Source organism: Kitasatospora sp. NPDC003701 (assembly GCF_053587085.1).
The window spans coordinates 1-57,671 of record NZ_JBSFNM010000001.1 but is presented as its reverse complement, the minus strand read 5'-3'; the positions used below and the strand labels follow the sequence as shown (position 1 = coordinate 57,671).

Here is a 57,671-nt window from a genome sequence, read left to right as displayed (position 1 = left end):
CGGCCTGCTGGCCGGGGTGGAGGCGGTCGTCCGGGAGCAGCTGATGCCCGGGCCGGACGTCCTGGAGCGGGCCGAGCCGCTGACGCACCTGCTGGGCGCCTGGTCGGTCGACGCCGCCCGGGACGCGGCCTGGGCGACCGTCCGGGCGCTCTGGCGGCTCCGGGACGTGCCCTCGGCCGCGACCGCGCTCACCGCCGCGCTGGACGGCTCGGTCGGTCTGCTCGGCCGCGCCCTGCTCACCCCGCTCGGGCCCGACCGGGGCGCGCCCCGGACCGGAACGGCCGGACCTCGCGGACCCCGCGACCCGCACCACCCGGAACGGCCGACGGCCGGCCGGCTCCCCGTGGCGAGGAACCGGCCAGCCGTCGGCTGAGCCGGTCGAGCGGGTCGAGCAGATCAAGCAGGTCGAGCCGGTCGAGCGGGCTGCGGGTGATCAGGCCCAGCTGGAGTGCAGCGGCTTGCCCTCGGCGTAGCCGGCCGCGCTCTGGATGCCGACCACGGCCTTCTCGTGGAACTCCTCCAGGCTGGAGGCGCCCGCGTAGGTGCAGGAGCTGCGCACGCCGGCGACGATCGAGTCGATGAGGTCCTCGACGCCCGGGCGGGCCGGGTCGACGAACATCCGCGAGTGCGAGATGCCCTCCTCGAAGAGCGCCTTGCGGGCGCGGTCGTAGGCGGAGTCCTGGGACGTGCGGTTGCTCACCGCGCGCGCCGAGGCCATGCCGAAGCTCTCCTTGTACTGGCGGCCGTCGGCGGTGGTCTGGAGGTCGCCCGGGGCCTCGTACGTCCCGGCGAACCAGGAGCCGATCATCACGTTGGACGCGCCGGCGGCCAGCGCCATCGCGACGTCGCGCGGGTGGCGGACGCCGCCGTCGGCCCAGACGTGCTTGCCGAGCCGGCGCGCCTCGGCGGCGCACTCCAGGACGGCGGAGAACTGCGGGCGGCCGACGCCGGTCATCATCCGGGTGGTGCACATGGCGCCGGGGCCGACACCGACCTTGAGGATGTCGGCGCCCGCCTCGACGAGGTCGCGGACCCCGACGGCGGAGACCACGTTGCCAGCCACGATCGGGATCTGCGGGTCGAGCCCGCGCACCGCGCGCAGCGCGCTGATCATCGACTCCTGGTGGCCGTGCGCGGTGTCGACCACCAGCACGTCGGCACCGGCCTCGATCAGGGCCTTGGCCTTGCCGGCCACGTCGCCGTTGATGCCGACGGTGGCGGCGACCCGCAGGTGGCCCTGCGCGTCGACGGCCGGGGTGTAGAGGGTGGCGCGCAGCGCGTTCTTGCGGGTCAGGATGCCGACCAGGCGGCCGTCGGCGTCGACCACCGGGGCGAGCTTGCGGTGCGCCTCGCTCAGCTTGTCGAAGGCGGCGCGCGGGTCTATGCCCTCGTCGAGCAGCAGCAGGTCGCGGGACATCACGTCGGCGAGGCTGGTGAAGCGGTCGACGCCCTGGCAGTCGGAGTCGGTGACCACGCCGATCGGCCGGCCGTCCTCGACCACGACCAGCGCGCCGTGCGCGCGCTTGTGCAGCAGCGAGAGGGCCTCGGCGACGGTGGCGCCCGGGGCCAGGGTGATGGCGGTGTCGTGCACCAGGTGGCGCTGCTTGACCCAGCCGATGACGTCGGCGATCACCTCGGTCGGGATGTCCTGCGGGATGGCGACCAGGCCGCCGCGGCGGGCGACGGTCTCGGCCATCCGGCGGCCGGCGATGGCGGTCATGTTGGCCACCACCAGCGGGATGGTGGTGCCGGTGCCGTCGTTCGAGGAGAGGTCGACACCCTGCCGGGAGCCCACGGCGGAGCGGCTGGGGACCATAAAGACGTCGTCGTACGTGAGGTCGTACGAGGGCTTGAGGTCGTTCAGGAAGCGCATGTAAAAGGGCTCTCTGGCTGGGAGAAGGTACACCTCGGGTGCGGTTGCGGCGAGGCCGCCGGGCGCACTCGGGCGCCCGGCACCCAACGTTCGATTCTCCGCTACCCCGGGGCCAAAAGCCAGTTCGCGTGCGATTGCTGGCACAGTGCACAACGCATGATCACCGGCACGGGCTCCGGCTTGGAGCTTCCTCCAAGTGATCGCCTTTTCGCCCCGGCCAGGGCCGCTCCCGTAGCATTCACGCGGTAACGGCGAGGCAATCCAGGAAAGCGGCAGCGGGCATCATGACGGCGGGCGTGGACATCGAGCAGGACATCGAGCAGGGCGGCGGCACGGAGGTCACCGAGGAGGAGATCGACTACGGTCCCGGCCTCGACCCCGAGCGGCTGCGGCTCTGCCTCGACGTGCTCGCCGAGCTGGACGAGCTGCACGTCGACCACCCGGACGCGATCACCGTCCGCAAGGCCGTCGGCGGCATATTCCGCACCCTCAAGCAGCGCCGCCGCCAGGAGACCCGGGCCCGCAAGACCGCGAACGACCGCGAGGTCACCGCCCGCACCGCCACCGGCGCACCGAGCCGGATCGACGACGAGACGGCCGGGGTCTTCGGTCTGACCACCGTCACCACCACCGAGATCGCCGGCATCCTGGAGCGCCCGCGCTCCTGCTACACCTGCAAGCAGCGGTACGTCGAGGTGGACGCGTTCTACCACAACCTCTGCCAGAGCTGCGCGGTGAAGAACCGCGCCCGCCGCGACGCCCGCGCCGACCTCACCGGCAAGCGCGCGCTGCTCACCGGCGGCCGGGCCAAGATCGGTATGTACATCGCCCTGATGCTGCTGCGCGACGGCGCGCACACCACCATCACCACCCGCTTCCCCAACGACGCCATCCGCCGCTTCACCGCGATGCCGGACAGCGCCGACTGGCTGCACCGTCTGAAGATCATCGGCATCGACCTGCGCGACCCGGCGCAGGTCATGGCCCTGGCCGACGAGGTCGCCGCCGACGGCCCGCTGGACATCCTGATCAACAACGCCGCGCAGACCGTGCGCCGCCCGCCGGAGTCGTACCGCGAGCTGGTCAACGCCGAGTCCGCGCCGCTGCCGGCCGGCGAGCTGCCGCAGTCCACCACGATCGGCCGCTTCGGCAGCGGCAGCGTCGACCTGCCCGCGCTGCCCGCCCAGGCGAGCGGCGGCGGCGAGCGGATCTCCGCCGAGGACGTCACCTCGCTGGCCCTGGTCACCGGCTCCGCCACGCCCGCCCGGATCGAGGCCGGCACCGCGATCGACGCCGGCGGCCTGGTGCCCGACCTCGCGCCCACCAACAGCTGGGTGCAGACCGTCAACGAGGTCGGCCCGGTGGAGCTGCTGGAGGTCCAGCTCTGCAACTCCACCGCGCCGTTCATCCTGATCAGCCGGCTGCGCCCGGCGATGGCCGCCTCGGCGTCCCGCCGCAAGTACGTGGTCAACGTCTCCGCGATGGAGGGCGTCTTCACCCGCGGCTACAAGGGCGCCGGCCACCCGCACACCAACATGGCCAAGGCCGCGCTGAACATGCTCACCCGCACCAGCGCGCAGGAGATGTTCGAGTCCGACGGCATCCTGATGACCGCCGTCGACACCGGCTGGATCACCGACGAGCGCCCGCACCCGGACAAGATGCGCCTGGCCGACGAGGGCTTCCACGCCCCGCTCGACCTGGTCGACGGCGCGGCCCGGGTGTACGACCCGATCGTCCGCGGCGAGCAGGGCGAGGACCTCTTCGGCTGCTTCCTCAAGGACTTCGACCGCGCCGCCTGGTAGACCCAGCGAGGAGAACCGAGTTGACCACCGCACCGCTGATCGGCGCCGGCGTGATCGTGCCCACCGGGGACGGCCGGGTCCTGCTGGGCCACCGGATCACCGCCGGCGAGCCGCCGACCTGGAGCCTGCCCGGCGGCAAGGTGGACGACCCCGGCGAGTCCTTCGAGCAGGCCGCCGCGCGCGAACTCGCCGAGGAGACCGGCATCGTGCTGCCGGCCGGCGCGATGCGGGTGCTCGCGGTGCTGCTCGACCACGAGCTCGGCCGCCCCCGGCTCACGGCGGCCGTGCTCGCCCCGCCGAGCCTGGCCGCCGCCGTGGTCACCGAGCCGCACGCCTGCGCCGGCTGGGAGCGCGTCCCGCTCGACGCCCTGCCCGAGCCGATGTTCTACCCGTCCGCGCTGGTCCTCGGCGCCTGGCTGCCGGACCGCCCCTCGGCGGCCCGGGCCGGGACGTACGCCTACCCCGTCATCGGCCGGACGCCGGTGGCGGGGTAGGCGCGAGCCGGTTCAGCCGTTGCGGGCCGCCTCCGGGCCGGTGATCCGCCTGAGCAGCGGGAGCGTCGAGGCGATGATCCCGAGCGAGACCGCCAGGCCGAGGGCCACCAGCGCGAAGTACACCGCGCCCGGCGAGACCAGGTCGTAGTCCATCTGCGACTTCAGGAACATCGCCGACGCGGCGAAGCCCGTCCCGGTCGCGATCGCCGCCACCACCAGCAGCGGCAGCGCGCTCTCCAGGCCGACCACGCGCTGGAGCAGGCGCAGCGGCGCACCGGTCAGCCGCAGGATCGCGAACGGCCGCCTGCGGTCGGACAGCCCCGCGACCACGCTCACCGCCAGGCTGCAGCCGGCGATCGGCAGGGTGGTCAGCAGCACCACGTCGGCCAGCTGCCGCCAGCCGGCGAGCTGCTTCTGCTGGGTGGAGCCCCAGTCGCCGACCGTCCGGGCCCGGTACTGCGGGTAGGCCCTGGTGAGCAGCGTCCTGGTCCGCTCCATGGCCGCGGCGGAGCCGTCGGTGGTCACGAGGACGGTGCGCACCGGCAGCTCGGCCGCCGCCGCGGCGGAGATCGGCGCGGCCGCCCACTCGTGCGCGGCGTTGGACTGCAGGTCCAGGAAGGCGAACTGCGGGACGCCGGCGACGTCGGCGCCGGCCGGGCAGTGGCCCGCCACCGGGGTCTGGGCGAGGTCGGTGCAGAGCACCAGGGCCGGGGAGAAGCCGAGGCGCTCGCCGGGCTCCCGGCCGAGGGCCTGCGGATTGTCGTGGCCCACCGTGAGGCCCCGGAACCCCGGCACCGCCCGGAGATCGGCCAGCAGCTGTGCCGGCAGCGCGTCCGTCATCGGCGGCTCGTCGACCATCGCGCCGTGCTCCACCGCGACCCGGGTCTGCGGGTCACCGCTGAGCGCGCCGCGGTTCTCGTCGATCGTGCCGATGACGCAGACCGTCGCGGTGGTGACGAAGAGGGCGAGGACGAGTCCGGCGACCGAGCGGAAGCCCGCCTTCGGGTCGTCCGCGAGCCGCCGCACCGCGATCAGCGTGGCCGGGCGGCTGGTGCGCCGGGCGACGCCCCGGGCGGTGGCCAGGGTGAGCCAGGGGCCCGCGACCACCAGACCGAGCATGATCACCAGGAAGCCGGTCAGATAGGCCGCCGTCTGCCCGTCGGTGGTGTCCGGGCGCCGGTTGACGAACCAACCCAGCTCGGCGAGACCGGCCAGCAGCGGGACCAGCCGCCAGTGGGTCGGCGGCTTCGGGGTGACCCGGCGGGTGACCCCCAGCGGTGAGACGGTGACCCGCCGCAGTGCCAGCCGGGCCGCGACCGCCGCCGCCACCGGAACGCCCAGGGCCACCGCCACCGCCTGGAGCGGCGTGATCGTCAGATCGTCGACGAAGAACCGCTCACCGGTGAACGGGACGGTCGCCACCAGCGGGCGCAGCGCGAAGTGGAGGCCGAAGCCCACCACCGTGCCGACGACGGCGGCCACGGTGGACTCCACCGCCGAGATCACAGAGACCTGCCCGGGGGTGGCACCGACCAGCCGCATCGCGGCGTAGCGCTGCTCCCGGGTGGCGGCGGAGAGCCGGGTGGCGGTGCCGATGAAGACGACCACCGGGAAGATCAGCGCACCGGCCACCACGGAGAGGATCAGCGTCATGGCGTCGCCGCGCACGCCCGCCCCCGGGCAGTCGTTGTCGCAGACGGCCGGGACCGCCGTGGCGATGGTGGTGATCCGGCGGGCCCCGTGCACGCCCTCGAGCTCCGCCGGGGTCCGGCCGATCACCGCGAACAGCGAGTCCGGGGAGGGCAGCGCCTCGTCGCCCAGGACCCCGGCCGGCCGGCCGGGGAGGCGGTCGCCGAGCTCCGCCGCGGGGGTCGCGCGCAGCAGTTCGGCGAGCGCCGGCGAGACGTAGTACTCGCCGGGCGCGGGCAGCGCGGCCAGTCCGGGCGGGACGGGCGAGGTCGGACCGGTGGCGGCGACGTCGGCCTCGAAGATCTCCCTGCCGTCGTAGTAGTCGCCGTGGCCCCACCACCAGAGCGGGTCCACCGGGGCCGACTCGGTCCGGGACGCCGCTCCGGTGTTGGTCCACAGCTGCCGCTCGTTGGCCTTGTCGACGGCGTTGATGCTCGCGAGCGTGGAGAGCAGCAGGCCGACGCCGACCGCCACGGCGGCGGCGATGACGATCAGCCGGCCGACGGCCTCCCGACCGCCGGAGACGGCGAGGCGGAGCGCGAAGGCGATCACGGGGCGACCCGCCCGTCCGCGCGGGCCGCGAGGGAGCCGGCGGAGAACGACGTGGCCCTGCCGTCCCGGACGATCGCCTCGCGGTCGGCGTAGGCGGCGACCCTGGGCTCGTGGGTGACCAGGATGACGGTGGTGCCCTGCTCGCGGGCGGCGCCGACCATCAGCTCCATCACCTGCTCGCCGGTGAGCGAGTCCAGCGCGCCGGTCGGCTCGTCGGCGAACAGCACCCGGGGCCGCGCCACCAGGCCGCGGGCGAGGGCGACGCGCTGCGCCTGACCGCCCGACAGCTCGCCGGAGCGGCGCTTCTCCATGCCGTCCAGGCCCAGCCGGGCGAACCAGGGCCGGGCCTCGGCGAGCGCGGCGGCCCGCCCGGTGCCGCTCAGCAGCAGCGGCAGCGCGACGTTCTCCTCGGCGGTCAACTCGGGGACGAGCTGGCCGAACTGGAAGACGAAGCCGAACCGGTCCCGCCGTAAGGCGCTGCGCCGGACCTCGGTCATGGTGTCGATCCGCTGCCCGTCGAAGCGGACCTCGCCGGAGTCCGGGGTGAGGATGCCGGCCAGGCAGTGCAGCAGCGTCGACTTGCCGGAGCCGCTGGGGCCCATGATGGCGAGCACCTCGCCGGCGTCGACCGCCAGGCTCGCGCCGCGCAGGGCCGGGGTCTCGCCGAAGGCGAGCGTGATGTCGCGGGCCTCGATCAGCGGCGTCATGACCGCACCGCCTCGGCGAGCGCGTCCAGGCGGGCGGCGGTCAGGTCGATCCAGCGCAAGTCGGCCTCCAGGTGGAACAGTCCGTGGTCGGCGAGCAGGGCGTCGACCAGTGCGCCGTCGCGGCGCAGGCCGGTCAGCTCGCGCATCCGTCGCAGGTGGGCGGCGCGCTGGGTGTCGAGGTAGGCCTCGGCGTCGCGGCCGAGCATCAGGGCCAGCACGACCTTGGTGAACAGCACCGTCTGCAGGTTGGGTTCGGGCGAGACGGGCTCGGTGAGCCAGTGCTCGAACTCCGTCACGCCGGCCTCGGTGATCACGTAGCGCTTGCGCTCGGGACCGTCGCCGGGCTCGGCCTCGCCGGGCACCACCTTGCCGTCCCGGGCCAGTCGGCCGAGCGTCGCGTAGACCTGGCCGTAGGGCAGCGGCTTGCCCCGTCCGAAGAAGGCGTCGTAGTCGCGCTTGAGGTCGTAGCCATGGCTCGGCTCACGCTCCAGCAGCCCGAGAAGGGTCAAAGGAACACTCATGGGAAGGAACATACACCAGACGTATACTTCGAGTGTATAGCCGGGAAGAACAGGGCCCCGAGCTGCGAAGATGCTGATCATCCGATGGATGTCGAGGACACCGGAGCGCACCGGGGCCGCCGGAGGACACCGCCGGGCAGGGCATGGACGGAGGGCACCGCCGGGCGCGCGGGAGGGCGTGAGCGGGCGGGCGGGCGTGAGCGGGAGGCGGCCCCACGTCCGCCCCCCGCTCCACACGGGTGGCCCGACACGCCCCCACAGCGAGCCGGGCCCGCCGCGTCCCGGCACATGGAGGACGCGGCTGCGACCAGCCTGCCCCGCAGGCCCCCGCCCTGCCGAGGGCCGAACGTCCCGGTCGTTCCGCGAGCCGGGGCGGACCGCGCCGGATGGCGGTCCGTCAGGGCCCCGCGCCGGCCCGCCCGGGTGGTGCGCGCACGGCTCTTGTGCGGGGGCCGGGCCGGGGGGAGATTGGGAGCCGGGGCCCGCCGGACGATCCCGGCCGGGCGCCCCGAACGCCGCTGCGACCCATCACCCGAGGAGCACGCATCGTGTCCAGCACCCCCGGCCCGGTCCGGCCCGCGTCGCTGCCGCGGCGGGCCGGGCGGCAGCTGCGGCGGGCCTCCGGCACCGACCGCGATCCCCTGGTCCGGCCGCTGGACCGGTCGCGCAGCCGGGCGTGGTGCGCGGCCCTGCTGGGGCTGCTCCTCGGCCTGACCGCCGCCGTCGGCGGCGCGCTGCTCGGCTACCAGACCGTCGGGCGGGACGCCGACGCCGATCTGGCACGGCTGCGCCAGGTCGACGCCGTGGTGACCGGCACCGGCCGGCACGGCGCCGCGGTGGGCAGCCGCGCGGCGGGCGGCTACCAGGGCCGGGTCGCCGCCGAGGCCACCTGGACCGGACCCGACGGCCGGCCGCGCACCGGCACCGTCGAGGTGCACCGGACGGCCGTGGTCGGAGCCACCGTCACCATCTGGGTCGACGAGGCGGGCCTGGTGACCGACGCCCCGACCACCCGGGCCGGCGTGGCGGTCGAGGCGGCCTGCGCGGGCCTCGCCGGCTTCACCGCCGTCGGGGCGGCCGTCGTCGGAGCGCTCGCCCTGCGCCTGCGGGCCCTCGACCGGCGGGCCGAGCGCGCCTGGCAGCGGTCCTGGACCAGGCTCGAACCGCTCTGGAGCGGCCGCACCAGCCGCAGCCCCGGCGGCGCGCAGGAGGACTGACGGTCGACGGACGGCCGGTCCCGGCGGCGTCTCAGGGCGCGCCGTCCGGGCCGGTCCAGGCCGGGGCCGGGTCGCCGGCGGAGGCGCGGCGGGTGAGGGCGGCGACGGCGGCCAGCAGGGCCAGCGCGAGGGCGAGCGCGGCCGGCACATCGGCGTTCAGGACGAGCACGGCGCCGAGGACGGCACCGCCGAACATCCAGCCGGCCGAGGCGAACCGGCGCAGGCCCGCCCGGTCGGCGGCCAGGCCGGTCAGGGTCATGGTGAGGACGGTGGTGGTGAGGTCGGGCACCTTGAGGGAGCGGACGACGGCGTTCTGCAACCCCATCGCGAGCCCGAGCAGGCCGGTCAGGGTGTAGCGGACCGGCTCGGCGGTGTGCCCGGCCAGCGCCGCCACCACGGTGGCGACGGCCAGCAGGGCCGCCTGGACGACGGCGGAGACCACCAGCAGCCGGCCGCGGTGACCGGGCAGGCGCTCGCTGAGCCGGCCGCCGGCGACCGCGCCCGCCAGGAAGGCGCCCAGCGCGGCCAGCGAGGCCGTCACGGAGAAGCCGGCCGCACCGGCGAGGGCGAAGCCCAGGAACACCACATTGCCCGTCATGTTGGCGACGAAGACATGGCCGAGGGCCAGGTAGCTCACCGCGTCCACCAGCCCCGTGACGACGGTGAGTGCCAGCAGCATCGAGACCAGCGGGCCGTGCCGGGGGTCGCTCCACACAGCTGTCCTCCTCCGGTTCGCGCGTCCCGGTGATCTCCGGCGCTGCGTCCGTTCTACGCCCGTCCGGCCGCCCGGGGCACGCCGAACCCCCGACGGGGGCCCGTTTCCGGGTCGCCGGACGGGCCCGGCGGGCCGATCCGGCCATTCCTGCTGCGGCCGGCGGTGCGGGAGTGCCACCCGGGGCTCCGGCGGCACCGGGCCGCACCCCGGCCCGGCCACCGGAGCGGCAGTGACCTGCCCCGGCCGTACCCCCCGGAGCACTGGCCGGCGGAGCTCCCGGCGGGCGTTCTCCCGTCGCGAACCCACCCCTTTTTGCAGTATGACTGTCAATCTTTTGCGTGTATCCATGGACTTCATGCAGAGGCGCGCCTAGTGTCTCCCTCGCTCGGCCGTTCCCACCCACGCCAGCGAGGACGTCGCCCATGCCCCCACCCGCCTTCCGCCGACTGCGTGCACCGCTCGCCGCGCTGACCGCCGCGGCCCTCTCCGCAGCCGCCCTGCTCACCCTCTCCACCCAGCCCGCGCACGCCGCGGCCGTGCCGACCCTCTCCCCGCTGGACGTCCCCGGCCGGGGCGCCGCCGTGGCGTTCAAGGAGCAGGAGGCCGAGTTCGCGGCCACCAACGGCACGGTGATCGGCCCCGATCGCCGCTACGGCACGCTCCCCTCGGAGGCCTCCGGCCGCCAGGCCGTGACGCTCGCCGCCGCCGGCCAGTACGTCGAGTTCACGCTCAGCGCGCCGGCCGACGCGATGACCTTCCGCTACAGCCTGCCGGACAGCCCGGACGGCCGGGGCCGGGACGCCTCGCTCGACCTCCTGGTCAACGGGTCGAAGCTGAAGGACGTCCCGGTCACCTCCAGGTACGGCTGGTACTACGGGGGCTACCCCTTCAACAACAACCCCGGGGACACCAACCCGCACCACTTCTACGACGAGGCCCGGACCATGTTCGGCTCCTCGCTGCCGGCGGGCACGAGGATCCGACTGCAGGTGTCCTCCACCGCGCAGTCCCCCACCTTCACCGTCGACCTGGCCGACTTCGAGCAGGTCGGCGCACCGATCGCCAAACCCGCCGGGGCGCTCGACGTGGTCGCGGACTTCGGCGCCGACCCGACCGGGGCCACCGACAACACCGCGCGGTTCCAGACGGCGGTCGACGCCGGCCGGGCCCAGGGCCGGCCGGTCTACATCCCGCCGGGCAGCTACACCCTGTACGACCACGTGGTGGTGGACGGCGTCACCCTCGCCGGGGCCGGGCCCTGGTACAGCGTGCTCGGCGGCCGCGACCCGGTCAACCGCAACCGGGCCGCCGGCATCTACGGCAAGTACGTGCCGGGCGGCGGCTACGGCGGCGCGATCCGGCCGCACGAGGCCAACGGTCCGAGCCGGGGCGTCACCCTGCGGGACTTCGCCATCATCGGCGACGTCCGCGAGCGGGTGGACGACGACCAGGTGAACGCGCTCGGCGGGGCGATGAGCGACTCCACCGTCGACAACCTGTGGATCCAGCACACCAAGGTCGGCGCCTGGATGGACGGGCCGATGGACCGCTTCACCCTGAAGAACAGCCGCATCCTCGACCAGACCGCGGACGGCGTGAACTTCCACACCGGGGTGACCAACTCCTCGGTGACCAACACCTTCGTCCGCAACACCGGCGACGACGGCCTGGCCTCCTGGCCCGAGCGCGTCCCCAACGTGGGCGACAGCTTCACCCACAACACGGTCGTCGTGCCGGTCCTGGCGAACAACATCGTCACCTACGGGGGCCGGGACTTCACGATCTCCGACAACGTGATGGCCGACACCGTCAGCAACGGCGGCGGCCTGCACATCGCCAACCGCTACCCGGGGGTCGACTCGGGGCACGGGACCGCCGTCGCGGGCACCGTCACCGCGGCCCGCAACACCCTGATCCGGACCGGGAACAGCGACTACAACTGGAACTTCGGCGTCGGGGCGGTCTGGTTCAGCGGCCTCAACGAGCCGATCACCGGCGCCGCCGTCACCATCTCCGACACCGACCTCCTGGACAGCTCCTACGAGGCGATCCAGACCATCGAGGGCGCCTCCAGCGGGATCTCCTTCACCGACGTCACCATCGACGGCGCGGGCACCTACGCCATCCAGGCCCAGGCCGAGTCCAGCATGCGGTTCACCAATGTGAAGGCGCGCAACATCGCCCAGGCCGCCACGCCGACCCACAACTGCGTCGGCGCCGGGTTCCGGATCACCGACGGCGGCGGCAACTCCGGGTGGGCGGGCGCCACCTGCACCGGCACCTGGCCGGCCCCGCAGTTCACCTACGGCGGCCGGCCGGGCGGCGGGACGGGCACGCCGTCCCCGTCCCCCACCGGCACCCCGAGCCCGTCGGGCACCCCGACCGGCCCGACCACCCCGCCGGCCTGCACCGTCGGCGCCACCGCGAGCAGCAGCAACCAGACCTACGCCGCCGCCAACGCGGTCGACGGCAACGCCGCGACCTACTGGGAGAGCGCCAACAACGCCTTCCCGCAGTCGATCACGGTCGACCGGTGCGGCACGTCCGAGGTCCGGGGCGTCCAACTCCGGCTGCCGGCCGGCTGGGAGGCCAGGACCGAGACCCTGAGCGTGTCCGGTTCCGGCGACGGCACGTCCTTCACCGAGCTGGCGGCGGCCCGGGGCGTCCTCTTCGACCCGGCCGGCGGCAACACGGCCACGGTCGCCTTCCCGGCCGCCACCGGCGCCCGCTGGCTCCGGGTCACGGTGACCGGCAACACCGGCTGGCCGGCCGCCCAGCTCGCCGAGCTGACCGCCCTCGCCGGCACCCCGCCCACCACGGCCCCGCCCACCACGACACCGCCCACCACGACACCCCCGACCAACCCGCCCGGCACGGTGGACCTGCTGCGCGGGAAGCCGGTCACCGCGAGCGGCTTCGCCGACGTCTACCGGCCCGACCGGGCCAACGACGGTGACCGGGCCAGCTACTGGGAGAGCGCCAACAACGCCTTCCCGCAGTGGATCACGGGCGACCTCGGCAGCCCCGTCGTGCTCGGCCGGGTGGTGCTCGCACTGCCGGCCGGCTGGGAGGCCAGGACCGAGACCCTGACCGTCCAGGGCAGCACCGACGGCGCCTCCTGGACCGCGGTGAAGCCCTCGGCCGGGTACCGCTTCGACCCGGCCACCGGGAACACCGTCACCGTCCAGGTGACCGGGACGACCGCCCGGTACCTCCGGCTCACCTTCACCGGCAACACCGGCTGGCCGGCCGGCCAGCTCTCGGAGTTCCAGGTGTACGGCCCCTGACGGGCCGGCACGGCGAGGGCCCCTGGAGACCGGCCGGTCTCCAGGGGCCCTCGTGCGCGGTGTTCAGCAGCCCTCGTGCGCGGTGTTCAGCCCTCGTGCGCGGGCTTCAGCCCTCGTGCGCGGTGTTCAGGACCGGGCACGCGGCGCCGAGGGCCGGGCGCCCGGGCTTCAGGACCGGGCGCGCGGCGGCGCCGTCGACCCCCGGACCACCAGCTCCGGCTCGAACAGCAGCTCGTCGTGGGTGATCCGGGCCCCGCCGATCTCCCCCACCAGCAGGTCCACCGCGGCCCGGCCCATCGCCTCGATCGGCTGCCGGACGGTGGTCAGCGGCGGATCGGTGCAGGTCATGAAGGACGAGTCGTCGTAGCCGATCACCGACACGTCGTCCGGCACCGAGAGACCGGCCCGGCGGGCCGCCCTGATCGCCCCGAGCGCCAGCGGGTCGCTGGCGCAGATGATGCCGGTGACGCCCTCCCGGAGCAGCCGGGTGGTGGCGGCCTGGCCGCCCTCCAGCGTGAACAGCGCCCGCTCGACCCGGCTCTGCGGCAGGTCGAGGCCGGCCTTCGCCGCCGCGGCCTGCGCGGCGGCGAGCTTGCGCCGGGACGGCACGTGGTCGGCCGGACCGAGCACCAGGCCGATCCTGCGGTGCCCGAGCTGGCGGAGGTGGCCGATCGACTGCTCGACGGCGACGGCGTCGTCGCAGGACACCCGGGCGAAGTCGAGCCCCTCGATGGCCGCGTTCAGCAGCACCGTCGGCAGGCTGCGCTCGGCCAGCCGGTCGTAGTGGTCGTGGGCGGCGTCGGCCTGGGCGTAGAGGCCGCCGAAGAAGACCACCCCCGAGACCTGCTGGGAGAGCAGCAGGTCGACGTAGTCCGCCTCGGAGACCCCGCCGGCGGTCTGGGTGCAGAGCACGGGGGTGAACCCCTGGCCGGCCAGCGCACCGCCCACCGCCTCGGCGAAGGCCGGGAAGATCGGGTTCTGCAGCTCGGGCATGACCAGGCCCACCAGCCGGGCGCGTTCGCCCCGCAGCTGGGTGGGGCGCTCGTAGCCGAGCACGTCCAGGGCGGTCAGCACGGCGGCCCTGGTCGCCTCCGAGACGCCGGGCTTGTCGTTCAGCACCCGGCTGACGGTGGCCTCGCTGACCCCGACCTTCTGCGCCACCTGGGCAAGTCGTCGTGTCATGGGGGGAGTGTACGTCGTTCTTCGCAAGAATTTGCGTCCTCTTGCGCTCTCTTGAACCTCCTCCGCAGCCGGAGCCACAGCCCGCAGCCGGAGCCGCAGCCGCAGCCGCAGCCGCAGCCCGCAGCCCGCAGCCCGCAGCCCGCAGCCGACGGTGCCGCCGGGCGGAACTGCGCCCGGCGGCACCTGCTCGAAGGGGCCCGGAGGGCTACGGGTTCACGGTGATGGTGAAGGTCGAGGTGGTGTTCCTGATGTCCTGGTCGTTGCCGGCCAGCCGCAGGTTGTTGAAGACCACCGACCCGACCGCCGGGCCCTGCCCCGGTTCGGCCGACTCGTTCGCCCAGATCCCGAAGCCGGACTTCGCGTCGAAGGCGTCACCGCTGCGGCGCGCGCCGGTGATCGAGATGTTGCTGAAGACGGTGTCCTTGACCGGGAACTGCGGCTGTCCGCCGGAGTAGTTGGTCTGGAACATGATGCCGTGGTACGTCGGGTCGACGATGTCCACGTCGCTCACCCGGATGCCCTGGAACACCTTGGAGGCTGAGAACACCCAGATCCCGGGGAAGGTCTGGGAGCCCCAGAAGTGCCCGCCGGCACGGACGATCGAGATGTTCTGCAGGTTGGTCGGGTCGGTGCCGAAGCCGTTCATCGGGTACCCGAAGTCCAGCGAGCTGATGGTGACGCCCGAGTAGACCAGGGTGTCGGCGATGTAGATGTTGCGGAAGGTGTTGGCGTAGCCGCCGTACACGGCCACTCCGGCCGCCCGCCAGGTGAGGATCGAGGTCAGGTTCTCGAAGACGTTGTTCTTCTCGTCCGCGCCGCCCGCGTCGATCGCGGAGAACAGCGCGAAGGAGTCGTCCCCGGTGGCCCGGGCCTCGTTGTTGGTGATCAGGTTGTCGGTGGAGCCGTTGGTCATGTTGACGCCGTCGGCGAAGGTGTCGCGGATCCGGCTGTTGCTGATGGTCATGGAGTCCGTGTTGGCCCCCCAGTAGAGGCAGACCATGTGCTCGACCCAGATGTCGTCGATCACCATGTGGGCCACGTTGGCGAAGTCGAACACCTTGCCGGGGCCGTCGATCCGGGAGGTGTAGTTGCCGAAGTAGGCGAACCCGGCGAAGGTCGAGCCGTTCGCCGACGCCTCCGCGCGGAAGCCCACGTCGGTGTTGCTCTGGGTGGCGGGCGCGCGGAACCGGGTGAACCAGGGACCGGCGCCGATCACCTTGACGGGCTTGCCGTAGACCTGGAACTTGCTCGCGGTCTGGTAGTCGCCGGCGGGCAGGTAGACCCCGACCAGGGTGCCGGTGGTGTCCATCCGGACCTTGTCCAGGGCGTTCTGCACGTCCTGGTGGGTGAAGCCGGCCGGGACGGCGTAGTGCGCCGGGTCCGGGTTGGGCGTCGCGGTGGCCTGCTCCAGGCTGACGAAGTCGATCGCGTAGCGGGAGGTGTCCCCCACGTCCTTCTGCAGCCTGATCCGGCTGCCGGCCGGGACGGTGGTGCCGAGCAGCACGTTGGCCTCGTCGTAGACGTGCCGCGGGGCGCCCGCGCCGGGCGAGTTGCCCGGCGAGGTCTCGGCGCCGTACAGCCAGGCGTACTTGGAGGTCAGGTCGATCTTCTTCAGGAAGGCGCCGTCGACGTAGACGCTGAGCGTGGCGTCGGTGCCGTCGCCGCCGGCGGCGTCGGGGATGGAGAACCGGGTGACGAGGGTGTTGGTCGGCGCCCTGGTGGTGAACTCGACCGAGGCGCCGGTGGAGTTCAGCGTCACCGCGCGCCGGCCGCTCGCCTCGCCGGCCAGGTCCCCGACGACCCGGTTCGGGCCGAGCAGGCCCGCCCCGCCGGACAGGACGCCGTCCTCGGCCTCGTAGGTGTCGTAGGGCATGTTGGCGCCCCGGCCGACGTAGAGCGGCTGGGTGGAGGTGTTGTCGGCCTGCTTGGCGGGCGGCTCGTTGGCGTCCGCCGCGATCACCGTCCTCACGGTGTACCGGCCGTTGGCCGCCGTCCAGGTGCCGAGCGTCACCGGCGCGGTGGTCGCGCCGGGGGCGATCGTGCCGGTGTACGCGCCGGACAGCGTCCTGACCACCGTGCCGGCGGCGTCGGCGACCGTCAGGGTGATGGCGTGGGCGCCGCCGGCGGAGGCCGTGGTGCCCTGGTTCCGCACCGCCACCGAGAAGGTGACGGCGTTCCCGGCGGCCGGGTTGGCCGGGGCCCACGCGGTCGGGGCGGCGAGCAGGTCCGACCCGGGCGCCCGGGCGACCACCAGGGCGGCCGGGGCGGTGCCGGTGTTGTTGGTCTCGTCCCGCTCGATCACCGCGTTGGCCTCGTCGACCTTGGCGGAGAGCTGGTAGCTGCCGGCCGCGCGCACGCCCGCGTCGGCCGTGACGGTGCCGGCGGCGCCGGCGGCCAGCGGGCCGACCTGGGCGGTACCGACCTTGGTCGAGCCCAGGTAGAAGCCGACGGCGGTGGCGGCCGACGGCAGGGTGCCCACGTTGCGGACCGTCGCGGAGAGCCGGATCGGGTCGGTCTCGACCGGCGCGGCCGGGGTGGCGGTCACCTCGGTGACGGTCAGGTCGGGGTTGGGCGCCGGGGTGCCGAGCACCTGGAACTCCGCCACCTGGCCGCCGGTCGATCCGGTGTTGGCGGTGATCCGCAGCTGGACGTCGGCCGCGGCGGCGCCGACCGGGACGGTCACGGAGTTCCCGGCCGACTGGACGAAGGCGTAACTGCGCGCCGGCACCAGGGTGGTGAAGGCGCCGCCGGACTGGTCCCGGCCGAGCACCTCGATGGTCTGGCTCCGGTCGCCCCAGGCCGCGGCCGGGTTCAGCTTGACCACGACGGACGCCACCGCCGCGTTGGAACCCAGCGCCACCGTCAGGGTGTCCGGGTAGCTGTTGGCGTTGCCCTCCCAGTAGGTGGCGGTGTCGTTGTCGTTGGCGTTGGCCGCGACGAAGGTGTGGATCACCGAGGAGGCGCTGATCGGCTTGCCCGCGGCCAGGTTGGTCCCGCCGCCGCTGCCGGACCGCACCACGGTGTTGCTGCTCGGCGACTGGTTGCCGGCCGCGTCGCGGGCCTTCACGTAGTAGGAGACGGTCGCGCTGTCCGGCCGGCTGTCGGTGTAGCTCAGCACCGTGCCGGCCACGGTGGTCAGCAGCACGCCGTCGGCGTAGACGTCGTAGCCGGTGACGCCGGTGTCGTCGGTCGAGGCCGTCCAGGTGAGCCGGATCTGCCCGGGCGAGGGCTGGGTGAAGCCGAGGGAGCCGGGCGCGGACGGCGCCTGGGTGTCCCCCGACTGCCCGGTCCGGGTGACCGTGTTGCTGCTCGGCGACTGGTTGCCGGCCGCGTCGCGGGCCTTCACGTAGTAGGAGACGGTCGCGCTGTCCGGCCGGCTGTCGGTGTAGCTCAGCACCGTGCCGGCCACGGTGGTCAGCAACTCACCGTCGGCGTAGACGTCGTAGCCGGTGACGCCGGTGTCGTCGGTCGAGGCCGTCCAGGTGAGCCGGATCTGGCCGGGCGAGGGCCGGGTGTACGCCAGGCCCGTCGGAGCGGTGGGGGCCCGGGTGTCGCCGGTGGCCGGCCCGTACACCTCCAGCTCGCTCAACTGGGCTGCCGGCCAGGCGGTGTTGGCGCTCACGGTGACCCGCACGAACCGGGTGGTGGCGGCGCCCAGGTCGAGGGTGACGGCGTTCCCGGCGGCCGGGTCGAAGACCCGCTCGGCGGAGGCGGCCAGATCGGTGAAGGTGCTGCCGTCGCTGCTGCCCCGGACGGACAGGGTCTGCGTCCGGCGCTCCCAGCCGGCCGGCAGCCGCAGCACCACCCGGTTGACCGCCACCGCGGCCCCGAGGTCGACCTGCACCCACTGCGGGAACGCGCCGTTGGCGCTCTCCCAGTAGCTGGACGCGTTGCCGTCACCGGCGTTCGCCGGGGTGTAGGCCTGGTTCTGGCTGCCGGCGGTGAACGCCCGGCCGAGGGCCAGGTTGGCCCCCGCGGCGCCGGCCCCGTGCACCTGCAGCTCGGCGATCTGGGCGGCCGGCCAACCGGTGTTGGCGGAGACCGCCAACCGCAGGAAGCGGGTGCTCGCCGCCGGGAAGGCGATCCGCACGGTGTTGCCGGTGCCGGGCGCGAAGGCGTAGTCGGCCGAGCCCACCAGCGTGGTGAAGCCGGTGCCGTCGGCGCTGCCCTGGACGGCGAGCGTCTCGGTGCGGCTCTCCCAGGACGCGGGGAGCTTCAGCACCACCTCGTCGACGGCGGCGGCGGTACCGAGGTCGACCTGGACCCACTGCGGCAACGCGCCGTTGGCGCTCTCCCAGTAGGTGGACGCGTCACCGTCGTTGACGGCGGTGACGGCCCGGCCGGCGGTGCTGCTGCTCGCGGACACGGGCTTGCCGGCCGCCAGGTCGGGGCCGCCGGCCGCGGCGGCCGTGGTGGTCGGCAGCAGCGGGCCGGCCAGGGCCAGCAGGCCGGTGGCGAGCGCGCTCGCCATCCAGCGGAAGATCGGTGCTCGGGTTCTCACAGGGGTCCTCTGTCTCGTCTCGTCCGAACGCATGGGTGGGGGTGGGGGGGGTTCGGGTCCTGTCGGCCGACAGGGCCGTGCGCGTGCGGTGGCGACCGGGCCATCCGGGGCTCCGAACGGAGAGGCGGGACGGGGCGGTGGGACGACGACTCGGGCAGGGGCGGTGGGACGGGGCGGTGAAACGGAGCGGCGGGCCGGGCGGCAGCGGGAGCCGCGGGCGGTCAGGCGACGCGCAGCCAGACCGCGGTGTCGGGCGGCAGCAGCCCGTCCTCGGTGAGCGGGCCGCTGGCGAGCAGCACCGCCCGGTGTTCCGGCAGCGGCAGCGGTACGGCGGCGAGGTTCACCACGCACTGGAAGCCGGCGCCCCGGTGGAACGCCAGCACCTCGCCCGGGGCGGCGGCCCAGGCGAAGTCCTCGCCGCGCAGGGCGTCCTCGGCGCGCCGCAGCCGCAGCGCGGCGCGGTAGAGCGAGAGCATCGAACCAGGGTCGGCCGACTGGGCCTCGACGGTCAGCGGGGCCCAGTCGGCCGGCTGCGGGAGCCAGGGCTCGGCCGGAGCCTGGCTGAACCCGTACGGGGGTCGGTCGCCCGACCAGGGCAGCGGTACCCGGCAGCCGTCCCGGCCCGGGTCGGTACCGCCGGACCGCAGGTGCATCGGGTCCTGGAGCCGCTCCGGCGGCAGGTCCTCGACCTCCGGCAGGCCGAGCTCCTCGCCCTGGTAGAGGTAGACCGCGCCGGGCAGGGCCAGCGAGAGCAGCGCCGCCGCCCGGGCCCGGCGCCGGCCCAGCTCCGGGTCGGTCGGGGTCCCCCAGGCCTTGGCGGCGAAGTCGAACCGGGTGTCGCGGCGGCCGTAGCGGGTGACCGTGCGGGTGACGTCGTGGTTGGCGAGCACCCAGGTGGCCGGGGCGCCGACCGGGGCGTGCAGGCCGAGGGTGGTGTCGATCGAGTCGCGCAGCGCGGCGGCCTCCCACGGGCGGGCCAGGAAGTCGAAGTTGAAGGCGGTGTGCAGCTCGTCCGGGCGCAGGTAGCGGGCGAAGCGCTCGGCGTCCGGCAGCCAGACCTCGCCGACCAGGATCCGGGTGTCCGGGTAGCCGTCGGCGATGGCCCGCCAGGAGCGGTAGATGCCGTGCAGCTCCTCCCGGTCGGTGAACGGGTGCGGGTCGCGGCCCTTGACGAAGTCCGGCAGCGCCGGGTCCTTGGCCAGCAGCGCGGCGGAGTCGATCCGGACCCCGGCGGCGCCGCGGTCGAACCAGAACCGCAGGATCTCCTCGTGCTCGCTCCGCACCCGGGGGTGGGCCCAGTTGAGGTCGGGCTGCTGGGCGGCGAACAGGTGCAGGTACCAGTCGCCGTCCGCCGTTCTGGTCCACGGGCAGCCGCCGAACTCCGACACCCAGTCGTTCGGCGGGAGTTCGCCGTCCGGGCCGCGGCCGGTGCGGAAGTGGAACAGCTCGCGCTCCGGGCTGCCGGGGCCGGCCGCCAGTGCGGCGCGGAACCACGGGTGCTGGTCCGAGACGTGGTTCGGCACGATGTCCACGATGGTGCGGATGCCGTGGCCGAGCGCCTCCGCGATGAGCTGCTCGGCGTCCGCGAGGGTGCCGAACAGCGGGTCCACTCCCCGGTAGTCGGCCACGTCGTAGCCGCCGTCGGCCATCGGGGAGGGGTACCAGGGGTTGAACCAGACGGCGTCGACGCCGAGTTCGGCCAGGTAGGGCAGCCGGGTGCGGACGCCGGCGAGGTCCCCCGTGCCGTCGCCGTCGGCGTCGGCGAAGCTGCGCGGGTACACCTGGTAGATCGCCGCGTCGCGCCACCAGTGCGGGGTCTCGAACGGGAGCCGGGATTGCTGTCCCACGGTTTGGGGGTCCTTTCGGATCGGCGCCCGGGCCGGTCAGCCTTTGAGTCCACCCGAGGTGAGCCCGGACATGATGCTGCGTTGGAAGATCAGGAAGAAGAGGATCGTCGGCGCCGAGGCGATGGCCAGGGCCGCGATGACGACGTTCTGCGGTACGCCCGTGGCCAGGGACTTGATGCCGATGTTGAGCGTCTGGCGGGCCGGGTCGGGCTGGACGAGCATCGGCCAGAGGAAGTCCTTCCAGACGTTCACCACGGCGAAGATCGAGACCACGCCGAGGATCGGCCGGGACATCGGCAGCACGATCGAGCGCAGCGCGCGCAACGGGGTGGCCCCGTCGATCGCGGCGGCCGCCATGAGGTCCTCCGGGATGGAGTCGAAGAACCGTTTCAGCAGGAAGATGTTGAAGGCGTTGGCCACCGTCGGCAGCCAGATCGCCCAGGGCGTGTTGACCAGGTTGAGGTGCAGCACGGGCAGGTCGAGCACGGTCAGGTACTGCGGGACGACCAGCACCGCCGCCGGGATCATCAGGGTGGCCAGCATCATGCCGAGGATCAGGTTGCCCAGGACGGGGCGCAGCTTGGACAGCGCGTAGGCCGCCGCCACGTCGAACACCAGCTGGAGGGCCAGCGCGCCGAAGGCGTAGTACAGCGTGTTGAAGAGCAGCCGGCCCAGGCCCAGCCGGCTCCACGCGGTCGCGTAGGTGTCCGGGTGGAGCTCGGTGGGGAACGGCGTGGGCGGGTTGCGGACCACCTCCGCGGTCGACTTCAGGCCGCCGGTCACCAGCCAGTACAGCGGGCCGAGGAACACCAGGGTGAAGACCACGACGGTGGCCGCCAGGGTCACCCGGTACAGCAGCCTGCCGCGCGGGCGGTCGAGTTGGGTCTGCGAGATCAGCGTCCGGGTCTGCGGCTCGTCCACCGGGGCTCCCAAGGGTCTGGTCGGGTCTGGCGTGCCCGGTCGGTCGGGCCTGGTCGGGCCTGGTCAGGGCTGGTCAGGGCTGGTCAGGGCTGGTGGGGCGGGCCTCGCCCGGCCCGGGCGGGTCGGGTCGGGCCCCGACACCGCCTAGTCGGCCGCGCGCGACAGCCGCGCGTACAGGGCGGAGAACCCGGCCAGCACCAGCAGCATGATCAGGCCGAGCGCCGAGGCGGCGCCGTAGTTGTTGAAGTTGAAGGCGTACTGGTAGACGAGCTGGACCACGGTCGTGGTGGAGCCCTGCGGCCCGTTGCCGCCGGTCAGCAGGTAGGGCTCGACGAACACCTGCATGGTGGCGACGATCTGGAGCAGCAGCAGGAGCGAGAGGATCAGCCTGGTCTGCGGGATGGTCACGTGCCAGATCCGGCGCCACAGACCGGCCCCGTCGAGTTCGGCCGCCTCGTAGAGCTCCCCCGGGATGCCCTGCAGGGCGGCCAGGTAGATCAGGGTGGCGCCGCCCATGTTCATCCAGGTGGAGGCGAGGACCACCGAGAGCATCGCGGTGTCGGCCGAGTCCAGCCAGGCCGAGGTCGGCAGGTGGAGCGTTCGCAGGATGCTGTTGAAGAGCCCGAAGTCCGGGTCGTAGAAGTACTTGAAGAGCAGCACCGAGGCCACCGGCGGCATCATCACCGGCAGGTAGACCAGGACCCGCAGATAGGCCTTGGCGTGGCGCAGTTCGTTCAGAAGCACGGCGACCAGGAACGGCACCGCGAAGCCGAACACCAGCGCCAGCGCGGTGAACAGCAGGGTGTTGCGCCAGGCCTGCCAGAACGCCGGGTCCTGGAGCAACTGGTCGACGTTGGCCAGGCCGACCCAGGTGGTCCGGCCCCGCCGCGTCCGCTGGAAGCTCATGACGACTTCACGGACCATCGGGTACCAGGTGAAGAAGCCGAAACAGAGCAGTGCGCCGAGCAGGAAGCCGTGCGCGGTGAGGTTGCGGCGCACGCCGCGCCACAGCCGCCCCCGGCCCTGCGGGGTGGTGGTGGGCCGGGCCGCCTTCCCGGCGACACTGATCGCTGCCATCGTTCGTTCTCCCGCCGATTCGTCGGTGTCCGTCCGGGGCCGCGGGCCGGGGCCGGCCCGGCCGCCGTCTACTGGAGGCTGGCCAGCACCTGGTTGACCTGGGTCTCCGCGTCGGCCAGCAGCTTGGCGACGTCGGCGCCCCGGTCCGTCAGCACGGCGGACATCGCGTTGTCGAGCACCTTGTAGATCTGCTGCGCGTGCGCCGGCTCGGTGCGGCCCGGCACCGACGCGGCGAGGTAGGGCGCGTAGTTCTGCACGGGGACGGTGGCGCTGGCGGCCTTGGCGCGGTTGTCCTGCTCCAGCGAGGCGCCGGTGAAGAAGAAGGGCTGCGGCAGGCCGACCGGCAGGCCGTCCGCCTTCGTCCGGGCGTAGTCGAACTGGCCCTTGCCCTGGGTGAGGAACTTGAAGTTGATCCAGGCGATGCCCGCCTTGATCTGGTCCGGGCTGGAGCCCTTCTTGATCATGTAGTCGTTGCCGCCGAGCAGCGCCGCCTTGCCGCCGGGCATCGGACCCATGCCGTAGTCCGCGTAGTCGCCCTTGAGGGTCTGCACCATGTAGGTGATGTCGTCGGGGGCGCCGATGTACATCCCGAGCCGGTCGGTGGACATCCGGGTCATCAGGTCGGGCCACTTGAGGCCCTGTGCCGAGCCCATCGAGTCGTCCGTCCAGCGCATGTCGTACAGGGACTGCAGCACCTGCCGGCCCTCGGCGGTGTTGAACGCGGCCTTCCGGCCGTCGTCGCCGACCATCCGGCCGCCCAGGCCGTACAGCTCCGCGGTGAAGTGCCAGCCGCCCTGGTTGGTCGCGCTGTACTCCCCGTACCCGTTGATCCCGTTGCCGAGGGCGGCGATCCGCTTCGCGGCCTCACGGATCTCCGGCCAGGTCGTCGGCGGCTTGTCCGGGTCCAGCCCGGCCTGCTTGAACAGCTTGCGGTTGTAGAGCAGGCCCATCTTGTAGTTCGAGGTGGGCAGCCCGTAGAGCTTGTCGCCGTCCTTCAGCGTGGCGAGCACCGAGGGGTCGATGTCCTTGAGCGCCGGGACGGTCGTCTCGTTGACGTAGGCGGAGATGTCCTCGGCGGCGCCCGCGTCCAGCACCTGGTCGAGGTCGGTGAAGTAGGTGTAGAAGACGTCGGTCTGGGTCTTGCCCTTGAGCTGGGCGGTGAACGGCGCCGGCTCCTCGCAGGGCGAGGCGTCCTTGCTGGTGATCGTGACGTTCGGGTAGCGCTGGTGGAACGCCTCGATGTCCTCGGCCCACTGCTTGCGCTCGGCGGCCTTGGTGACCGGGGGCTGGCAGTCGACGCTGACGGTCGTCTTCACGCTCGGGTCCAGGGTCGCGCCTGCGCCGCCCTCCGGCGCCGTGCCACCCGTGCCGGCGCCGCCCGAACTACCGCACGCGGCAAGGGAGAAGGCCAGTCCTGCGACCAGTGCGACGGCTGCGGATCTCCGGCGGAGCCCGGTTCTGTTCATGGCGGAGGGACCCTTCTGCAGGCATGGGTGCTGGGGGCCGCGGTGCGCGCCCGGCGGCTCCGCCACTTAACCACCGCGCAACAGATGACCACAAGATGTCGACAGAGCTTTGCAAGAAATCGACTGCGTGACGTCAGATCAACACCAGCCCCCTCCATGCCGAACGCCCCCGGCGGGGACCGGGGGCGTTCGGCACAAGGGGTCGGGCGGACCGGCGGCGGCCTGCGGGCGGACGGCGCCGACGTACGGCACCGCGTCGATCGCCGGCACCTCGACGTTCGTGCCGGTGCGCGGGGCGTGGATCATCGTGCCGCCGCCGATGTGGGGGCCGACGTGGTGGATGTCCGGATGGAAGAAGACCAGGTCGCCGGGCTGGAGGTCGCCGCGCGCGATCCGCCGGCCGGCCTTCCACCGGTCCTGGGAGACCCGGGGCAGCTCGACGTCGGCGGCCCGCCGGGCCGCGCCGGTCCGCCCGGAGCAGTCGTACCCGGCGGGCCCGGTGGCGCTCCCGGACGTACGGCTCGCCGAGCTGCGCGCAGGCGAACTGCACGGCGGCCGCGGCCCGACCGGTGGCCGGGCCGTCGCAGGCGGGTCCGCACCCACCCGCGGCCCGCCCCCCGCCCGCGGACTGTCCACTCCCTGAGAACCGCCGGACCGGGTTCCGGCCGCGGCCGACCCCTCTGAAGTGCGACGAAGGGCAAAGCGAGGGCAAGGTCACACCCTCCGCCTCTGCTGCGCCCGTGCGAACGGGCGCTAACCTGCGGGCATGACGGTCCCGCCCGAAGGGCTTCCCCTGGCCGCCGAATTCCCGGCCGCACACCGCGAGAAGTGGCAGCACCTCGTCGAGAGCGTGCTGCGAAAGTCGGGTGCGCAGCCCGCCGACGGCGCAGCGGCCGAGCAGGCGCTCACCACCGCACTCCAGGACGGGCTGCGCGCCCGCCCGCTGTACACCGCCGAGGACGCCTCGGCCGAGCCCGGCTACCCCGGCTTCCCGCCGTTCGTCCGCGGCGGTCGGCCGCAGGGCAGTTCGGTGTCCGGCTGGGACGTCCGCCAGCGGCACGCCGACCCCGATCCGCGCCGCGCCAACGAGGCGGTCCTGGCCGATCTGGAGAACGGCGGCAGCTCGCTCTGGCTGGAGCTGGGCGGCGAGGCCCTGCCCGTCACGGCCCTGCCCGAGGCCCTGACCGGCGTCTACCTCGACCTGGCCGGCATCGTGCTCGACGCCGGCCCGGAATTCACCGAGGCCGCCGAGCAGTTGTTCAAGCTCTACGAGGAGCGCGAGATCTCCCCCGGCGCCGCCGCCGGCAACCTCGGCGCCGACCCGCTGGGCCTGGAGGCCCGCACCGGCCGGGCCGGGCGCACCGAGGCACTGCTCGTCGACGCCGCCGCCCTCGCGGCCCGCTGCGCCGAGGGCTTCCCGGGCCTGCGGGCCCTCGTCGTCGACGCCCTGCCGTACCACGAGGCCGGCGCCTCCCCCGCGCAGGAGCTCGGCTGCTCCCTCGCCACCGGCGTCGCCTACCTGCGCGCGCTGACCGGGGCCGGACTGTCCGTCGACGCCGCGCTCGGCCAGCTGGAGTTCCGCTACGCGGCCGACGCCGACCAGTTCCTGACGATCGCGAAGTTCCGTGCCGCCCGCCGGCTCTGGGCCCGGGTGGCCGAGGTGTCGGGGGCCGCACCGGAGGCCTCGGCGCAGCGTCAGCACGCCGTCACCTCCGCCGTGATGATGACCGAGCGCGACCCGTGGGTGAACATGCTGCGCACCACGGTGGCCTGCCTGGCCGCCGGGGTCGGCGGCGCGGACGCGGTGAGCGTCCAGCCGTTCGACAGCGCGGTCGGCCTGTCCGACGCCTTCGCCCGCCGGATCGCCCGCAACACCCAGTCGATCCTGCTGGAGGAGTCGCACCTGGCCCGGGTCGTCGACCCGGCCGGCGGCTCCTGGTACGTGGAGCAGCTGACCGAGGAGCTCGCGCACGCCGCCTGGGCCTGGTTCCAGGAGATCGAGCGGGCCGGCGGCCAGCGGGCCGCACTGGGCTCCGGCCTGGTCGGCGAGCGGATCGCCGCCACCTGGGCGGAGCGCTCGGTGGCGCTCGCCAAGCGGCGCGAACCCATCACCGGTGTCAGCGAGTTCCCGAACCTCAACGAGCCGCCGCTGGTCCGCGCACCGGCTCCGGCCGGGCCCTCCGGCGGGCTGCCGCGGGTGCGCCGCGCCGACGCGTACGAGGCGCTGCGCGCCCGCTCGGACGCCCGGCTGGCCGCCACCGGGGCCCGCCCGGCGCTCTTCCTGGCCTCCCTCGGGACGGCCGCCGCGCACACCGCGCGGACCACCTTCGCGGCCAACCTGTTCCAGGCCGGCGGCATCGCGACCACCGGCGTCGAGGCCGCGGTGGCCGAGCCGGGCGTCCCGGCCAGGGTCGCCGAGGCGTTCGCCGCCTCCGGCGCCCGGGTCGCCTGCCTGTGCTCCAGCGACCAGCTGTACGGCGAGCACGCCGAGGCCGTGGCCGCGGCGCTCAAGGCCGCCGGCGCCCGGCGGGTACTGCTGGCCGGCCGGCCCGGCGAGCAGCGCGAGGCGTACGAGCGGGCGGGCGTGGACGGGTTCGTCTTCGCGGGCGGCGACGCCGTCGCGGTCCTGTCCTCGCTCCTGGACGAGATCACCGACGAAAGCGGAGTGGCGTGATGATCCCCGACTTCACCGGAATCGGGCTGGACGGGGACGGCCGAGCGGACGTCACCGGCGAGCAGTGGCGCACCGCCTGGCGGCAGAGCACCGGCAAGGACGTCGACGAGCTGCTCTGGGAGACCCCCGAGGGCATCGGCGTCAAGCCGCTCTACACCGCGGACGACCTGGCGGGCCTGGACTTCCTGGGCACCTACCCCGGCATCGCCCCGTACCTGCGCGGCCCGTACCCGACGATGTACGTCAACCAGCCGTGGACGGTCCGGCAGTACGCCGGCTTCTCCACCGCGGAGGAGTCCAACGCCTTCTACCGCCGCAACCTGGCGGCCGGTCAGAAGGGCCTCTCGGTCGCCTTCGACCTGCCGACGCACCGCGGCTACGACAGCGACCACCCGCGGGTCACCGGCGACGTCGGCATGGCCGGCGTGGCGATCGACTCCATCTACGACATGCGCCAGCTCTTCGACGGCATCCCGCTGGACAAGATGTCCGTGTCGATGACCATGAACGGCGCGGTGCTGCCCGTGCTGGCGCTGTACATCGTGGCGGCCGAGGAGCAGGGGGTGCCGCCCGAGAAGCTGGCGGGGACCATCCAGAACGACATCCTCAAGGAGTTCATGGTCCGCAACACCTACATCTACCCGCCGCAGCCGTCGATGCGGATCATCTCGGACATCTTCGCGTACACCTCGCAGAAGATGCCGCGATACAACTCGATCTCCATCTCCGGCTACCACATCCAGGAGGCCGGGGCCACCGCCGACCTGGAGCTGGCCTACACCCTGGCCGACGGCGTGGAGTACCTGCGGGCGGGCCTGGACGTCGGGCTGGACGTGGACGCCTTCGCGCCGCGCCTGTCGTTCTTCTGGGCGATCGGCATGAACTTCTTCATGGAGGTCGCCAAGCTGCGCGCGGCCCGGCTGCTCTGGGCCAAGCTGGTCAAGCAGTTCGACCCGAAGAACGCCAAGTCGCTGTCGCTGCGCACCCATTCGCAGACCTCCGGCTGGTCGCTCACCGCGCAGGACGTGTTCAACAACGTCACCCGGACCTGCGTGGAGGCGATGGCGGCCACCCAGGGCCACACCCAGTCGCTGCACACCAACGCCCTCGACGAGGCGCTGGCGCTGCCGACCGACTTCTCCGCCCGGATCGCCCGCAACACCCAGCTGCTGCTCCAGCAGGAGTCCGGCACCTGCCGCTCGATCGACCCGTGGGGCGGCTCCGCGTACGTCGAGAAGCTCACCCACGACCTCGCCCGCCGCGCCTGGCAGCACATCCAGGAGGTGGAGGCGGCCGGCGGCATGGCCAAGGCCATCGACGCGGGCATCCCCAAGCTGCGCGTGGAGGAGGCCGCCGCCCGCACCCAGGCCCGGATCGACTCCGGCCGCCAGCCGGTGATCGGCGTCAACAAGTACCGGGTGGACAGCGACGAGCAGATCGACGTGCTCAAGGTCGACAACTCCTCGGTGCGGACCCGCCAGATCGAGAAGCTGCGCCGGCTGCGCGACGAGCGCGACGAGGCCGCCACCCAGGCCGCCCTGCACGCCCTCACCCGGGCCGCCGAGGCCGGCCCGCAGCGCGACGGCGGCCTGGACGGCAACCTGCTCGCGCTCGCCGTCGACGCGGCCCGCGCCAAGGCCACCGTCGGCGAGATCTCGGACGCCCTGGAGAAGGTGTACGGCCGCCACTCCGGCCAGATCCGTACCATCTCGGGTGTGTACCGAGACGAAGCCGGGCCGTCGGCCCCCCTCCAGCGCACCCGCGACCTGGTCGAGCGTTTCGAGCAGGCCGAGGGCCGGCGCCCGCGCATCCTGGTCGCCAAGATGGGCCAGGACGGCCACGACCGCGGCCAGAAGGTGATCGCCACCGCCTTCGCCGACCTCGGCTTCACCGTCGACGTCGGCCCGCTGTTCCAGACCCCGGCGGAGGTCGCCCGCCAGGCCGTCGAGGCGGACGTGCACATCGTCGGCGTCTCCTCGCTGGCCGCCGGCCACCTCACCCTGGTGCCGGCCCTGCGCGCCGAACTGGCCGAGGCCGGCCGGGAGGACATCACCATCGTGGTCGGCGGGGTCATCCCCCCGGGCGACTTCGACGCCCTCTACGAGGCGGGGGCGGCAGCCGTCTTCCCGCCCGGCACGGTGATCCCGGAGGCCGCCTTCGACCTGCTGAAGTCGCTCGCCGCCGACCTCGGCCACGACCTGTGAGCCGCTGAACCGATGCCGCCCCGGACGATCGACCTCGACCAGTACGCCCAGGGGGTGCGGGACGGCTCGCGCGCGTACATCGCGCGGGCCATCACCCTCGTGGAGTCCACCCGGCCCGACCACCGCGCGCTGGCGCAGCAGTTGCTCACCATGCTGCTGCCGCACGCGGGCGGGGCGGTCCGGGTGGGCATCACCGGCGTCCCCGGTGTCGGCAAGTCGACCTTCATCGACGCCTTCGGCACCCGGCTCACCGGCCTCGGCCACAAGGTCGCGGTGCTCGCCGTCGACCCGACGTCCAGCCGGACCGGCGGCTCCATCCTGGGCGACAAGACCCGGATGGAGCGCCTCGCCGTCGACCCCGACGCCTTCGTCCGCCCCTCCCCCACCTCCGGCACGCTCGGCGGGGTGGCCCGGGCCACCCGCGAGTCGATGGTGGTGATGGAGGCCGCCGGCTACGACGTCGTACTGATCGAGACGGTCGGCGTCGGCCAGTCGGAGACCGCGGTCGCGGGCATGGTGGACTCCTTCCTGCTGCTCAGCCTGGCCCGCACCGGGGACCAGCTCCAGGGCATCAAGAAGGGCGTGCTGGAGCTCGCCGACGTGATCGCGGTCAACAAGGCGGACGGCCCGCACGAGACGGACGCGAAGGCCGCCGCCCGCGAACTCGCGGGTGCGCTCCGGCTGTTGCAGCCCCCGGACGCCCCCTGGACACCGCCGGTGCTCACCTGCAGCGGCCGCGACGGCACCGGGCTCGACGTGTTGTGGGAGCGGCTCCAGCAGCACCGCAAGGTCCTCGACGCGACCGGCGCGCTGGAGGCCCGCCGCCGCGACCAGCAGGTCGAGTGGACCTGGGCGATGGTCCACGACCAGCTCTTCTCCCGCCTCCACGAGCACCCCGAGGTCCGCCGCCTCGCCCCCACCCTGGAACACCGGGTCCGCGAGGGCACCGTCCCGGCGAGCCTGGCGGCCCAGCAGATCCTGGACGCCTTCTTCGGCACCTCGCCCTAACGATCACGGCCGGCCGCGAACCCGGTCATCACCGCGGCGGAGAAGAACAGCCACCACGCGAGGCGCACGACGGTCGCCCGGTCGAGACCCACCAAGCAGAGGAGCGGGGGCACTACGCCACCTCGCGCAGAGCTCGGAGGTCGCGCGCCGTGCCCCACCCGTGGGTGGGGCACGGCGGTTCACCGGTCTCCGGAAACTCGAACCACACAACCTTGCCGCCCCCCACCGGCTGCCATCCCCAGGCGTGCGCCAGCGCCTCCACCAGCAACAGTCCACGCCCGCCGCACGATTCGGCCTCGCGCTCCCGCCGCGGGAGTTCCGGACAACGGTCGGCGACCTCCACCCGCAACCGTCCGGCCCGGCGCCGGACGGTCACCTCGCAGCGCTGCTCGGTGTGCACCAGCGCGTTGGCGATCACCTCACTCGCACACAGCTCCACCTCTTGAAGCGCGTCGACCGAGAGCAGCACGCCCCAGTCCCGCACGATCGCCATCACCATCCGCCGCGCCACCGGCACCGCCTCCACCCCGGGCGGCGCACCCCACTCCAACGGAACCGGGAACCGTGCGGTGCTGAGCGGACTGACGGTCATGTTCCACCTCATTGCTCCTCCATCGCTTCAGGTGGGCTTGAGGGCGTCATCGGCTCTCAGGCCCACCCACGAGGCAGCGGCCGCCCGTGGACGGCAGCGGAAGGGATGCCACTCGTAGCACTCCGCCACGGTGACACCACTTAAAGTAGTCGCAGAGAATCTGCGAGTCAAGGAGTTCTGTTACTCGCAGTTCTTCATCGACTCGTGCGAGACTCGATCCTCCAGCCGGAAGGGGAGAGCTATGGGATTCGGTCTTGTTGTGCGCTTCGTCGCCCGCGACGCGGTAGCGGCCCGTGCCTTCGACGAACTGGCGAGGGAGGCGCTCGAAGGAATCCGTTCCGAGGAGCCCGGCACCCTCGTCTACGTCAATCACGCCGTACCGGACGAGCCGCACGTGCGAGTCTTCTACGAGCTGTACGCGGACCGGGAAGCGTTCGAGGAGCACGAACGCCAGCCCCACACCCGCCGGTTCCTGGCCGAACGCGGCCAGTACCTCGAATCGTTCGACGTCACGTTCCTGGACGAGATCGCCGGCAAGGGCTCGTCCGGCGACCGGGCCGCCCGGTGAACCCCGATGAGCAGCGGGCGTTCGGCGCCCGGGTCGCCCAGCTCCGCAAGAGTCGCGGCATGAGGCAGGATCAGCTCGCCGCCGCCATCAGTCGAACCGCCAGTTGGGTGTCTCAGGTCGAGCGTGGCGTTCAACCGGTGGTCCGCCTCGACGTACTCCAGCTGCTGGCCAACGGCCTCGGCGTGTCCATTCAGACGCTGCGGCCCGACGCACCGTCACCCGGGGTGCCCGCGCACTCGACCGCGGACCGGCCCAACGACCTCGACCTGGCGCGGCAGTCGCTCTCGGGGCATCCCGCTCTCGATGCGCTGCTCGACGACAGCTCCCCGGCAGAGACTCCCGACCTCACCGAGCTGACCGCTGCCGTCGAAGAACTCTGGCACCTGACGCACAGCGCGCGATTCGCCGAGTTGAGCACGGCCATGGCCGATGTCCTGCCACGGCTGGAGCGGGCAGCACGGACCTCTGCTCTGGACGAACGCCCCGAGATCCATCTCCTCCTCACCCAGGCCTACCAGGCTGTCGCAGCCGCCTTCGTCCGCCAGGACGAAGGCGACGCGGCATGGGTGGCCGCAGATCGAGCCGTCCGAGCGGCCGAACAGTCCGGGCACCACCTGTACGTCTTTGCCGGCATCTACCGGCTGGCACACGCGTTCGTCCGGCTTCAACGACTCGACCAGGCAGAACACGCAGCCGGGAGCGCGGCGGCCGTCCTACGGCGCTACGCCTCGACAACCAGCCCGTCGCCGGAGGCACTTTCCGTACTCGGCGCACTCCACCTGGTTCTCGCGTTGGCCGCCGCCCGCGCCGGCCAACGCGACAAGGCACGGAACGAACTCGGCACCGCCCGCGAGATCGCGGCCCGACTCGGCGAGGACCGCAACGACTTCAATCTGGAGTTCGGCCCCACCAATGTGGAGATCCAGGCCGTCTCGACGGCGGTCGACCTCGGCGACGCGGGCGAGGCCCTGGACCTTGGCCACCGAATCGACGCCGGGCAGCTCTCGTCCGAGCGGAGGTCCAGGCTACTGATCGACCTCGGGAGGGCCCACGCTCAGAGGCGTCAGCTCGGGGAGGCCCTCGAATGCCTCCTGCGTGCCGAGGAGCTGGCACCCGAGAGCGTCCGGTCCCACGTGGCGGCCCGGGCGACGATCCGTGAACTCATCCTCATCGCAGGTCGAAGCGCACCACCGGAGCTGGCGAAACTCGCCAAGCGCGCGAACGCCGCGGGGTGATGGAGCGAGGCTCGAAATCACCAGTACCGGGGTGCCGTGGCCGGAGGGCGCCCGCAGATGAACCGGGCCCGTCCCCGGACCGCGTGCGGTCCGGGGACGGCCCGTCCCCGCGTCCCGTCCCGACGCCCGCACCGCCGCCCCCGAGACGCTGGAGCACCACGGCGGCCGCTCGACCATTCCCGGCCTGGTGGGAGAGGCTGAGTCCATGGACGCACTGATCACGGCCGCCACCTCCGCCGATGAAGGCCGGCGTGGCGCAAGAATCGCCGTGCTGCCGGTCGGCAGCTTCGAGCAGCACGGCGCCCACCTGCCGTTGGCCACCGACACCGTGGTCGCCGGCCTGATCGCCCAACGCATCGCCGCCGACTACGACCTGTTCCTCCTGCCGCCCGTCACCCTCTCCTGCTCGCACGAGCACGCCCACATGCCCGGCACCGTGAGCATCAGCGCTGCCACCCTGTACGCCGTGGTCAACGACATCTGGAAGTCCCTCCAGGCGTCCGGTGTCCCCGGTCTGCTCATCGTCAACGGCCACGGCGGGAATTACGTCCTCTCCAACGTCGTCCAAGAGGCCAACGTCACCGGCCCGCGCGTCGCCCTCTTTCCCGTCCGCGAGGACTGGCACCAGGCCCGCACCGAGGCCGGTCTCGAGAGCAGTGGCGCCGAGGACATGCACGGTGGCGAGCTCGAAGTCTCCCTCCTCCTCCACGGAGCCCCGCACCTGATCCGCGACGGCTTCGAGCAGGACGACCACTCCGTCCCCGAGCGACCTCATCTCCTCACCCTCGGCATGGCCGGCTACACCCGGAACGGAATCATCGGCAGCCCTTCGCTCGGTTCGGCCTCGAAGGGAAAGGCGGTCCTGGACAGCTTGTCGCGGTCGGCAGCCGCTCATCTGACGCTTCTCGCCGGATGACATTGCCGGGCGCGCACCACCGCGGGGCCGCTGGGGTGTCCCTCAGCGGCCCCGCAGCATTCAAGAACGGCAAGAAGGAGGTCCCCGCCTTGGTGGCGGGGACCTCCTTCCCCTACCTCACAGGGTTCGAGCTCAGACGGCGCTGGCCGCCGCGAAGCGCTGCGAGACGTCCTGCCAGTTGACGACGTCCCAGAGCTTGGTGACGTAGTCCGGGCGGACGTTGCGGTACTGCAGGTAGTACGCGTGCTCCCAGGCGTCGAAGGCCAGCAGCGGGGTGGTGCCCTGGCCGACGTTGCCGTGGTGGTCGTAGACCTGCTCGACGATCAGGCGCTTGCCCAGCGGCTCCCAGGAGAGGATGCCCCAGCCGGAGCCCTGGACGCCGGTGGTGGCGGTGGTGAGCTGCTTCTTGAACGCCTCGAAGCTGCCGAAGTGCTCGGTGATCGCGTCGGCGAGCTCACCCTCGGGGCGGTCGCCGCCCTCCGGCGAGAGGTTCTCCCAGAAGAGGGAGTGCAGCACATGGCCGGACAGGTGGAAGGCGAAGGTCTTCTGCAGGCCCACCAGGCCGCCGAGCTGGTCCTTGTCGCGCGCCTCGGCGAGCTGCTCCAGGGTGTCGTTGGCGCCCTTGACGTACGCCGCGTGGTGCTTCGAGTGGTGCAGCTCCAGGATCTCGGCGGACATCGCCCGCTCGAGCGCGGAGTAGTCGTACGGCAGGTCGGGAAGCGTGTAGGTGCCCATCAGGACACGGCCCCTTTCAGCGAGTTCAACGGTGATGATCGTGCCGGGACAACACTATTGCGTATGGGTTGCAGGAACGAAGCATGGGCTCCTGCGTATTCCCCGTGTGCCGTCGTGCACAATGGACGCGCAGATGTAATGAGCGACAAGGGTGAGTGACCATGACCGGATCGCCGGTGGTGCTGGGGATCGAATCGTCCTGCGACGAGACCGGCGCCGGGCTCGTGCAGGACGGGCGGCTGCTCGGTCAGGCGGTGGCCTCCAGCATGGACGAGCACGCCCGCTTCGGCGGCGTGGTCCCGGAGATCGCCGCCCGCGCGCACGTGCACGCGATGGCACCGGTGGTCCAGGAGGCGCTGGACCGGGCCGGGCTGACCCTCTCCGACGTCGGCGCCGTCGCCGTCACCGCCGGGCCCGGGCTCTCCGGAGCGCTCCAGGTCGGGGTGGCCGCCGCCAAGGGATACGCCTTCTCGCTCGGCGTCCCGCTCTACGGGGTGCACCACCTGGCCGGGCACGTCGCCGCCGCGACCCTGGACGGCGGCCCGCTGCCGAACCCCTGCGTGGTGCTGATCGTCTCCGGCGGGCACACCTCCCTCCTGCTGGTCCGCGACCTCGCCCGCGACCCGATCGTCCACCTCGGCGACACCCTGGACGACGCGGCCGGCGAGTGCTTCGACAAGGTCGCCCGGATCCTGCACCTCCCCTACCCCGGCGGGCCCGCGATCGACCGCGCCGCCCGCGACGGCGACCCGAAGGCCGTCCGCCTGCCGCGCCCCCTCAGCGGCCCCAACGACCCCCCGTACTCCTTCTCCTTCTCGGGCCTCAAGACCGCCGCCGCCCGCTGGGTCGAGGCCCAACGCGCCACCGGCACCGAGCCGAACGTCCCCGACGCCGCCGCCGCGCTCCAGGAGGCGATCGCCGACACCCTCACCCGCAAGGCCGTCCGCGCCTGCACCGACCACGGCATCACCACCCTGGTCGTGGTCGGCGGCGTCGCCGCCAACTCCCGCGTCCGCGCACTGGCCGAGCGGCGCTGCGCCTCGGCCGGGATCACCCTGCGGGTGCCACCGCTGCGGCTGTGCACCGACAACGGCGCGATGGTCGCGGCCATCGGCGACCTGCTGGTCCGGGCGGGCGCCGAGCCGGCACCGGCCGACCTGTCGATCGACCCGTCGGCGCCGCTGGAGTTCGCGGCGCTCACACCGCTCGCCGCAGCCCGGGCCGCCTGACCCCTCCCCGCCGCCGCTCCGTCCACCCCGGCGGCCTGACTGCGCTCTGACAACGTTTCGGTTGCGGCCGGGGACAATCCGGCCCGAGGCCTTCCCGACGCCGTGCGACATGTGCCATTTTACATGTCACACATCGAGCGGTCGCGTCCCCCAACAACGCGGCCCCGACGGCCCCGGAGGCCCCCACAGATGCGTCCCTTCCGGATATCCAAGGCCACCGTGCGCAGAGTGCCCGCGCTCGGCGCGGCCTTCTTCCTCGCGCTCGGCCTGTTCGCACCCCAGAGCTTCGCCGCCCCGGCCGGTGCGGCCGCTCCCGCGGCCAAGGCCGGCACCGGAACCGCCTCGGCGCCCGCGCCCAGGGCGATCCCGGTGCCCAAGTCCCCCGACGCGAGCATCGGCGACCGCCCGCTCGCCTCCGCGAGCGCCGGCAAGGAGACCGCCACGAAGGCGGCCCCGCAGCTCCCTCCGGCCGACGCCAAGACCGCCAAGCAGTTCTCCGCGGCCCCGGCGGCCGTCGACTGCAACCTCTCCGGGGTGATCGGCGCCTCGGGCAGCGCGCTGGTCCAGCAGCTCAAGGCGCTCCCCGACGTCACCTGCACCTACCCGCTGTTCGAGCTCACCGGGACCAACGCCGGAACGGTCTTCCGCGAGGCCCAGATGGTGACCGTCGCCGACGCCCTGCGCGTCGCCTCGGCCACCTACAGCGGCGACAACCGCGCGGCCATCGGCCAGTTGGTGATGTTCCTCCGCGCCGGCTACTACGTGCAGGAGAACAACGCGGCCGCCGTCGGCAGCTACGGCGCCCCGCTGCAGACCGCGATCCGCGGCGCGCTGGACGCCTTCTACGCCGCCCCGCGCAGCCAGGACGTCACCGAGGCCAACGGCGCCACCCTCAACGAGGCCGTCACGCTGATCGACAGCGCCCACGAGAACGGCCGGTACGCCGGCGTCGTGAAGCGGCTGCTCGCCGGCTACAGCAGCAACTGGCCGAACGCGATGGTCACCGCCGTCCAGCACGCCGGATGGGTCATCGAAGGCGGATTCGACACGAAGCGGGCCGACACCGGTTTCGTCGCCGCCCTCCAGGCCGACCCGACCATCGCCACCGCCTGGGCCGGCTTCGTCACCCGCAACGCCGCCCAGATGGACGGCGGTGACGTGGTCACCAGCATCGGCATGATGCTCGGCAACCTGGTCGGGACCGACGCGCTGCGGGCCCAGGGCCGCCCGCTGGTCAAGGACCTGATCAACCGCTACCCGCTGGTCGGCGCCACCGGTCCGCTCACCATGAACCTGGTCTGGTTCGCCGAGAAGCAGGACAAGAACAACTGCTCCTACTACGGCACCTGCGACCTGCCGACCCGGCTCGTCCCGCTGGTGCTCACCGTCAACCACACCTGCAACGCCAACCTGCGGATCCGCGCGCAGGACATGACGGCCCAGCAGCTGGCCGACACCTGCACCAGCCTGGTCAACCAGGACGCCTTCTTCCACAAGGTCATCAAGGACAACGGGGCGATCCCCGGCGACCTGAACACCAACCTCGAGGTCGTCGCCTTCGACGACTACTACAACTACTCGCTGTACGCCTGGATCATGTACGGCATCGACGTCGACAACGGCGGCATGTACGAGGAGGGCAACCCGGCCAAGGTCGGCAACCAGGCCCGCTTCATCGCCCACGAGGCCGACTGGCTGCGCCCGACCTTCCAGATCTGGAACCTCAACCACGAGTACACCCACTACCTCGACGGCCGTTACAACATGGCCGGCGACTTCGACGCCGGCATGACCACGCCGACCATCTGGTGGGTCGAGGGCATCGCCGAGTACATCTCGTACAGCTACCGCAACGAGCGCTACGCCGCCGCCATCACCGAGGCCGGCAAGCAGACCTACAAGCTGAGCCAGCTCTTCGACACCACCTACGACAACGCCGACCAGACCCGGATCTACAACTGGGGCTACCTGGCGGTCCGTTACATGCTCCAGTCGCACCCGCAGGACGTCGACGCGCTGCTCACCAAGTACCGGGCCGGCGACTGGGCCGGCGCCCGCACCCTGCTGACCTCCACCATCGGCACCAAGTACGACGCCGACTTCGCGAGCTGGCTGACCGCCTGCGCGGCCGACAACTGCGGCACCCTGCCGCCCACCACCCAGGCCCCGCTCTGCACCGCCGGTGACACCCGCCAGTTCGACAAGAACTGCCGCCGGGACAACGTCGCGGCCACCACCGGCAACTACAGCTACAGCTTCCTGAACCTGCCCGCCGGCGTGAAGCAGCTGACCATCACCACCAACGGCGGTACCGGCAACGCCGACCTGTACTACGGCGGAAGCAGCTGGGCGACCACCGGCTCCTACCAGGCGAAGTCCACCAACGCCGGCAACAACGAGACGCTGACGATCACCAACCCGCCGGCCGGCTGGGTCTACTTCAGCCTCGCCGCCCAGCAGGGCTTCTCCGGCGTCACCGTCACCACCCAGTACCAGTAGGACGAACGGCTCGGCGGAGGGCTTCGCCGGGCCGCAGGTTCCGGTGCGCACGGAGCACACGGAGCACACGGAGCACACGGAGGGCCCCGCCACGCGGCGGGGCCCTCCGCCCGTTCCCGGCCCTGCCCGGAGCCGCCACAGGCCGCCCTGGGCCGCCCCGCAACCGCCCAGGACCGCCCAGCACCCTCCACTGCCGCGCGGCCTGACAACGTTTCGGTTGCGGCGGCCGGTAATCCGGTCCGAGGTCTTCCGTATGTGATGCGACATGTGCAATTTTACATGTCACACATCGAAAGCCGCTTTCCCCAACAGCGGCCACACCGGCCCCGGAGGCCCCCACAGATGCGTCCCTCCCGGATATCAACGGCCAACGCGCGCAGACTTCCTGCGCTCGGCGCGGCCTTCTTCATCGCGCTCGGCCTGTTCACCCCGCAGAGCCAGGCAGCCCCCGTCGGCATCACGGCCCCGGCCGGCGCGAGCGCCACCGGAGCCACCTCCTCGGCACCGCGGTCGATCCCGGTCCCCAAGTCGCCCGACGCCGCGAACAACAGCACCTTCAAGCTCTCCTCGCAGGACTACGGCAAGGAGTCCACCGCGCCGGCCGCACCGGCCACCGCGCCCCTCAAGGCCGCCAAGCAGTTCTCGGCCGCCGCCGGGGAGCCCTGTCCGGACCTGTCCGGCCTGATCAACGCCACGGGCAGCGCGCTGATCCAGCAGCTCAAGGCGCTGCCGAACGTCCCCTGCGCCTACCCGCTGTTCAATCTCACCGGCACCGACGCCGCGAACGCCTTCGGCGAAGCCAAGATGGTGACCGTCGCCAACGCGCTGCGCGACACCTCCGCCACCTACCCGGGCGACAACAGCACCTCCATCGGGCAGCTGGTGATGTTCCTGCGCGCCGGCTACTACCTGCACGAGGTCAACCCGGGCGTCATCGGCACCTACGGTCCGGCGCTGGAGACCGCGGCCCACGGGGCGCTGGACGCCTTCTTCGCTGCCCCGCACAGCAAGGACATCACCGACGCCAACGGCGACATCCTCAACGAGGTCGTCACGGTGATCGGCCAGACCAAGACGCTCGGCCGGTACAACGGCGTCCTCCAGAGGATGCTGGCCGCCTACAACGGCACCTGGCCCCGGCAGATGAACCTGTCGCTGCAGCACTTCGACTGGATCATCGAGGAGGCCTTCGACCCCAAGGCCGACAGCCAGGGCCTGAAGGCCGCCCTCAAGGCCGACGGCGGCCTCCTCACCACCTGGGCCGACTTCATCACCCGCAACGAAGACCTGCTGAACCGCGATGACATGATCAGCAACATGGGCCGCTACCTCGGCTACGCCCTCGTGGTCCCCGAGCTCAAGAGCCAGCTCCGGCCGCTGCTCAAGGACCTGATCAACCGGTACCCCAACGTCGGCCCCACCGCCCCGATCACCATGAACCTGGCCTGGGCCACCCGCAAGTTCGACAAGGGCAACTGCGCGGCCTACGGCATCTGCGACCTGAACACCCGCCTGATGCCGGTGATCCTGCCGATCCAGCACACCTGCAACCCGGGGCTGAAGATCCGCGCCCAGGACATGTCCCCCGCGCAGCTGGCCACCACCTGCACCAGCCTGGTCAACCAGGACGCCTACTTCCACAAGGTGATCGGTGACAAGGGCGCGATCCCCGGTGACGTGAACACCAACCTGGAGGTCGTCGCCTTCGACGACTACTACAACTACTCGCTGTACGCCTGGTCCTTCTACGACATCGACGTGGACAACGGCGGCATGTACGAGGAGGGCAACCCGGCCCTGCCCGGCAACCAGGCCCGCTTCATCGCCCACGAGGCCAGCTGGCTGCGCCCGAGCTTCCAGATCTGGAACCTCAACCACGAGTACACCCACTACCTCGACGGCCGCTACAACATGGCCGGCGACTTCGAGGCCGGCATCACCACCCCGACCATCTGGTGGGTCGAGGGCATCGCCGAGAACATCTCGTTCGGCTACCGCAACGCGCGCAACACCGACGCGATCAACGAGGCCGCCAAGAAGACCTACAAGCTCAGCCAGCTGTTCGACACCGTCTACGACCAGGACGGGGACCCCGACGTCAACTCGAACCGGGTCTACCGCTGGGGCTGGCTCGCGGTCCGCTACATGCTCCAGGAGCACCGCGCGGACGTCGAGACCGTGCTCACCAAGTACCGCGCCGGTGACTGGAACGGTGCCCGCACCCTCCTGAAGCAGACCATCGGCACCAGCTACGACGCCGGCTTCGACGCCTGGCTGACCGCCTGCGCGAGCAACGACTGCGGCCCGCTGCCGGACGCCCCCGTCACCCCGGTCACCCCGGTCTGCACCATCGCCGACCCGCGCCAGTTCGACAAGAACTGCCGCCGGGACAACCTCGCCGCCACCGCCGGCAACTACAGCTACAGCTTCCTGAACCTGCCCGCGGGCGTGAAGCAGCTGACCATCACCTCCAGCGGCGGTACCGGCAACGCCGATCTCTACTACGGCGGAAGCAGCTGGGCGACCACCGGCTCCTACCAGGCGAAGTCCACCAACGCCGGGAACGGCGAGACGCTGACGATCACCAACCCCCCGGCCGGCTGGGTCTACTTCAGCCTCGCCGCCGGACAGCAGGACTTCAGCGGCGTGAGCGTCACCACCCAGTACCAGTAGACCGGATCCGGCACCACGGCACCCGGGCGAAGGGCCCCGCACTCGGCGGGGCCCTTCGTCATGCCCCGGTCCCGTCCGGGCCCGCCGACCAGGCGACCAGCGGCGGCCGGACGGCGGCGCAGAGCGGGTGCCCCTTGGCGTCGGTCAGACCGAGCCTGGCCACCAGCAGGCCACCGCGCACGGCCGCCTCGACGGTGCCCGGCGGGACGGCGTCCAGCATCAGCTTGGCCCGGCGGAACATCGTGAAGCCCTCGGCGCCGCCCGCGACCCAGGACAGGTAGACGAACCGGGCACCCGGGCCGCCCTGGACGTACGGGCCGAGGAGGTCCGGGCCGGCCTTCACCGTGCACTCCAGGGTCCAGACCGCCCCGGCCGCGTCCCCGGCCACCGGTTCGAGCAACTCCTGCGGCCTGCCGCGCCGTTGCACGGCGACGTGGATGTCGTCGTAGCCCGGGAAGCCCGGGGCCCCGGGGCAGCTGCGCCCCGGGAGGTCGGTGGCCTCGATCCTGATGCGCACGCTCGTGTTCGCCATGGCCCCATCCTGCCGCGCCGGGCCGGTCGGGTCGGCGCGGCAGGACGGGGCCGTGGCGCACCTGGCCGGACGTTTGAAGCCGCGCACCCGGGGAAGCCGTGCGACTCCTGTGGCAGGCCCGCCCGGCCGCCGTCAGGATGGAAGCCCAGGGCACAGCCCCGACCCGATCGGAGTGCGATGACCGACCAGCACAATGTCGTTCTGCTCACCTTCCCGGACCCGTCCGCGTGCCGCCCCGCGTTCGAGGAGGCGGAGCACCTGCCGGGCCTTCGGCAGGCCGCCGTCCTGGAGCGCTCCGCCGACGGCCTGCTGGAGACCAAGGACGGCTATGCCCGCGGGGCCGGCGTGGCCACCGTGGGCTCCGGCGTGGTCGGCGGCCTGATCGGGCTGCTCGGCGGGCCGATCGGCTCCCTGCTGGGATTCGCCGCCGGCGCGGCGCTCGGCAACGCCGCCGAGGAGGGCCGAAACGCCACGGGCGGGGCCGGGCTGATCGTGCTCTCCCCGCGGGTGCCGGACGGCGCGGCCCTGCTGGTGCTGGACATCCGGGAGGCGTCCCCCGCCGCCGCCGACGAGTTCGCCGCCCGGCACGGGGCGACGGTCGAGCGGATCGGCGCCGAGGAGTTCGCCGACCAGGTCCGCGCAGCCGAGCAGCGCGCCGAGGAGTCGGCGGACTAGGAACCGAACGGGCCGGCCCTCGCCGTCGCCCCCGTCACTCTGCGGGGCGGACGATCCGCCGGACCAGCTCCGGGGTCCACTCCACGTACTCGATCTCGGCCCCGTCGGCGTGCCGCGCGTAGAGGAAGCGGCCGGTCGGCGAGGTGGTCTCGGGCGTGGTGATCACGGCGCCGGCGGCCAGCAGGGTCGCCCGCAGCTCGTCGAGGTCGGTGACCACCACGGTCGCGGAGGCGTGCGCGTACCGGGCCCGCTCCCCGGCCGGGCCGGCGATCACCAGGAAGTCGCCGACGGCCGCCAACTCGACGCCCTCGAAGCCCAATCGCAGATCGGGCTCCGCGCCGGTGAGCGTGCGCAGCAGCGGAAGGGCGTCGTCGAGGCTGTCCACCCAGAGGCGGGCGTAGGTCTTCAGGACGGCCATGGGCACTCCGATTCGTCCGGACCACGGCGGCACGCAGCGCCGTCCCCGCGGTCTCCACCGGTTACCCGCTCACCCTAGGGACACGGGCCCGGAGGCAGAAGAACGCACTTTCCGGTGACCGGGGCACCTTTCGGTGACCGCGCCGGGCGGGGCAGCCCGCAGGGTCGAAAGCGGTCGAGCAGGGCTCAGCCGGCACCGGGGAGATCGGTGATGCCGACCACGGTGGGCTCCAGTGCAAAATCGTAGTAGGCCACTCCTGCCAGGAAGTCGTGCAGCACCTTCACGACGCTCCACCCCGTCGCGGGCTGGGCCTCGGCAGCTTCGATGCAGAGCTGTTGCGCATGGGAAAGCCACTCCCATTCCCACCGACAGTCCATTGGGAAGGTCGGGAATTCCTCGACCAGAGGCACCGTGATCCCGTCGACCGTCCGGACGGTCACGCTCTGATCCGCCAACCACGTTTCGACCCAGTCACGGGCCTCGGCCCGCAGCACCGAGTCGGACCGGCTCCGGCCACCGGCGGGCAGGGCAGCCGCGATCACGGAGGCCAGATCGGTACTGACACCGGGTTCCTCGGGAAGGTGTCCTGCGAGGCCACCCGGGAGGGAGCGGCCGTTCAGTTCCGCCGCGATGAAGAGCCGGATCGCTGCCCGCTGCTCCGGGGTCATCCGCCCCTCGGCCTCGTGCAGCAACTCCCTGGCCGCCTCGGCCAAGGGGCCGGTGCCCTTCGTCCATCGCAGGACGGTGCGGTAGCTGAAGACGGTGCGGACCTCATGCCCGGCAAGCGCCTTCCGGGCGGCGTTCTCCACATAGCGCCGAGCCTCCTCGCTCCGGGCGGCGACGTCTTCGAGTACCGGGGCCACCGAGGTGTAGAAGAACGTGTACCCGAGTGGCGACCCGATCAGCTCGGCCGCGTGCTGGACCAACAGCTGCTGGTAGCGCGGGTGCCGGCGGGCGATGTCCTGGTGCAGCAGCTCCAGGGCGAGGCCGGCGCCGGGGAGCAGCGTCATGGCAGCCGGGTCCAACGCGTCCACCTCCCGTAGCAGGGTGATGAGTTCGGATCGCAGGTGCGGCCGGTGGGTGAAGAGGCCGGCGGCGGTCAGCAGCCAGGTGTGCTGCCAGCTGTCGTCCCTGGCGAGGGGGCCCAGCCTCGGCACGATGTCCTTGTCCGGACCGGAGAGGAGTGCCCGGGCCGCGCAGTACTCCTGGAGACTCTTGACCTCGAAGCCGATCGCCCCCTGCTCGGGCGCGACCAGCAGGACCAGCCGGTCGGTGGCCGCCTCGACCAGCTCCGCCGCCAGCGAACGCGACCGCTCCTCGTCCTCGGTCTCGGTCAGCAGCCGGTCCTGGAGCGCCCGTTCGACATTGGTCCGCTCCAGCGCCGGCACGTCGGTCGGCTCGGTCACGGCCTCGCTCGCCTGAAGGTGCAGTCCCACGTACTGGTGCAGCCAGTCCACATGGGCCTGGCTCTCCGCGAGCAGCTGCCCGGTCGGCCCGGGTTTGTCGGCCTCGCGCGCGTAGACGGTGCCGTAGTAGGCCTCGAAGAGCTCGTAGCGGTTCTGCGGCATCCTGGCACGCTTCTCGACGAGCAGCGACATGATCGTCACCTGAAGCGGCGAACGCATCAGCCGGGCGGTGTGCGCGTCCCGCGCGGCAGCCTCGATGCGGTTCTCCACGGTGTCGAGCAGGTCGGGGTCGTCCTGGTGCCTGGCCCGGGCGAGCCGGCCCGCGTAGTGCAACGCCTCCTCCGTCGTGAGATCCCGCAACCGAAGAGTCTCGTAGTCCCCTTGATGGAACTCGCCGTTGTACCCCTGCGGCCGGGTGGTACCGACCACCAGGAGGTCCGCGTCCATGGCGCCGGCCGTGAGCAGGAACTCCTCGATCCGGCCCATGACCAGTTCCCGGGTCTGCCGGGGCGCCACCTCGTCGAGGCCGTCGAGCAGCAGGAGCCAGGGTGAGGTCCGCAGCGACCGGCCGAGCGCGGCCGCGGAGACCTCGACCGACCGACGTGCCAACTGCCGTGCCAGGAAGTCCAGTACGCCGAGATGCTCATCGCTCCGCAGCGCGCTCGCGTAGTCGTGCAGCACGATTCGCAGCGGCAGCCGGCGAACATTCGGTACCGGCAGGCCGATACCGGCCAACTCCCGGCGCAGCGACCTGTGCACCTCTCGCGCCTGGGCAGTCGGCAGTCCACCACCGTCTCCGTCCAGGAAGGACACCCGGTACGCCTGGCAGATCAGTTGGCTCAGTGTGCTCTTTCCCTGCCCAGGGCCGCCGACCAGCAGGAGGTGCCGCGCCTCCGTTCCCTCCCGCGCGGAAGGGCGCAGACAGGCCTCACCCCGCCCGATCACATGGGCAGCGGTCGACACCACCTCACCGGCCGCCGTGCCCACCGCACTGCGGCGGGCCCGCAGATCGACGGCGACCCGGCCGAGTCCGATCCGGCCCCGGTCGGGCTCGGCACCGGCCTGGCCCAGCCGGACCCACTGGTCGGCGACGAGCTCGGCGGCCGTGTAGGCCCGCAACCCCGCCGCCGTTCGCGCGGCCTCCGCCGCGTCTCCCCGGTCCCGGCCCGCAGCGACCAGTGGTGCCAGGACGTCCCCCGGGACGACCAGACCCGCCACGGTCTGGCGGATGCCCGGGTACATGTCGAGGAAGCGGCAGATCTCGTCGAAGTGCCAGACCGCCCAGCCCCGGAGCGGCAGGTCGAGCTGCGCGGCCTGCTCCGCGACGAAGGCGTCGATCCGATCGATCCCACCGTTTCCGGCCGCCGGCGACAGCACCACGTTCGTCGCGAACAGAAGGTACTGCGGCAGCCGTTCACCGCGGGAGCCCACCGAGGCCCAGTCGGCGAGCTCCTTGCGGATCTCGCCCTCCAGCCAGACCACGTCGGCGGGTCGGCCGCCCGGGCGGCCGCGGAACTTCGCCTGCACGACGCCGTAACCATTCCATTGACCGCCGTGCGACGTGTACGGCACCGTGCCGTCGAAGTCGGCATCACGGCCACCGTCCCGCCCGTCACCGAACACCCGGACGCCGGGGCCGAGGACGTGCTTGGCGAGCGCCTGGACGACGTGCTCGAACTCCCGGGCGCCCAAGCGGGCCAAGTCGTGATCCACCGCGCCATCGTTTCGGATCACGGGGACGGCCGCCACCGGTTCCGGTCAACCTGCCTTCGTCCGGCGTGATCTGGCGCTTGATCAGGACCGCAGGACCTTCAGGGCGACCGTCTCGCCCGAGCCCGCGATCGCCAGCACCGAGGCGTCGGGCGAGAACGCGACCGTCCAGACCGAGCCGTCGCGTACCCGGAGCGGCTCGCCCTTGCGCTGCCCGGTGTGCGGGTTCCACAGCTGCACCGGGCCGGCCTCGTCGACCGTCGCGCAGAGGTTGCCGTCCCGCGAGAGGGCCGCGCAGCACGCGTGGCCGTCCTCGTCCCCGAAGAGGTGGAAGCTGCGCTGCGCATCGTCGCCGATCGCCCAGAGTCGCATCACGCCCCGGTGGTCGACGGTGAGGAGTTCGGCGTCCGCGGTGAAGAACGTCTCGACGATGCGCACGCCCGGCGTCTTCAGCTGGTCACGGGTCTCCTGCCCGGTCGCCGTGGACCGGAACCGCACCCGCCCGTCGGCCCCGGCGAGTGCGAGGACGCCCCCGTCGGGCGCGAAGGCCAGGGAGTTGACGAGACAGCCGGTCGACGGCAGGGCGTGGACGAGCCGGCCCGTCGCCGCCTCCCGGAGCTGCGCCGCGCCGCTCAGGTCGGCCACCGCGAGGAGCTCCCCGGTCGGCGAGAAGAGCAGTTCGGCGACCGCGATGTCGCCGACGCGCAGCACCCGGACGGCCGCCGTCCGGTCCCCCGGTGCCCAGAGCCGGACCGTCCCGTCCACGCCGCCGCTCGCCAGCCATCGGCCGCAGGGGGAGAACGCCACCGCATTGACCCAGCCGCGGTGGCCGACCAGCGCCCCGCCGCGCTGCCGGCCGGTCTCCGGATCCCAGAGGCGGACCGCGCCGTCGGTGCCGGCCGTGGCCAGCAGTGAGCCGTCGGGCGAGAACTCCATCGCCTGGACGTCGTCGTGCCGCGTACGGATCGGCGGCAGCAGGATCTCCAGCTCTTCCGGCCGGTGGGAGAGGCCGTTCAGCAGGGCGCGGCCGGCCAGTGTGCCGCCGCCCGTCCAGACCGGCGCGGGGCCGGCGGGCGGCGGGGCGGGCGGTGGCAGGGCACCCGCCCCGCCGGCGGCGCCGCCCTCGTCGCCGTCGGGTCCGGCGCCGTGGGCCGCGGCGGCACCCCCGAGCACCACCAGCGCCGACTCCGGCACCGGCGGGGCCTGCTGGTGGAAGAACTGCATCGTGGTCACCGTCCCGGCCTGGACGAGTGGGCCGCCGACCCGCGCCTCGTTCGCCTCGTTCCGGGCCTTGCCCTCCGGTGGACCGCCGTCCTCCCGGACCTGCCACCCCGCCATGCCGCCGCTCCGCCCGCTCGCTCGCCCGTCCGTCCGGACTCGCCATGGTGGCCCACGGCGCGCGGTCGCCGCAGAGAAACCGCCGGATGTCCCGAGGCTGTCCGGCGGTCGGCCGGCTCTCCGTCCCGGCCGGCCGATGGTCCGTCATGACCCTGAATGGCAACAGGTGTTCGGGCTGATCGTGGCTAGCTCGGGGGCACCGGGCGGTCGTAGACGTTGTCCGGGGTCGCGATCTCGGTGATCGCCCGGGCGAGCAGGGTGGACGGCTCCTGGCCCTGGGAGGAGATGTCCGTGTTGATCTCGATCACGAGCGTGGCCCGCTGCGACGGCAGGTGGACGGCCACGGTCTCGTAGCCGGGGATGGAGCCGTTGTGGCCGATCCAGCCGCCGGTCTCGAAGATCCCGAGGCCGTAGTCGGTGCCGGGGATGCCGGTCGGCAGCACCTTGAGCCGCTCGCGCTGGGTCTGCGGGCTGAGCAGCTCCCCGGTGGCGACGATCCCGGCCCAGCGGCGCAGGTCGTGCAGGTCCGAGATCATCGCCCCGGCCGCCCAGCCCCAGCTCGGGTTCCAGTCCGTGGCGTCCGCGACCTCGCCGCTCGGCGTCTGGTCGGTGTAGCCGCGCGCGTGCGGCTCGGGGAACTCGGGCCCGCTCGGGAACAGCGTGCGGTGCAGGCGGGCCGGGCGGAGCACCCGCTCGTGGATGAAGTCGGCGAGGCCGCGCCCGCTGACCTTCTCGACGACCAGGCCGAGCAGGACGAGGTTGGTGTTGGAGTACTCGAACTTCTCGCCCGGGCCGAAGGTGTTGTCGTGCTTGAAGCCGTAGGCGAGCACCTCCTGCGGGGTGAACGAACGGCTCGGGTCGCTCTCCAGCGTCCGGACGAAGTCCGGGTCCGAGGTGTAGGGGAACAGGCCGCTGCGCATCTCGGCGAGCTGACGCAGTGTGATGTCGGAACCGCAGGGCACGCCCTCGACGTAGTCGGAGATCGGGTCGTCCAGCCCGATCCGGCCGTCGTCGACGAGTTCGAGCAGCGCGGTGACGGTGAAGGTCTTGGTCTCGCTGCCGATCCGGGTGAAGCCGTCGGTGGTCATCGGCCTGCCGGTGGTGGTGTCGGCGACACCGGTCGCGCGGACGTAGCTTCCCCTGCCCGGCAGCCAGAGCCCGACGACGACGCCGGGGATCCCGGCCTGCTGCCGGACGTCCTCGATGGCCCTGTCCAGCCGGGCGGTCAGCTCGGGGCCGAGGCCGTCCTGCGGGTGGTCGTCCTGGCCGTACCGGTCGGTGCTCACGGCATGGACGGCCGTCGCGGGCGTCACCGCGGTCGGGGCCAGCACGGACACCGCGAGGAGCGCGGCGGCGAGCAGGCGGCGGGAGGGGGTACGTCGCATGGCGGGCGCCTCTTCCATCTCGGGGGCTCAGATGGCAAAGGTCACCCTTCGGACCCCGGGCGGAGGCACCGGTCGGTACGCGTTCCGGCAAGTCCACTCGTTCGGAGCCACCGGGTTCCCGCGCGCCCCGAACGCCCGGCGCCCGGACCGGCCGGATGCCGGTCCGGGGCGCGGGGCCGGGGCGCCGGGCTCAGCGCGAGCTGTCCCGGACGACCAGTTCGGCCGGCAGCTCCAGGCCCTTCCCCGGCGGCTGCTCGCCCCGGACCTGGGCCAGGAGCAACCGCACCAGCCCGGCCGCGATGGCCGGCAGGGGCAGCCGGACGGAGGTCAGCGCGGGGTGCAGGTGACGGCAGAGCGGGGTGTCGTGGAAGCCCACCACCGCCACGTCCCGGCCGACGGTCAGACCTTCGGCACGGACCGCCTCGTAGACGTCCATGGCCAGCAGATCACTGCCCGCCGCCACGGCCGTCGGCCGGTCGGCCCCGCGCAGCAGCGCCCGCACCGCCGCGACGCCGTCGCCCTGCGCGCCGGTGCCCAGCTCCCCCGGTTCGGCGACGGTCAGGCCCAGCCGGTCCGCCTCCGCACGGAAGCCCTCGCGCCGGTCCGCCATCCACGGCAGGCCGGCCGCGCCACCGACGAAGCCGACCCGGCGGTGGCCCTGCGCCGCGAGGTGCCCGGCGACCGCCGCCATCGCCGCGGTGTTGTCGATGTCCACCCAGTGCTGCGGGCTGCCGGCGCCGGTCCGCCCGAAGGCGGCGAACGGCACGCCGGACCGCACGACGTGCGCGACCCGGAGGTCGTCCCGCAGGACGTCCGCCAGGACGAGGCCGTCCACCTGGCGGGCCGCCAGCAGTTCGTCGATCGCCGGTCGCGGGTCCGCCGTGCCGGGCGCGGGGCGGAAGAGCAGCACCCGCTGCCCCTCGGCGCCCGCCGCGTCGACCAGGGCCTCCAGGAAGCCCGCCATCAGCGGGTTGGGGTCGAACGGGTCGTCCACCGGGGCGAGGTAGCCGAGCGTGCGGCGGGCCCCGGTGCGCAGTGAGCGGGCCGACTGGTCCGGCTGGTAGCCGAGCCGCTCGACGGTCGCGGTGACCCGGGCCAGGGTTTCCGGCCGGACCTTCTGCGGTGCGTTGATGGCGTTGGAGACGGTCTGCCGGGAGACCCCGGCCGCACGGGCGACCTCCTCGATCGTGGTGGCGCCGCGGCGCCGCCGGGACAGTCCCTCGGACAATGGGTCCTCCGCTCGGTCGTGAGGTCGTGAGGTCGTGAGGTCGTGAGGTCGCGCACTCGGTCGGTCGGTCGTGAGGTCGTGCAGTCGCACGAGCACAAGCACAAGCACGAGCACGAGCACGAGCACGACCAGGCAATCACACGACCGCCCCGGGCCGGCGGCCGGTACGGGACCGAGGACGGACCGAAGACGGGCCGAAGACGGCCCGGTACGGCCACGACCGCCGACCGGCCGGCCCGGGGCGGCCGGGATCAGGACCGGCGCAGCGTCAGCAGCCCGCCGCGCGGTACGGCGACGACGGCCGCCCCGGTCAGATCGAGGGGGCCCTGCCGCAGGACGCGCCCGCGGGCGTCCTGGACGGTGGCCTCCGCCTCCCCCGAGCCGCCGAGCAGGTGGACCTCCGGGTCGGCGTCGGCGTTGGCGACCAGCAGCGTGCGCCACGGCTCGGCGACCGCCCGGACGGGCAGCGGGGCGTAGCGCGCGACCACCACGGTGTCCGGGCCGGCGGCCGTGACCTGCGGGTAGCCGAGGTCGGGCCGGTCCGGGCGCAGCTCGCCGAGTTGCAGGGTGGCGAGGTGCTCGCGCACGACGCCGAGCCAGAAGGCGAGGACCTCGCGCTGCTCGGGGGTCTGGGCCGCCAGGTCGACCGAGATCTGCGGCACCGAGAACAGCACGTTGATCAGGTGGCAGGCCACCTGCTCGGGCGGCTCCGCCGGGTGCCACATGAGCATGTCGGCGTGGACCGCCATCGGCCCGGCGACCAGCCGGGTGTCGATGGTGCGCTGCCGGTTCTCGGTCGGGCTGAGCGGGCAGTCGGTGGCCCGGACCATGGTGGTGTACGGCCAGAGGCCGGGGCTGACGTAGGGCTGGCGGTGCTCGATCATGGCCTGCGGGCGGACGGCGGTGATCCGGCGGCGGATCCCGCCGAGCAGCCGCTCGACGCCCTCGGCCACGGTGGCGCAGTCCGCCTCCGGCCCGGCCGGGGGCGGGTCCTGGACGCCGAACCAGTCCACGAAGTCGACCTTCAGCCCGTCCATCCCCCACTCCTCGACGGCCCGGGCGAGCCGGTCGGTGAGGTGCTCCCGGACGACGGCGTAGCGCGGATCGGCGACGATCACGCCCATCCGGTCGTCCTCCTTCAGCGCGTACCGGCCGAGCTTCTGCGCGGCCTCGCTGTCCCGGCCGATGAACGGCAGGGCGTACCAGAGCATGTACTGGACCCCGAGGTCGTGCACGCGCCGGACGTGGGCGGCGGTGTCCGGAAGCGAGACCGGCTCCCAGTCCCCGCAGTGGGCGTAGCCGCGGGTGCGGTCGTCGGTCATCCAGCCGTCGTCGACGATGATGACGTCCAGCCCCAGCTCCTTGCCGAGGGCGGCCTGGGTCTCGACCGCCCCGGGGGTGACGTTCTGGTGCAGCGAGTACCAGGTCGAGTACGCGGGGAGGCGGGCGGCGTCCGGGACGTGGGCCTCCCGGCCGGCCCACCACCAGCCGGCGATGCCGGCCAGGCAGCGGGCGAAGTGCCGGCGCGAGGTGTCGATCCGGACGGTCAGCCGGCCGGTGGCCTGCACCCAGAACCGGAACTCGGCGGTCTCCTCGACGACTCCCGCGCCGGCCAGGACGTCCACCCGGTCGGCGGCGAAGGCGCAGATCGCGACGTCGCCGGTGCCGACGAGGGCGGCGACCGGTGCGCCGCGGGTGAGGGACACCTGGTGCGGCGCCCGCCAGCTCGCCGGCAGCCAGCCGGTGAGGCTGCTGTCCGGGCTCCAGAAGGCGGTCGCGTCGACGCACGGGACGCGCCACTCGATCCGCACCTCGCCGTCGTCGGCCGCGGTGACCTCGACGACGCCCTCGTCGGTCACGCGCGCCGTGGCCTCGCCGGTGACCAGCAGGTCCAGCCCCTCGACGGCCAGCGGGCGGGGTCGCCCGGCGGCGGCCGCACCGGCGTGCGGTTCCCAGATCTCTTCCATGGTCAGCCCTTCGTAGCGCCGGCCAGCAGGCCGGAGATGAACTGCCGCTGAAGGACCAGGAAGAGGACCATCATCGGCACGGTGGAAACGGCGGTCCCGGCGAGGATCGCGCCGTAGTCGGTGGTGCTCTTCATGCCGTGGAGCGTGGCGAGCGCCACCGGCAGGGTGTGCATCTCGGCGCTGCGCAGTGCGATCAGCGGCCAGACGAACTGGTTCCACGAACCCAGGAAGAGGAAGATGGACAGCGCGGCGAGCACCGGGCGCATCACCGGGACGACCACGCTCCACAGCACCCGGAACTCGCCGGCGCCGTCGACCCGGGCGGCGTCCAGCAGTTCGTCCGGCATCCCGCTGAGGGACTGGCGCATCAGGAAGATCGCGAACGGCACGCACAGGCCCGGGAGCACGACGGCCTGGTAGGTGTCGAGCAGGCCGAAGGACATCATCATCTTGAACAGCGGCACCAGCATCACCTGCTCCGGCACCACCAGGGTGGAGAGCAGCACCGCGAACAGCACGGTGCGGCCCCGGAACCGGAACTTGGCGAAGGCGTAACCGGCCAGCAGGGCGACGATCAGCGCGCCCACCGTCTGCAACCCGGCCACCAGCAGCGAGTTGAAGAGCACCCGGCCCAGCCCGATCTTGGCCTGGAGGCGGTCGACGTTGTCGCCGAAGGCGTCGCCCGGCAGCAGCGCGGGCGGCCAGGAGAAGATCTCGCTGTCCTTGTGGCTGGCGGCGACCACCAGCCAGTAGAAGGGGCCGACCGAGAGTCCGGCGACACCGGCCAGCACGAGGGTCAGGGGCAGGCCGCGCAGTCGCGCCGTCCGGAAGCGGGGTCGGCTGTCGCTCCGCCGCTCGCTCCCCCTGGTTGCGGTGGTCATGAGCGCTCTCCCATCAGGCGCATCTGGAGGGCGCCGAGCACCGACACGATCAGCGTGAGCGCGTAGGCGATGGCGGAGGCGTAGCCGAAGTCGAAGTACCGGAAGCCGTTCTGGTACAGGTACATCGACACGGTGAGGGTGGCGTTGTCCGGGCCGCCGTGGGTCAGCACGTAGGGCTCGTCGAACAGTTGCAGCGTGCCGATGGTGGAGAGCACCACCGTGAAGAGCAGCACGGGCCGCAGGGCCGGCACGGTGATCGACCAGAAGCGGCGCAGCGGTCCGGCGCCGTCCACCATCGCGGCCTCGTACAGCTCCTTGGGGATGCCCTGCAGGCCGGCCAGGTAGATGACGGCGTTGTAGCCGGTGTAGTGCCAGGTGAGGACGAGGACGACGGACATCCGGGCCCAGAACGGATTGCCGAGCCAGTCCACCGAGGGCAGGCCGACGGCGTCGAGGAGCCAGTTGACGGCGCCCTGGTCGGTGTTCAGCAGGAAGGCGAACATCACGCCGGTGGCCACCAGGCCGGTGACGGAGGGCATGAAGACGCCGAGCCGCCACACGGCGCGCCAGCGCACGAAGGCCGAGTTGATGCCGACGGCCAGGAGGAGCGCCAGCACGAGCATCAGCGGCACCTGGACCACGAGGATCACGCCGGTGTTGCGCAGGGCCGTCCAGAACAGCGGGTCGTCCAGCAGCCGCCGGTAGTTGGCCAGCCCGGCGCCCTTGGTGGCCGAACCCGCGCCGGTGGTCAGCGAGAGCAGCAGCGAGGAGATGATCGGGTAGGCCTTGAACACCGCGAAGAGGATCAGCGCGGGGGCGAGCAGCAGGTAGGGCAGGGCGCGGCGGCGCAGCACCGCCCGGCGCCGGGCCGGTGACGCCACCGCCCCGACGGGCTCGACGAGTCGGGCGGTGGCGGTCATGCGATGGTGCGCCCGGTCTGCTGGGCGAGCTGCTTGGCCGCGTCCTGGAGCACGGCCGCCGGGTCGGCGCCCTTGACGAGGACCTTGACCTGGGCGTCGCTGGCGAGCTTCAGCGCGCGGGCGTAGTCGCCGGAGTAGTTGGTGGCGTCCGCGCCCTCGCCGAGCAGGTCGGCGAAGGTCTTCAGGACGGGCTGACCGCCGTAGTAGCGGTTCGGCGCCGCGTACATCGGATCCGCGTAGGCCGCCGTCAGGGAGGGGAAGACGCCGCCGGCGGTGAACATGCCGTTGACCGAGGCCGGCCGGGTCAGCGCGTACTCGACGAACTTCCAGGCGGCGACCCGGCGGGGGCTGGAGGCCGCGACGGCGAGGTGGGTGGAGTTGACGATCGCGGCGCGCTTGCCGCCGACGGTGACCGCCGGGGGCCGGGCCAGCCGCCAGTTCCCGCTCTGGTCGGGGAGCTTGGTCTCCAGGTAGTGCGCGGCCCAGGCGGGCAGCGGGGCGACGGCGACCTTACCGGCCTTCACCAGGTTGAGCCAGCCCTGGTCACCGGCCGCGTCGCCGACCAGCCCGGCGTCCTCCAGGCGCTTGAGGACGGTGAGCGCGCGCACCGCCTCCGGGGAGCCCAGAGTGATGGCGCCCTTGAGGTCGAAGTAGAACGCGCCCTGGAGCTGCATCAGCGACTGCAGGAAGTCGAGGTCGGCCTCGGGGGTGGCGGGCTTGTTGATGCCGATCAGGGATACGCCCGGGTTGGCCGCCTTGAACGCGTCGGCGCCGGCGAGCACGTCGTCCCAGGTCTGGAAGGTGCTCGGGTCCAGGCCCGCCTTGTCGAAGTAGTCCTTGCGGTAGTAGAAGCCCAGCGGGTTGACCTCCCAGGGCAGCGCGTAGGCGTGGCCGTCCTTGCCGCTGACCACCGGCCAGAGCCCCTGGACGAACTTGTCCTTGTGGGCGTCGGCGCCGAGCGCCGAGAGGTCGGCCAGGCCGCCGGGGAACTTCTCCAGGTAGCCGGGGAGGTAGTCGCAGCCGATGTGCAGCACATCGGCGAGGCCCTGCCCGCCGGCTGCCAGGCCGACGGTGATCTTGTCCCAGATCGCCGGGTTGCCGACGTCCTGGACGTCGATCTTGATCCCCGGGTTGTCCTTCTCGAAGGCCGGGACGACGCCGCGCAGGGCCTCGGCCGCGGTGGTCCAGGACCAGACGGTGACGGTGCCGGTGGCGGCGTCACCGCCCGTGCCGGAGACGGAGTCGGACCCGCCGCAGGCGGCGAGCGCGCCACCTGCGGTGAGGGCGAGCACGCCGGCGCCGGAGGCGCGCAGCAGATCCCGACGGGAGACAGATGACATGGCTGACCTCTCTGAGGGGTGGTGGGGTGGGGCCCGTCGCCCCCGCGGGTGGCGACGGGGTGCGACGGGGTGCGACGGAGAGCCGGCGCGACGAGCCGGGCCGGTGGGGCTGCTGGGGTGGCCGGTGGGGCTGGTGAGCCGGGCCGGTGGGGCTGCTGGGGTGGCCGGTGGGGCTGGTGAGCCGGGCCGGTGGGGCTGCTGGGGTGGGCGGAAGGACGGCGCGGGGCGACCGGGACCGGTCAGCCCGTGGGCACCGCGCGCAGCGCGTCGGTGAGCCGGGCGACGGCGTCCGGGCGGTCGGTGGAGGCGTGCGGGGAGAGCCGGACCCAGGGCGTGCGCAGGGTGGTGGCGAGCCCGGCCGCCGTCAGGGCGTCGTGGACGGCCAGCGGGTCGGCGCCCGGCAGGTGGAAGCGGGCGATCCCGCTGCCCGTGGCGGATCCCGCGTCCGCCCGCGACCCCCGGGAGCCGGCCGGCGCCCCGCCGCCCGCCGTCCGCGCACCCACCGCGCGGGCGGCGTCGAGCAGGGCGTCGAGGGTGTCGCCGATCCGGGCGTTGATCGGCCCGACGCCGACCGCCCGGACGAGTTCGAGGGCCGCGCCCAGGGCCGCGACGGCCGGCCCGTCGGGGTTGGTGAGCGTGTGCGCGACGGCGCCCGGCCGGGCCGGGCGCGGGTGGTCGCGCGCGCCGACCGGGTCGATGACGCCGGACCAGCCGCCGAGCCCGGGTTCGAGCAGCCCGGCGACGCGGTCGCGCACCATCAGCAGTGCGGCGCCCCAGCCGGCCCGCAGCCACTTCTGACCGCCGGAGGCGAGCACGTCGGCGGCGTCGGCGTCGAACTCGACCGCGCCGAGCGCCTGGATGGCGTCCACCACCAGGACCCGGTCCGGCCCGATCGCCTCCTTGATCGCGGCCAGCGGCGCGCGGAAGCCGGTGGCGGAGTCCACCGCGCAGACGGACACCGCCCGCACCCGGTCGTCCAGCTGGGCCCGGACGGCGTCCGCGGTGACCGGGCCGTCGATCAGGCGGACCGCGAGCCGGCCGTTGCCGGCCGCCCGCAGCCAGGGGTAGACGGCCCCGGGGAAGTCGTCGCGCCCGACCAGGACGACGCCCTCGCCCCGGACGGCGTGGGCGGCCGCGAACATCCCGTGCGAGGTCGACCCGACGAAGGCGATCTCGTGCGGCAGGCAGCCGAGCAGCTCCGCCGCCGTCCGCGCCGTCCGCGCCACCGAGCGGTCCAACTCGGCCAGGGCGGTCAGGCCCTGACCGTGCATCAATTCGGCCGACCGGGTCAGCACCGCGCGCACATCGGCCGACACCGGCCCGACCCGTGCGAAGTCCAGATAGCCGGCCGGCTCGTCGAACTGCCGCAGGTACTCGGGGAGGGTCTGCGCCGACATGAGACAACCCTTCGATTTGAACGTTCAAACAGACACAACTCATCAGAACCAAACAGGTTTCAACGAGAGAGCCATAGTGAAGCTCGCGGCCCGGGCAACGTCAAGACCTCGCACGAAGAACACGAATCGATAACGTGCGCGCAATCTCTTGCAAGTGCAATTTCACATTACTATGTTACGAACTGTCACCCTCCGCTTGCCGTCGCCCGGCAGGCCACTCGCCGCTTCTCCCCCCTCCGGCGACCCGGGGCACGACACCCCCCACGCATGACACCCCCACGCCCCCACCGAGGAGTTCCGGTGCCCACCTCCAGAACCGTGCGCAACACGCTGCTCTCAGCAGCCCTGGCCACCGCCCTCGCCGCGCCGCTGATGCAGAGCGCCCAGGCTGCCGGCACCACACCGGCCACCGCCGTCCGACAGCTCGCCGCCGGCGCCGCCCCGACCTCGGCACAGACCCCCGGCCAGACCCCCGGCCAGGCCCCCGACCTGGTCGCCGGTCAGGCCCCCGAGCAGGTCGCCCACCGGGCCGCCCCCGGCGGGGCCACCACCGTCGGCCCCCAGGGCGGGCCCGGCGCCGCCGCGCTCCAGCCCACCACCGGCACCCCCGACGGCGACCCGGCCGAATCCGCCCTCGCCGCCGTCACCGCCCAGGGCGCGGCCTGCCCGCCCGAGGTGTTCACCGCCCTCACCCCGGACCGGCTGGCGGACTTCCTGACCGACCGCAGCCACAGCTACCAGGACTGCCTGCGGCCGCTGCTGACCAGTTGGAACGTTCAAACCGCCAAGGTCATGACCCCCGCGCACGTCCGGGCCGTCGCCGAGCGGGTCAGCCTGCTCTCCTCGCGCTTCGACAGCGCCAACAACCTCAACCAGCAGGAACTCTGGTACTACCTGCACATCGCCGTCTACTTCGACTTCTCCTACGCCGAGATCGACCTGGGTGACGCCGTCACCGTGGCCGCCCTCGACCGCGCCATCCGCGACTACACCGCCAATCCGCGGGTGTTCGAGCCCACCACCACCAACGGCGAGACGATGGGCGAGCTGCTGCAGACCGGCAGCGCCCCCGGCCTGCGGACGGCCCGCGTTCCGCTGGTCAAGCAGGTCGTCCGGATGTTCGCCCCCGGCAGCCCGGTGATCGGCGACCCGGGCTGGAACTGGGCCGTCCAGGGCGCCCTGCAGATCAACTTCCAGGGCATCGGCAACGTCGGCGAGGACCCGCAGGGCCTGTTCCGGGCCGCGGTGGCCGCCGACGCCGACTACCGCGAGGCCTTCCGCGCCTACGCCGGCTACACCCACCTCAAGGGCACCGCCAGCGAGTGGGCCGCCGCCGACGCCATGCTGGAGTACGGTCGCTTCGCCCAGATCGACGCCCTGAAGGCCGAGGTGAAGTCCCGGATCGGCGCCCAACTGGAGCTCACCGCGGCGACCTTCGGCCGGATGAGCAGGCCCTGGGCCAACCTGGTCGGCCCGGTCAACGACCTCGGCCTCTGCGCGCCGTACGGCGTCTGCCGCGCCGACATCGAGAAGGCGCTCTTCCCGAACACCTTCAGCTACGACAACGGCACCCTGATCGTGCGCACCGCGCTCGACCGGGCCACCGCCGACCAGCTCTACTACGCCACCAAGCAGGTCAAGGCCCAGTTCTTCCGCGTCCTGGGCACCGACCAGCCGCTCGCCGGGGACGACCACCCGGTGCTCACCGTCCAGCTGTACGACACCAAGAGCCACTACCAGGCCTTCCAGGCCACGCTGTTCGGCATCGGCGACGTCAACAACGGCGGGATGTTCCTGGAGGACCGGTCCACCTTCTACACCTACCAGCGGACCACCGAGGAGTCGTACTTCAGCCTGGAGGAGCTGTTCCGGCACGAGTACACCCACTACCTCAACGCCCGCTGGGCCATCCCGGAGAACGGCTACACCACCCGCTGGCCCGGTGACGCGACCTTCGCCATGAACGAGGGCACCGCCGAGTACTTCGCCGGCTCCACCCGTGAGGGCGGCGTGAAGGCCCGCACGTACATGGTCCGCCAGGTCGGCTGGGACGACCTCGCCGGGGCCCGGCGCCTGACGGTCGACCAGGTCCTGCACGCCACCTGGACCTCCCAGGGCTTCCGCGCCTACCCGTACGCGGCGACCTTCTTCAACCTGCTCGGCGAGAGGCACCCCGACCTGCTCGCCGAGATGTACCGCCTGCTGCGCGCCGACGACAGGGCCGGCTACGACGCCTGGCGCGACCGCCTCGGCCGCGACGCCGCGCTCCAGCGCGAGTACACCGCCT

General features: G+C 72.8%; 41 protein-coding genes and 1 pseudogene (1 of these 42 running past the window's edge). 17 read left to right on the top strand and 25 right to left on the bottom strand.

The features are described from left to right. A protein-coding gene (locus ACWDRR_RS00210; protein ID WP_449769890.1) for a DUF5995 family protein crosses the window boundary here: on the top strand, positions 1-373 show its 3' end. The gene continues 509 nt to the left of window position 1, outside the view; only the last 373 of its 882 coding nucleotides appear in the window; the start codon falls outside the window, past its left edge; its stop codon occupies positions 371-373. A 60-nt stretch (positions 374-433) separates the two neighbouring features. Here the strand turns inward: ACWDRR_RS00210 and ACWDRR_RS00205 are convergent, their stop codons facing one another. Then, positions 434-1,873, bottom strand: coding sequence for a GuaB1 family IMP dehydrogenase-related protein (locus tag ACWDRR_RS00205; protein ID WP_449769889.1), 1,440 nt, complete (start codon positions 1,871-1,873; stop codon positions 434-436). 302 nt (positions 1,874-2,175) lie between these two features. Here ACWDRR_RS00205 and ACWDRR_RS00200 point away from each other — a divergent pair, with 302 nt between their 5' ends. Together ACWDRR_RS00200 and ACWDRR_RS00195 are read left to right on the top strand one after the other, a co-directional pair. Further along, positions 2,176-3,678 (top strand): SDR family NAD(P)-dependent oxidoreductase, encoded by a 1,503-nt coding sequence (locus ACWDRR_RS00200; RefSeq protein ID WP_449770247.1) that lies wholly within the window; start codon positions 2,176-2,178, stop codon positions 3,676-3,678. A gap of 20 nt (positions 3,679-3,698) precedes the next feature. Beyond that, positions 3,699-4,172 (top strand): nucleotide triphosphate diphosphatase NUDT15, encoded by a 474-nt coding sequence (locus tag ACWDRR_RS00195; RefSeq protein WP_449769888.1) that lies wholly within the window; start codon positions 3,699-3,701, stop codon positions 4,170-4,172. Between the two features lie 12 nt (positions 4,173-4,184). Here the strand turns inward: ACWDRR_RS00195 and ACWDRR_RS00190 are convergent, their stop codons facing one another. The 3 genes from ACWDRR_RS00190 to ACWDRR_RS00180 are packed head-to-tail and all read right to left on the bottom strand — an operon-like array spanning position 4,185 to position 7,641. Then, positions 4,185-6,413 (bottom strand): FtsX-like permease family protein, encoded by a 2,229-nt coding sequence (locus tag ACWDRR_RS00190; protein ID WP_449769887.1) that lies wholly within the window; start codon positions 6,411-6,413, stop codon positions 4,185-4,187. Then, positions 6,410-7,120, bottom strand: a complete 711-nt coding sequence (locus ACWDRR_RS00185; RefSeq protein ID WP_449769886.1) for an ABC transporter ATP-binding protein — start codon at positions 7,118-7,120, stop codon at positions 6,410-6,412. Before ACWDRR_RS00185 ends, ACWDRR_RS00190 begins: the two co-directional genes overlap by 4 nt. Beyond that, the gene (locus tag ACWDRR_RS00180) at positions 7,117-7,641 is read right to left on the bottom strand and encodes a PadR family transcriptional regulator (RefSeq protein WP_449769885.1); all 525 of its coding nucleotides are present in this window, start codon (positions 7,639-7,641) and stop codon (positions 7,117-7,119) included. The genes ACWDRR_RS00185 and ACWDRR_RS00180 overlap by 4 nt, the downstream gene beginning before the upstream one ends. A gap of 548 nt (positions 7,642-8,189) precedes the next feature. Between ACWDRR_RS00180 and ACWDRR_RS00175 the strand changes: the two genes are divergently transcribed. Further along, positions 8,190-8,858, top strand: a complete 669-nt coding sequence (locus tag ACWDRR_RS00175; protein ID WP_449769884.1) for an Rv1733c family protein — start codon at positions 8,190-8,192, stop codon at positions 8,856-8,858. Positions 8,859-8,889: 31 nt separating this feature from the next. On the opposite strand, the gene ACWDRR_RS00170 is transcribed toward ACWDRR_RS00175, so the two are convergent. Further along, complete coding sequence (locus ACWDRR_RS00170; protein ID WP_449770246.1) at positions 8,890-9,537, bottom strand: YoaK family protein; 648 nt, start codon at positions 9,535-9,537, stop codon at positions 8,890-8,892. A 458-nt stretch (positions 9,538-9,995) separates the two neighbouring features. Here ACWDRR_RS00170 and ACWDRR_RS00165 point away from each other — a divergent pair. Beyond that, positions 9,996-12,377 (top strand): annotated as a pseudogene (locus tag ACWDRR_RS00165) (discoidin domain-containing protein); the annotation flags it as partial. A 72-nt stretch (positions 12,378-12,449) separates the two neighbouring features. Continuing rightward, complete coding sequence (locus ACWDRR_RS00160; RefSeq protein ID WP_449770245.1) at positions 12,450-12,860, top strand: discoidin domain-containing protein; 411 nt, start codon at positions 12,450-12,452, stop codon at positions 12,858-12,860. Positions 12,861-13,028: 168 nt separating this feature from the next. Here the strand turns inward: ACWDRR_RS00160 and ACWDRR_RS00155 are convergent, their stop codons facing one another. The 7 genes from ACWDRR_RS00155 to ACWDRR_RS00125 all read right to left on the bottom strand — a co-directional run bounded on the left by ACWDRR_RS00155 (position 13,029) and on the right by ACWDRR_RS00125 (position 24,457). Next, positions 13,029-14,042: a LacI family DNA-binding transcriptional regulator gene (locus tag ACWDRR_RS00155; protein WP_449769883.1), complete on the bottom strand. Its 1,014-nt coding sequence runs from the start codon at positions 14,040-14,042 to the stop codon at positions 13,029-13,031. A 205-nt stretch (positions 14,043-14,247) separates the two neighbouring features. After that, complete coding sequence (locus tag ACWDRR_RS00150; RefSeq protein WP_449769882.1) at positions 14,248-18,576, bottom strand: galactose-binding domain-containing protein; 4,329 nt, start codon at positions 18,574-18,576, stop codon at positions 14,248-14,250. Positions 18,577-18,764: 188 nt separating this feature from the next. Beyond that, positions 18,765-20,390, bottom strand: coding sequence for a glycoside hydrolase family 13 protein (locus ACWDRR_RS00145; RefSeq protein WP_449769881.1), 1,626 nt, complete (start codon positions 20,388-20,390; stop codon positions 18,765-18,767). A 36-nt stretch (positions 20,391-20,426) separates the two neighbouring features. Beyond that, the gene (locus tag ACWDRR_RS00140; protein ID WP_449769880.1) at positions 20,427-21,311 is read right to left on the bottom strand and encodes a carbohydrate ABC transporter permease; all 885 of its coding nucleotides are present in this window, start codon (positions 21,309-21,311) and stop codon (positions 20,427-20,429) included. Between the two features lie 144 nt (positions 21,312-21,455). Then, on the bottom strand, positions 21,456-22,388 hold the full coding sequence (locus ACWDRR_RS00135; protein WP_449769879.1) for a carbohydrate ABC transporter permease: 933 nt from the start codon (positions 22,386-22,388) through the stop codon (positions 21,456-21,458). Between the two features lie 68 nt (positions 22,389-22,456). Further along, entirely contained in the window at positions 22,457-23,854 is a 1,398-nt protein-coding gene (locus ACWDRR_RS00130) for an extracellular solute-binding protein (protein ID WP_449769878.1), read from the bottom strand. Positions 23,855-23,992: 138 nt separating this feature from the next. Continuing rightward, positions 23,993-24,457, bottom strand: coding sequence for a C40 family peptidase (locus ACWDRR_RS00125; RefSeq protein ID WP_449769877.1), 465 nt, complete (start codon positions 24,455-24,457; stop codon positions 23,993-23,995). A 163-nt stretch (positions 24,458-24,620) separates the two neighbouring features. Between ACWDRR_RS00125 and ACWDRR_RS00120 the strand changes: the two genes are divergently transcribed. Genes ACWDRR_RS00120 through meaB form a run of 3 tightly spaced genes read left to right on the top strand, consistent with a single transcriptional unit; the run spans position 24,621 to position 29,740 of the window. Then, a complete protein-coding gene (locus tag ACWDRR_RS00120; protein ID WP_449769876.1) occupies positions 24,621-26,528 on the top strand; it encodes a methylmalonyl-CoA mutase subunit beta in 1,908 nt (635 codons plus the stop codon). Then, positions 26,528-28,732, top strand: a complete 2,205-nt coding sequence (scpA, locus tag ACWDRR_RS00115) for a methylmalonyl-CoA mutase (RefSeq protein ID WP_449769875.1) — start codon at positions 26,528-26,530, stop codon at positions 28,730-28,732. The genes ACWDRR_RS00120 and scpA overlap by 1 nt, the downstream gene beginning before the upstream one ends. 12 nt (positions 28,733-28,744) lie before the next feature. Further along, positions 28,745-29,740 carry a methylmalonyl Co-A mutase-associated GTPase MeaB gene (meaB, locus tag ACWDRR_RS00110; RefSeq protein WP_449769874.1) on the top strand — a complete coding sequence of 332 codons (996 nt, stop codon included), beginning with the start codon at positions 28,745-28,747 and terminating at the stop codon, positions 29,738-29,740. 112 nt (positions 29,741-29,852) lie between these two features. Here meaB and ACWDRR_RS00105 read toward each other — a convergent pair whose 3' ends face one another. Further along, positions 29,853-30,332: an ATP-binding protein gene (locus ACWDRR_RS00105; protein ID WP_449769873.1), complete on the bottom strand. Its 480-nt coding sequence runs from the start codon at positions 30,330-30,332 to the stop codon at positions 29,853-29,855. A 241-nt stretch (positions 30,333-30,573) separates the two neighbouring features. Here ACWDRR_RS00105 and ACWDRR_RS00100 point away from each other — a divergent pair, with 241 nt between their 5' ends. The 3 genes from ACWDRR_RS00100 to ACWDRR_RS00090 all read left to right on the top strand — a co-directional run bounded on the left by ACWDRR_RS00100 (position 30,574) and on the right by ACWDRR_RS00090 (position 33,051). Beyond that, on the top strand, positions 30,574-30,900 hold the full coding sequence (locus ACWDRR_RS00100; protein WP_449769872.1) for a putative quinol monooxygenase: 327 nt from the start codon (positions 30,574-30,576) through the stop codon (positions 30,898-30,900). Then, positions 30,897-32,135 (top strand): helix-turn-helix domain-containing protein, encoded by a 1,239-nt coding sequence (locus ACWDRR_RS00095; RefSeq protein ID WP_449769871.1) that lies wholly within the window; start codon positions 30,897-30,899, stop codon positions 32,133-32,135. The genes ACWDRR_RS00100 and ACWDRR_RS00095 overlap by 4 nt, the downstream gene beginning before the upstream one ends. Positions 32,136-32,340: 205 nt before the next feature. Then, positions 32,341-33,051, top strand: a complete 711-nt coding sequence (locus ACWDRR_RS00090) for a creatininase family protein (RefSeq protein WP_449769870.1) — start codon at positions 32,341-32,343, stop codon at positions 33,049-33,051. Positions 33,052-33,183: 132 nt separating this feature from the next. Here ACWDRR_RS00090 and ACWDRR_RS00085 read toward each other — a convergent pair whose 3' ends face one another. Continuing rightward, positions 33,184-33,786: a superoxide dismutase gene (locus ACWDRR_RS00085; RefSeq protein ID WP_449769869.1), complete on the bottom strand. Its 603-nt coding sequence runs from the start codon at positions 33,784-33,786 to the stop codon at positions 33,184-33,186. Between the two features lie 161 nt (positions 33,787-33,947). Between ACWDRR_RS00085 and tsaD the strand changes: the two genes are divergently transcribed. The 3 genes from tsaD to ACWDRR_RS00070 all read left to right on the top strand — a co-directional run bounded on the left by tsaD (position 33,948) and on the right by ACWDRR_RS00070 (position 40,187). After that, the gene (gene tsaD / locus ACWDRR_RS00080; protein ID WP_449769868.1) at positions 33,948-35,015 is read left to right on the top strand and encodes a tRNA (adenosine(37)-N6)-threonylcarbamoyltransferase complex transferase subunit TsaD; all 1,068 of its coding nucleotides are present in this window, start codon (positions 33,948-33,950) and stop codon (positions 35,013-35,015) included. A 219-nt stretch (positions 35,016-35,234) separates the two neighbouring features. Then, positions 35,235-37,514: a collagenase gene (locus ACWDRR_RS00075; protein ID WP_449769867.1), complete on the top strand. Its 2,280-nt coding sequence runs from the start codon at positions 35,235-35,237 to the stop codon at positions 37,512-37,514. A gap of 342 nt (positions 37,515-37,856) precedes the next feature. Beyond that, the gene (locus ACWDRR_RS00070) at positions 37,857-40,187 is read left to right on the top strand and encodes a collagenase (RefSeq protein ID WP_449769866.1); all 2,331 of its coding nucleotides are present in this window, start codon (positions 37,857-37,859) and stop codon (positions 40,185-40,187) included. A 58-nt stretch (positions 40,188-40,245) separates the two neighbouring features. On the opposite strand, the gene ACWDRR_RS00065 is transcribed toward ACWDRR_RS00070, so the two are convergent. Further along, positions 40,246-40,719: a DUF5990 family protein gene (locus tag ACWDRR_RS00065; RefSeq protein WP_449769865.1), complete on the bottom strand. Its 474-nt coding sequence runs from the start codon at positions 40,717-40,719 to the stop codon at positions 40,246-40,248. 177 nt (positions 40,720-40,896) lie between these two features. Between ACWDRR_RS00065 and ACWDRR_RS00060 the strand changes: the two genes are divergently transcribed. Next, positions 40,897-41,394 (top strand): histidine kinase, encoded by a 498-nt coding sequence (locus tag ACWDRR_RS00060; protein ID WP_449769864.1) that lies wholly within the window; start codon positions 40,897-40,899, stop codon positions 41,392-41,394. A 34-nt stretch (positions 41,395-41,428) separates the two neighbouring features. Here the strand turns inward: ACWDRR_RS00060 and ACWDRR_RS00055 are convergent, their stop codons facing one another. From ACWDRR_RS00055 to ACWDRR_RS00010, 10 genes are all read right to left on the bottom strand, one after another. Then, positions 41,429-41,812, bottom strand: coding sequence for a VOC family protein (locus ACWDRR_RS00055; RefSeq protein WP_449769863.1), 384 nt, complete (start codon positions 41,810-41,812; stop codon positions 41,429-41,431). A 185-nt stretch (positions 41,813-41,997) separates the two neighbouring features. Continuing rightward, complete coding sequence (locus tag ACWDRR_RS00050) at positions 41,998-44,931, bottom strand: NACHT domain-containing protein (RefSeq protein WP_449769862.1); 2,934 nt, start codon at positions 44,929-44,931, stop codon at positions 41,998-42,000. Between the two features lie 81 nt (positions 44,932-45,012). Further along, positions 45,013-46,266, bottom strand: coding sequence for a WD40 repeat domain-containing protein (locus ACWDRR_RS00045; RefSeq protein WP_449769861.1), 1,254 nt, complete (start codon positions 46,264-46,266; stop codon positions 45,013-45,015). Positions 46,267-46,451: 185 nt separating this feature from the next. Continuing rightward, positions 46,452-47,651, bottom strand: a complete 1,200-nt coding sequence (locus ACWDRR_RS00040) for a serine hydrolase domain-containing protein (RefSeq protein ID WP_449769860.1) — start codon at positions 47,649-47,651, stop codon at positions 46,452-46,454. A 190-nt stretch (positions 47,652-47,841) separates the two neighbouring features. Further along, entirely contained in the window at positions 47,842-48,879 is a 1,038-nt protein-coding gene (locus ACWDRR_RS00035; protein ID WP_449769859.1) for a LacI family DNA-binding transcriptional regulator, read from the bottom strand. Between the two features lie 251 nt (positions 48,880-49,130). Further along, entirely contained in the window at positions 49,131-50,846 is a 1,716-nt protein-coding gene (locus tag ACWDRR_RS00030; protein ID WP_449769858.1) for a glycoside hydrolase family 36 protein, read from the bottom strand. A gap of 2 nt (positions 50,847-50,848) precedes the next feature. After that, positions 50,849-51,727, bottom strand: coding sequence for a carbohydrate ABC transporter permease (locus ACWDRR_RS00025; protein WP_449769857.1), 879 nt, complete (start codon positions 51,725-51,727; stop codon positions 50,849-50,851). Then, a complete protein-coding gene (locus ACWDRR_RS00020; protein ID WP_449769856.1) occupies positions 51,724-52,647 on the bottom strand; it encodes a carbohydrate ABC transporter permease in 924 nt (307 codons plus the stop codon). Before ACWDRR_RS00020 ends, ACWDRR_RS00025 begins: the two co-directional genes overlap by 4 nt. Then, positions 52,644-53,987, bottom strand: coding sequence for an ABC transporter substrate-binding protein (locus ACWDRR_RS00015; protein WP_449769855.1), 1,344 nt, complete (start codon positions 53,985-53,987; stop codon positions 52,644-52,646). Before ACWDRR_RS00015 ends, ACWDRR_RS00020 begins: the two co-directional genes overlap by 4 nt. Before the next feature lie 239 nt (positions 53,988-54,226). Next, positions 54,227-55,384: an aminotransferase class V-fold PLP-dependent enzyme gene (locus tag ACWDRR_RS00010; protein WP_449769854.1), complete on the bottom strand. Its 1,158-nt coding sequence runs from the start codon at positions 55,382-55,384 to the stop codon at positions 54,227-54,229. A 300-nt stretch (positions 55,385-55,684) separates the two neighbouring features. On the opposite strand from ACWDRR_RS00010, the gene ACWDRR_RS00005 reads away from it, so the two are divergent. Further along, a partial coding sequence (locus ACWDRR_RS00005) for a collagenase (RefSeq protein WP_449769853.1) occupies positions 55,685-57,671 on the top strand: 1,987 nt, incomplete at its 3' end.

Coding starts and splice junctions, on each gene's coding strand:
- ACWDRR_RS00040 (WP_449769860.1), bottom strand. CDS start 47,651: ATGCGACGTACCCCCTCCCGCCGCCTGCTCGCCGCCGCGCTCCTCGCG.
- ACWDRR_RS00065 (WP_449769865.1), bottom strand. CDS start 40,719: ATGGCGAACACGAGCGTGCGCATCAGGATCGAGGCCACCGACCTCCCG.
- ACWDRR_RS00130 (WP_449769878.1), bottom strand. CDS start 23,854: ATGAACAGAACCGGGCTCCGCCGGAGATCCGCAGCCGTCGCACTGGTC.
- tsaD (WP_449769868.1), top strand. CDS start 33,948: ATGACCGGATCGCCGGTGGTGCTGGGGATCGAATCGTCCTGCGACGAG.
- ACWDRR_RS00015 (WP_449769855.1), bottom strand. CDS start 53,987: ATGTCATCTGTCTCCCGTCGGGATCTGCTGCGCGCCTCCGGCGCCGGC.
- ACWDRR_RS00185 (WP_449769886.1), bottom strand. CDS start 7,120: ATGACGCCGCTGATCGAGGCCCGCGACATCACGCTCGCCTTCGGCGAG.
- ACWDRR_RS00205 (WP_449769889.1), bottom strand. CDS start 1,873: ATGCGCTTCCTGAACGACCTCAAGCCCTCGTACGACCTCACGTACGAC.
- ACWDRR_RS00180 (WP_449769885.1), bottom strand. CDS start 7,641: ATGAGTGTTCCTTTGACCCTTCTCGGGCTGCTGGAGCGTGAGCCGAGC.
- meaB (WP_449769874.1), top strand. CDS start 28,745: ATGCCGCCCCGGACGATCGACCTCGACCAGTACGCCCAGGGGGTGCGG.
- ACWDRR_RS00010 (WP_449769854.1), bottom strand. CDS start 55,384: ATGTCGGCGCAGACCCTCCCCGAGTACCTGCGGCAGTTCGACGAGCCG.
- ACWDRR_RS00170 (WP_449770246.1), bottom strand. CDS start 9,537: ATGCTGCTGGCACTCACCGTCGTCACGGGGCTGGTGGACGCGGTGAGC.
- ACWDRR_RS00030 (WP_449769858.1), bottom strand. CDS start 50,846: ATGGAAGAGATCTGGGAACCGCACGCCGGTGCGGCCGCCGCCGGGCGA.
- ACWDRR_RS00090 (WP_449769870.1), top strand. CDS start 32,341: ATGGACGCACTGATCACGGCCGCCACCTCCGCCGATGAAGGCCGGCGT.
- ACWDRR_RS00020 (WP_449769856.1), bottom strand. CDS start 52,647: ATGACCGCCACCGCCCGACTCGTCGAGCCCGTCGGGGCGGTGGCGTCA.
- ACWDRR_RS00025 (WP_449769857.1), bottom strand. CDS start 51,727: ATGACCACCGCAACCAGGGGGAGCGAGCGGCGGAGCGACAGCCGACCC.
- ACWDRR_RS00060 (WP_449769864.1), top strand. CDS start 40,897: ATGACCGACCAGCACAATGTCGTTCTGCTCACCTTCCCGGACCCGTCC.
- ACWDRR_RS00070 (WP_449769866.1), top strand. CDS start 37,857: ATGCGTCCCTCCCGGATATCAACGGCCAACGCGCGCAGACTTCCTGCG.
- ACWDRR_RS00155 (WP_449769883.1), bottom strand. CDS start 14,042: ATGACACGACGACTTGCCCAGGTGGCGCAGAAGGTCGGGGTCAGCGAG.
- ACWDRR_RS00100 (WP_449769872.1), top strand. CDS start 30,574: ATGGGATTCGGTCTTGTTGTGCGCTTCGTCGCCCGCGACGCGGTAGCG.
- ACWDRR_RS00135 (WP_449769879.1), bottom strand. CDS start 22,388: ATGGCAGCGATCAGTGTCGCCGGGAAGGCGGCCCGGCCCACCACCACC.
- ACWDRR_RS00105 (WP_449769873.1), bottom strand. CDS start 30,332: ATGACCGTCAGTCCGCTCAGCACCGCACGGTTCCCGGTTCCGTTGGAG.
- ACWDRR_RS00055 (WP_449769863.1), bottom strand. CDS start 41,812: ATGGCCGTCCTGAAGACCTACGCCCGCCTCTGGGTGGACAGCCTCGAC.
- ACWDRR_RS00120 (WP_449769876.1), top strand. CDS start 24,621: ATGACGGTCCCGCCCGAAGGGCTTCCCCTGGCCGCCGAATTCCCGGCC.
- ACWDRR_RS00045 (WP_449769861.1), bottom strand. CDS start 46,266: ATGGCGGGGTGGCAGGTCCGGGAGGACGGCGGTCCACCGGAGGGCAAG.
- ACWDRR_RS00085 (WP_449769869.1), bottom strand. CDS start 33,786: ATGGGCACCTACACGCTTCCCGACCTGCCGTACGACTACTCCGCGCTC.
- ACWDRR_RS00150 (WP_449769882.1), bottom strand. CDS start 18,576: ATGCGTTCGGACGAGACGAGACAGAGGACCCCTGTGAGAACCCGAGCA.
- scpA (WP_449769875.1), top strand. CDS start 26,528: ATGATCCCCGACTTCACCGGAATCGGGCTGGACGGGGACGGCCGAGCG.